Annotated in this window: 56 protein-coding genes and 4 pseudogenes; 36 read left to right on the top strand and 24 right to left on the bottom strand. The window is 63.0% G+C overall.

All coding sequences use genetic code 11. The features are described 5' to 3' along the window. Nucleotides 1-207: 207 nt before the first annotated feature. Complete coding sequence (locus J8I87_RS28635) at nucleotides 208-624, bottom strand: SET domain-containing protein (protein ID WP_209935503.1); 417 nt, start codon at nucleotides 622-624, stop codon at nucleotides 208-210. A 280-nt stretch (nucleotides 625-904) separates the two neighbouring features. Between J8I87_RS28635 and J8I87_RS28630 the strand changes: the two genes are divergently transcribed. Then, nucleotides 905-1,165, top strand: coding sequence for an HU family DNA-binding protein (locus tag J8I87_RS28630; RefSeq protein ID WP_209935502.1), 261 nt, complete (start codon nucleotides 905-907; stop codon nucleotides 1,163-1,165). A gap of 676 nt (nucleotides 1,166-1,841) precedes the next feature. On the opposite strand, the gene J8I87_RS28625 is transcribed toward J8I87_RS28630, so the two are convergent. From J8I87_RS28625 to J8I87_RS28605, 5 genes are all read right to left on the bottom strand, one after another. Then, complete coding sequence (locus J8I87_RS28625) at nucleotides 1,842-2,150, bottom strand: hypothetical protein (RefSeq protein ID WP_209935474.1); 309 nt, start codon at nucleotides 2,148-2,150, stop codon at nucleotides 1,842-1,844. Nucleotides 2,151-2,740: 590 nt separating this feature from the next. Continuing rightward, nucleotides 2,741-3,304 carry an Hsp20/alpha crystallin family protein gene (locus tag J8I87_RS28620; RefSeq protein ID WP_209935473.1) on the bottom strand — a complete coding sequence of 188 codons (564 nt, stop codon included), beginning with the start codon at nucleotides 3,302-3,304 and terminating at the stop codon, nucleotides 2,741-2,743. Between the two features lie 57 nt (nucleotides 3,305-3,361). Further along, on the bottom strand, nucleotides 3,362-3,583 hold the full coding sequence (locus J8I87_RS28615) for a DUF6566 family protein (RefSeq protein ID WP_209935472.1): 222 nt from the start codon (nucleotides 3,581-3,583) through the stop codon (nucleotides 3,362-3,364). Between the two features lie 136 nt (nucleotides 3,584-3,719). Then, nucleotides 3,720-4,127, bottom strand: coding sequence for an Hsp20/alpha crystallin family protein (locus tag J8I87_RS28610; protein WP_209935471.1), 408 nt, complete (start codon nucleotides 4,125-4,127; stop codon nucleotides 3,720-3,722). A 17-nt stretch (nucleotides 4,128-4,144) separates the two neighbouring features. Further along, nucleotides 4,145-4,585, bottom strand: a complete 441-nt coding sequence (locus tag J8I87_RS28605) for an Hsp20/alpha crystallin family protein (RefSeq protein ID WP_209935470.1) — start codon at nucleotides 4,583-4,585, stop codon at nucleotides 4,145-4,147. Nucleotides 4,586-4,819: 234 nt separating this feature from the next. Here J8I87_RS28605 and J8I87_RS28600 point away from each other — a divergent pair. The 3 genes and pseudogenes from J8I87_RS28600 (at nucleotide 4,820) to J8I87_RS28590 (ending at nucleotide 6,001) form a co-directional block, all read left to right on the top strand. Further along, a pseudogene (locus J8I87_RS28600) lies at nucleotides 4,820-5,202 on the top strand (hypothetical protein). 239 nt (nucleotides 5,203-5,441) lie between these two features. Beyond that, nucleotides 5,442-5,600: a hypothetical protein gene (locus tag J8I87_RS28595; RefSeq protein ID WP_209935469.1), complete on the top strand. Its 159-nt coding sequence runs from the start codon at nucleotides 5,442-5,444 to the stop codon at nucleotides 5,598-5,600. Next, the gene (locus J8I87_RS28590; RefSeq protein WP_209935468.1) at nucleotides 5,597-6,001 is read left to right on the top strand and encodes a hypothetical protein; all 405 of its coding nucleotides are present in this window, start codon (nucleotides 5,597-5,599) and stop codon (nucleotides 5,999-6,001) included. Before J8I87_RS28595 ends, J8I87_RS28590 begins: the two co-directional genes overlap by 4 nt. Before the next feature lie 377 nt (nucleotides 6,002-6,378). On the opposite strand, the gene J8I87_RS28585 is transcribed toward J8I87_RS28590, so the two are convergent. Further along, nucleotides 6,379-6,618, bottom strand: a complete 240-nt coding sequence (locus J8I87_RS28585) for a hypothetical protein (RefSeq protein WP_209935467.1) — start codon at nucleotides 6,616-6,618, stop codon at nucleotides 6,379-6,381. Between the two features lie 584 nt (nucleotides 6,619-7,202). On the opposite strand from J8I87_RS28585, the gene J8I87_RS28580 reads away from it, so the two are divergent. The 10 genes and pseudogenes from J8I87_RS28580 (at nucleotide 7,203) to J8I87_RS28535 (ending at nucleotide 17,923) form a co-directional block, all read left to right on the top strand. After that, entirely contained in the window at nucleotides 7,203-7,493 is a 291-nt protein-coding gene (locus tag J8I87_RS28580) for a hypothetical protein (protein WP_209935466.1), read from the top strand. 45 nt (nucleotides 7,494-7,538) lie between these two features. After that, entirely contained in the window at nucleotides 7,539-8,078 is a 540-nt protein-coding gene (locus tag J8I87_RS28575; protein ID WP_209935465.1) for a hypothetical protein, read from the top strand. A 245-nt stretch (nucleotides 8,079-8,323) separates the two neighbouring features. Beyond that, nucleotides 8,324-9,481: an RNA polymerase subunit sigma-28 gene (locus tag J8I87_RS28570; RefSeq protein ID WP_209935464.1), complete on the top strand. Its 1,158-nt coding sequence runs from the start codon at nucleotides 8,324-8,326 to the stop codon at nucleotides 9,479-9,481. Between the two features lie 17 nt (nucleotides 9,482-9,498). Next, nucleotides 9,499-9,800 (top strand): annotated as a pseudogene (locus J8I87_RS28565) (co-chaperone GroES). A gap of 48 nt (nucleotides 9,801-9,848) precedes the next feature. Then, nucleotides 9,849-11,474 carry a chaperonin GroEL gene (groL, locus tag J8I87_RS28560; RefSeq protein ID WP_209935463.1) on the top strand — a complete coding sequence of 542 codons (1,626 nt, stop codon included), beginning with the start codon at nucleotides 9,849-9,851 and terminating at the stop codon, nucleotides 11,472-11,474. Nucleotides 11,475-11,544: 70 nt separating this feature from the next. After that, nucleotides 11,545-13,485: a molecular chaperone DnaK gene (gene dnaK / locus J8I87_RS28555; RefSeq protein WP_209935461.1), complete on the top strand. Its 1,941-nt coding sequence runs from the start codon at nucleotides 11,545-11,547 to the stop codon at nucleotides 13,483-13,485. Between the two features lie 165 nt (nucleotides 13,486-13,650). Further along, nucleotides 13,651-13,932 (top strand): hypothetical protein, encoded by a 282-nt coding sequence (locus J8I87_RS28550; protein ID WP_245254222.1) that lies wholly within the window; start codon nucleotides 13,651-13,653, stop codon nucleotides 13,930-13,932. A 433-nt stretch (nucleotides 13,933-14,365) separates the two neighbouring features. Continuing rightward, on the top strand, nucleotides 14,366-15,760 hold the full coding sequence (locus tag J8I87_RS28545; protein WP_209935460.1) for a spinster family MFS transporter: 1,395 nt from the start codon (nucleotides 14,366-14,368) through the stop codon (nucleotides 15,758-15,760). Between the two features lie 88 nt (nucleotides 15,761-15,848). Then, nucleotides 15,849-16,991, top strand: a complete 1,143-nt coding sequence (locus J8I87_RS28540) for a porin (RefSeq protein WP_209935459.1) — start codon at nucleotides 15,849-15,851, stop codon at nucleotides 16,989-16,991. Nucleotides 16,992-17,173: 182 nt separating this feature from the next. After that, the gene (locus J8I87_RS28535) at nucleotides 17,174-17,923 is read left to right on the top strand and encodes a GntR family transcriptional regulator (RefSeq protein ID WP_209935458.1); all 750 of its coding nucleotides are present in this window, start codon (nucleotides 17,174-17,176) and stop codon (nucleotides 17,921-17,923) included. Between the two features lie 110 nt (nucleotides 17,924-18,033). On the opposite strand, the gene J8I87_RS28530 is transcribed toward J8I87_RS28535, so the two are convergent. From J8I87_RS28530 to J8I87_RS28500, 7 genes are read right to left on the bottom strand one after another with little or no spacing between them, the layout of a single operon-like run. Beyond that, the gene (locus J8I87_RS28530) at nucleotides 18,034-19,368 is read right to left on the bottom strand and encodes a 3-hydroxyacyl-CoA dehydrogenase (protein ID WP_209935457.1); all 1,335 of its coding nucleotides are present in this window, start codon (nucleotides 19,366-19,368) and stop codon (nucleotides 18,034-18,036) included. Nucleotides 19,369-19,381: 13 nt separating this feature from the next. Then, nucleotides 19,382-20,185 (bottom strand): crotonase/enoyl-CoA hydratase family protein, encoded by an 804-nt coding sequence (locus J8I87_RS28525; protein ID WP_209935455.1) that lies wholly within the window; start codon nucleotides 20,183-20,185, stop codon nucleotides 19,382-19,384. Between the two features lie 20 nt (nucleotides 20,186-20,205). Continuing rightward, nucleotides 20,206-21,219, bottom strand: coding sequence for a PDR/VanB family oxidoreductase (locus tag J8I87_RS28520; RefSeq protein WP_245254221.1), 1,014 nt, complete (start codon nucleotides 21,217-21,219; stop codon nucleotides 20,206-20,208). 6 nt (nucleotides 21,220-21,225) lie between these two features. Further along, a complete protein-coding gene (locus J8I87_RS28515) occupies nucleotides 21,226-22,464 on the bottom strand; it encodes a Rieske 2Fe-2S domain-containing protein (RefSeq protein WP_209935454.1) in 1,239 nt (412 codons plus the stop codon). 2 nt (nucleotides 22,465-22,466) lie between these two features. Next, a complete protein-coding gene (locus J8I87_RS28510) occupies nucleotides 22,467-23,471 on the bottom strand; it encodes an amidohydrolase family protein (protein WP_209935453.1) in 1,005 nt (334 codons plus the stop codon). A 55-nt stretch (nucleotides 23,472-23,526) separates the two neighbouring features. After that, the gene (locus J8I87_RS28505; RefSeq protein ID WP_209935452.1) at nucleotides 23,527-23,904 is read right to left on the bottom strand and encodes a RidA family protein; all 378 of its coding nucleotides are present in this window, start codon (nucleotides 23,902-23,904) and stop codon (nucleotides 23,527-23,529) included. A 39-nt stretch (nucleotides 23,905-23,943) separates the two neighbouring features. Further along, nucleotides 23,944-24,684: a GntR family transcriptional regulator gene (locus J8I87_RS28500; protein WP_209935451.1), complete on the bottom strand. Its 741-nt coding sequence runs from the start codon at nucleotides 24,682-24,684 to the stop codon at nucleotides 23,944-23,946. Nucleotides 24,685-24,993: 309 nt separating this feature from the next. On the opposite strand from J8I87_RS28500, the gene J8I87_RS28495 reads away from it, so the two are divergent. From J8I87_RS28495 to J8I87_RS28440, 12 genes are all read left to right on the top strand, one after another. Continuing rightward, a complete protein-coding gene (locus J8I87_RS28495) occupies nucleotides 24,994-27,141 on the top strand; it encodes an acetate--CoA ligase family protein (protein WP_209935449.1) in 2,148 nt (715 codons plus the stop codon). A 19-nt stretch (nucleotides 27,142-27,160) separates the two neighbouring features. After that, on the top strand, nucleotides 27,161-28,342 hold the full coding sequence (locus tag J8I87_RS28490) for an acyl-CoA dehydrogenase family protein (RefSeq protein ID WP_209935448.1): 1,182 nt from the start codon (nucleotides 27,161-27,163) through the stop codon (nucleotides 28,340-28,342). A gap of 18 nt (nucleotides 28,343-28,360) precedes the next feature. Then, a complete protein-coding gene (locus J8I87_RS28485; RefSeq protein WP_209935447.1) occupies nucleotides 28,361-29,506 on the top strand; it encodes an acyl-CoA dehydrogenase family protein in 1,146 nt (381 codons plus the stop codon). After that, complete coding sequence (locus J8I87_RS28480; protein ID WP_209935446.1) at nucleotides 29,503-30,666, top strand: thiolase domain-containing protein; 1,164 nt, start codon at nucleotides 29,503-29,505, stop codon at nucleotides 30,664-30,666. Before J8I87_RS28485 ends, J8I87_RS28480 begins: the two co-directional genes overlap by 4 nt. A gap of 2 nt (nucleotides 30,667-30,668) precedes the next feature. Then, entirely contained in the window at nucleotides 30,669-31,118 is a 450-nt protein-coding gene (locus J8I87_RS28475; protein ID WP_245254220.1) for a Zn-ribbon domain-containing OB-fold protein, read from the top strand. 10 nt (nucleotides 31,119-31,128) lie between these two features. After that, entirely contained in the window at nucleotides 31,129-32,358 is a 1,230-nt protein-coding gene (locus tag J8I87_RS28470; RefSeq protein WP_209935445.1) for a CaiB/BaiF CoA transferase family protein, read from the top strand. 46 nt (nucleotides 32,359-32,404) lie between these two features. Further along, nucleotides 32,405-33,403, top strand: a complete 999-nt coding sequence (locus tag J8I87_RS28465; RefSeq protein WP_209935443.1) for a protocatechuate 3,4-dioxygenase — start codon at nucleotides 32,405-32,407, stop codon at nucleotides 33,401-33,403. A 31-nt stretch (nucleotides 33,404-33,434) separates the two neighbouring features. Further along, complete coding sequence (locus tag J8I87_RS28460; protein WP_209935442.1) at nucleotides 33,435-34,088, top strand: RraA family protein; 654 nt, start codon at nucleotides 33,435-33,437, stop codon at nucleotides 34,086-34,088. A gap of 33 nt (nucleotides 34,089-34,121) precedes the next feature. Continuing rightward, complete coding sequence (locus tag J8I87_RS28455) at nucleotides 34,122-34,790, top strand: RraA family protein (RefSeq protein ID WP_209935441.1); 669 nt, start codon at nucleotides 34,122-34,124, stop codon at nucleotides 34,788-34,790. Then, entirely contained in the window at nucleotides 34,787-35,449 is a 663-nt protein-coding gene (locus J8I87_RS28450; protein WP_209935440.1) for a 4-carboxy-4-hydroxy-2-oxoadipate aldolase/oxaloacetate decarboxylase, read from the top strand. Before J8I87_RS28455 ends, J8I87_RS28450 begins: the two co-directional genes overlap by 4 nt. A 7-nt stretch (nucleotides 35,450-35,456) precedes the next feature. Further along, nucleotides 35,457-36,242, top strand: coding sequence for an enoyl-CoA hydratase/isomerase family protein (locus tag J8I87_RS28445; RefSeq protein WP_209935439.1), 786 nt, complete (start codon nucleotides 35,457-35,459; stop codon nucleotides 36,240-36,242). An 80-nt stretch (nucleotides 36,243-36,322) separates the two neighbouring features. Then, nucleotides 36,323-36,742, top strand: coding sequence for a PaaI family thioesterase (locus tag J8I87_RS28440; RefSeq protein WP_209935437.1), 420 nt, complete (start codon nucleotides 36,323-36,325; stop codon nucleotides 36,740-36,742). 458 nt (nucleotides 36,743-37,200) lie between these two features. On the opposite strand, the gene J8I87_RS28435 is transcribed toward J8I87_RS28440, so the two are convergent. Continuing rightward, entirely contained in the window at nucleotides 37,201-38,022 is an 822-nt protein-coding gene (locus J8I87_RS28435) for a DNA-binding transcriptional regulator (protein ID WP_209935436.1), read from the bottom strand. Nucleotides 38,023-38,162: 140 nt separating this feature from the next. Between J8I87_RS28435 and J8I87_RS28430 the strand changes: the two genes are divergently transcribed. The 8 genes from J8I87_RS28430 (at nucleotide 38,163) to J8I87_RS45760 (ending at nucleotide 47,496) form a co-directional block, all read left to right on the top strand. Further along, nucleotides 38,163-40,028, top strand: coding sequence for a bifunctional 3-(3-hydroxy-phenyl)propionate/3-hydroxycinnamic acid hydroxylase (locus J8I87_RS28430; protein ID WP_209935435.1), 1,866 nt, complete (start codon nucleotides 38,163-38,165; stop codon nucleotides 40,026-40,028). Between the two features lies 1 nt (nucleotide 40,029). Next, complete coding sequence (locus J8I87_RS28425) at nucleotides 40,030-40,995, top strand: 3-carboxyethylcatechol 2,3-dioxygenase (protein WP_209935434.1); 966 nt, start codon at nucleotides 40,030-40,032, stop codon at nucleotides 40,993-40,995. Nucleotides 40,996-41,010: 15 nt separating this feature from the next. Then, nucleotides 41,011-41,799 carry a 2-keto-4-pentenoate hydratase gene (mhpD, locus tag J8I87_RS28420; RefSeq protein ID WP_209935433.1) on the top strand — a complete coding sequence of 263 codons (789 nt, stop codon included), beginning with the start codon at nucleotides 41,011-41,013 and terminating at the stop codon, nucleotides 41,797-41,799. A gap of 22 nt (nucleotides 41,800-41,821) precedes the next feature. Then, nucleotides 41,822-42,796, top strand: a complete 975-nt coding sequence (locus J8I87_RS28415) for an acetaldehyde dehydrogenase (acetylating) (protein ID WP_209935432.1) — start codon at nucleotides 41,822-41,824, stop codon at nucleotides 42,794-42,796. 22 nt (nucleotides 42,797-42,818) lie between these two features. After that, complete coding sequence (gene dmpG, locus J8I87_RS28410) at nucleotides 42,819-43,853, top strand: 4-hydroxy-2-oxovalerate aldolase (RefSeq protein WP_209935498.1); 1,035 nt, start codon at nucleotides 42,819-42,821, stop codon at nucleotides 43,851-43,853. A 68-nt stretch (nucleotides 43,854-43,921) separates the two neighbouring features. After that, nucleotides 43,922-45,190 (top strand): 3-(3-hydroxy-phenyl)propionate transporter MhpT, encoded by a 1,269-nt coding sequence (mhpT, locus tag J8I87_RS28405; protein ID WP_209935431.1) that lies wholly within the window; start codon nucleotides 43,922-43,924, stop codon nucleotides 45,188-45,190. A 1-nt stretch (nucleotide 45,191) separates the two neighbouring features. Continuing rightward, entirely contained in the window at nucleotides 45,192-46,058 is an 867-nt protein-coding gene (locus J8I87_RS28400) for an alpha/beta fold hydrolase (protein ID WP_209935429.1), read from the top strand. A 952-nt stretch (nucleotides 46,059-47,010) separates the two neighbouring features. After that, nucleotides 47,011-47,496, top strand: a complete 486-nt coding sequence (locus tag J8I87_RS45760; RefSeq protein ID WP_209935428.1) for an H-NS family nucleoid-associated regulatory protein — start codon at nucleotides 47,011-47,013, stop codon at nucleotides 47,494-47,496. 1,347 nt (nucleotides 47,497-48,843) lie between these two features. Here J8I87_RS45760 and J8I87_RS28390 read toward each other — a convergent pair. From J8I87_RS28390 to J8I87_RS28360, 7 genes and pseudogenes are all read right to left on the bottom strand, one after another. After that, nucleotides 48,844-49,338, bottom strand: a complete 495-nt coding sequence (locus J8I87_RS28390) for a hypothetical protein (RefSeq protein WP_209935427.1) — start codon at nucleotides 49,336-49,338, stop codon at nucleotides 48,844-48,846. Between the two features lie 163 nt (nucleotides 49,339-49,501). Beyond that, nucleotides 49,502-49,687: pseudogene (locus tag J8I87_RS28385) on the bottom strand (DNA ligase); the annotation flags it as partial. 12 nt (nucleotides 49,688-49,699) lie between these two features. Beyond that, nucleotides 49,700-49,915, bottom strand: a complete 216-nt coding sequence (locus J8I87_RS28380) for a hypothetical protein (protein WP_209935426.1) — start codon at nucleotides 49,913-49,915, stop codon at nucleotides 49,700-49,702. A gap of 87 nt (nucleotides 49,916-50,002) precedes the next feature. Continuing rightward, complete coding sequence (locus J8I87_RS28375; RefSeq protein ID WP_209935425.1) at nucleotides 50,003-50,182, bottom strand: hypothetical protein; 180 nt, start codon at nucleotides 50,180-50,182, stop codon at nucleotides 50,003-50,005. A gap of 1,704 nt (nucleotides 50,183-51,886) precedes the next feature. Then, the gene (locus J8I87_RS28370; protein WP_209935424.1) at nucleotides 51,887-52,171 is read right to left on the bottom strand and encodes a hypothetical protein; all 285 of its coding nucleotides are present in this window, start codon (nucleotides 52,169-52,171) and stop codon (nucleotides 51,887-51,889) included. A 570-nt stretch (nucleotides 52,172-52,741) separates the two neighbouring features. Next, on the bottom strand, nucleotides 52,742-53,059 hold the full coding sequence (locus J8I87_RS28365) for a CcdB family protein (RefSeq protein ID WP_209935423.1): 318 nt from the start codon (nucleotides 53,057-53,059) through the stop codon (nucleotides 52,742-52,744). Continuing rightward, nucleotides 53,059-53,301, bottom strand: coding sequence for a type II toxin-antitoxin system CcdA family antitoxin (locus tag J8I87_RS28360; RefSeq protein ID WP_209935421.1), 243 nt, complete (start codon nucleotides 53,299-53,301; stop codon nucleotides 53,059-53,061). The genes J8I87_RS28365 and J8I87_RS28360 overlap by 1 nt, the downstream gene beginning before the upstream one ends. 283 nt (nucleotides 53,302-53,584) lie before the next feature. Here J8I87_RS28360 and J8I87_RS28355 point away from each other — a divergent pair, with 283 nt between their 5' ends. Further along, on the top strand, nucleotides 53,585-53,839 hold the full coding sequence (locus tag J8I87_RS28355) for a type II toxin-antitoxin system Phd/YefM family antitoxin (RefSeq protein WP_209935420.1): 255 nt from the start codon (nucleotides 53,585-53,587) through the stop codon (nucleotides 53,837-53,839). Continuing rightward, entirely contained in the window at nucleotides 53,827-54,249 is a 423-nt protein-coding gene (locus J8I87_RS28350) for a type II toxin-antitoxin system VapC family toxin (RefSeq protein WP_313066425.1), read from the top strand. Before J8I87_RS28355 ends, J8I87_RS28350 begins: the two co-directional genes overlap by 13 nt. 142 nt (nucleotides 54,250-54,391) lie before the next feature. Here J8I87_RS28350 and J8I87_RS28345 read toward each other — a convergent pair. Then, nucleotides 54,392-55,590, bottom strand: a pseudogene (locus J8I87_RS28345) (hypothetical protein). Between the two features lie 242 nt (nucleotides 55,591-55,832). Then, the coding region (locus tag J8I87_RS28340; protein ID WP_209935509.1) for a hypothetical protein at nucleotides 55,833-56,111 on the bottom strand (279 nt) is incomplete at its 5' end.

The raw sequence follows: 56,111 nt of genomic DNA, 5'->3' as shown, positions 1-56,111 counted from the left end.
CGAGGGGCTGCTGCCACTGCATGGAACTGTTGAAGTGCTCAATTTCTGCTAGCAGCATTCACATCTGATCTTGATGCCCGCGGAGTTCGGGCTGCAGGCCCATGTCAACGCGATCCTGGCCGATATCGGGCGCACGTACGTGCCAACATTCCGCTGCGACCGGTTTGCGACGGCAACTGCGATCGCATTCATGGCGCGCGAGGCAGCTCAGGAAAGGATTGCCTCCGGCGAGTCAAGGCCGTGCCGATCGACCTCGTCGGTGATCTCGCCATCAATGACAAGGCCGTAGTCGATAAACAACTCCTCGCCGGCATTGATCGCAGTGTGCGCATGAATGAACACGCGATCGCCGACCTCGATGGCCTCGCAGTTGGGATCGCACGCGTGATTCAGAAACCGCGCGCTGTTGCCGCCGCGACTGCCGTCAATGACCCGTCCGTCCGAGAGGCCGAAAACAAACGTGTGCCCGGCATCCGATCGCTGACGCGCGGCCGCACGCCGCCAACTGGTGACTTCTCCCTTGTACTCAATGAGGCGCTCGCCTGCCTCGACAGGCTGGAAGGCAAACAGCCCCGTGCCGTGCACGGGCGAACGTCGCGCCGAGATGCGTCGCGTTCGGGGCATGGTGTCGTTTCCTTTGGTAGGCGCCCGGAATAGATGGTACCGGTGCAGCCGAATCATAGAGGGGCACCGGCCATGTTGGTCAAGGTAATGCGCAACTAACTGTCAGACGCACGTCGAGCACGAACCGGCTCCGCCAGAACCCCGGCTAGCAGAGCAGGGTGTCGCTCGAGCCCGACGAATCGCTCCTGCCCGGAGCCGAAGTCGCTCCATCTGCGCTAAGGTGTGTGCTCCGGCCCGTTTCACGACCCTCTCTGAAGGGAAATGATATGAACAGGAGCTTATCGACGCAGTCGCTGCCAGTACGGGTGAAAGCAAGGCCAGCACAGGCGAAGCCCTCGACGCGATTCTTGAGGCGGTCACGTCCGCCGTCACGCGTGGCGAGACCGTGCAGCTGATCGGCTTCGGATCGTTTTCGACGGGTGCACGTGCCCAACGCAGTGGCCGTAACCCGTCGACGGGTGAGACCATCACCATCCCGGCCGCGAAAACCGTCAGGTTCACCGCTGGCAAGGGGTTCAAGGACGCCGTCAACGCTGCCTGAACCATTGCTCATGCGCGCGGCAGGCAGTGTCGGAACCGGACGAGGCATACGTGACTTCCGGAGCCAGTCACTGGACCGAAGCTGCCAGTTGCGTTCGCAATTCACGAATCACTGGCGCTACGTCAGACGGCATGAACCTTGTCTCGATGAAATCTGGCCCGGGCCTCGCGGTGAGGCGCCCGAAGCCTACGCGTGATAACTCCGCCGGCTTAATGTTGCCTTCGATAGAGGTGACCTTGCCCCTGTTTCACCAATTCCATAACCGAGGGATTTAGGCGGCCGCGCCCGACCAAGAGAAGAAGTGCGATTTTTGGAAGCATTGATGTTCAAACATTATCAATGCAAATCCGGCGACCGCACTCGCCAGCGCGGAATTGTGGACATACCTTCCCATCCCTCTGTCAGTGATGGCGACAGCGATCTATGTGACACAAAATGAGGTAGCAGGTGAACGGACCGCGAGGCGGGATTGCCGCGGAGCCAGCCGGTGTCGAATTTCATGATCTGATCCCGCGTTGGATCGCCGCCGGATGACAGGAGCGGCCGCAACTTTGACAATCCTCGCAGATTCGCGGCGTGCCTTCGTTCTGCTCGTTTCCAATTTGCCGCCCCGGGTTGAGGACGGCTTTGTTGTGCGACGCAGCTTTGTGGGCGTGAGTTCGCGGTCCATCCGTGATCACACCGTGGGCACCTCGCCGGCGTGCCGGGAACTTTCGCTCTCCATCGGTTTCTGCGACAGAGTCGACAGGACGAAATCGATATACGCGTGCGCCCGGCTTTCCGCATACCGGAATGCCGCGTGCCTGGAAAGAAACTCGAACTGCTCGGGAAAGCTCACGATTTCCCGATCCGGATTTTCCTCGGAGGAGACCGTCCACGACACACGATGGCGCCGGCCTACGCCACCGAGCGCGTGCGATCTGGCTGGCGTGACGTGCACGCCAATTTTATAGCCGCGATACGGCGAAAAGGATTGACAGGACATCGCTCCCTCCACACCAACAGAGCCGCGCGCGTGCCGCGCGTGACGATTAACATGCATTGGCTGTTGCCAGACCGAAGGCGCTATCATCCCGGCCGTTGTGCTGATTCGAGGGTTGTTTTCAGCCAGTCGATTCCGCGGCTCGCGTGTTCGGGGCGTGACTCGCTTTCGTGCGGTTCGGCACCGCATGCCGGTGCAGGCTGCCCACCTGGACCCTGCACCGACCAGACTTCGGCGGGCGACCCGTAGGCCGTGTTCTGGCGCAGCCAACTGCCGCAGACGCCACAGCGGTACCGGACATACCGTCGTATTGGCTCACGGGGCGTGCCGAAAACGCCGGTGCCTTCCCTCCGGAGATTCTCATGCGGGGGAGAGCCGGAAGGCTGGCCAGCCAGCTCCCTGCAGGCATTGCACGGTTTCATGTTTCCCTCCATCAAGCGATGATCACCGGGTTCCGGTCTGACCTTGTCAATGCGAAACAGCATTTCGGGCTTCCTCCCGAAATCCGAAATCGTGTGTGTATAAGCACATAAGCATGATGTTTCTGCCACCGTCCGTTTTGCTGCGCCTCCGCAAATTGACCGGCTGGTTCCCTATTTGATCTCGATCTTTCGCGCGGTGGACTTTGACGCGCCGGTCTTGGGCAGCCGTAGCGTCAGGATGCCCTTATCGAACTTCGCGTCCACCTTGTCGGCATCGATGTCTTCAGGCAGCGGAATGGTTCGCAGGAATGCACCGTAGGCCCGCTCCAGCCGGTAACATCCCTTTTCCTCGCTGCGCATATCCTGTTTCTTTTCGCCGCGCAATACGAGCGTGCCGTTCTCGATCGTCGTATGGAGGTCTTCGCGCTCCACGCCCGGAAGCTCGGCAGTCACCCGCAGCGCATCACCATCGTCGACCACGTCAATATGCGGCTGGAAACGCACCGGCGTGAAGTCGCCGAACCACCGGTCGAGCGCGCCAAAGCCCGCGTACGGATCGTGGAAAAACTCGTGCATCATCCGCCACGGGTCGGCTGAGAACTGCCACGGCACATCGGGAAAGTCCGATCGCGATGCCACAGCCGAGGGCTTTTTACCCTGTTCGTTTGCGCCCGCCTTCTCACCTGCCTTGCGCAGGAATCTGAACGGGTTCCACTTTTGCAGATCGGTTTGCATGGTGTACTCCTTTTCAGCGCCAACGTGTTTGTACCGCTCGTAACCGTTACCCGGCCGTCAGTTAGTGAGCGCCCGAACGCCCACGGACGGGCCGGGCACGCCGCGTTTGACGAGCCGCGTCGCGTATTCGAGCCCGTCCCGCTGCGCTCCAGCGGCGCTGGCCCATCGCCCGGCAAAGCGGGGCAGATGCCAGTCGGCCAGTACGTCCCCGTAGCGCTCGATGCGCACGATCGCGATCCAGGCCTCGGGCGCGAACATGCGGTTTTCGATATCGCGCACGAATTCGCGCGTATACGGACGACGTGTCCTTTCCCCGTTCCTTCCTGTATCGCGTCGGGCATCGCAGCCTCCTGCACCGAATCGTGGTGGCAGTGCAGGCGCTGCCACCACGCTGGCATTTGCCGGGTGCCCGTTTTCAGCCGGTTTTTACTTCAATGCGCCGCGGGCGCGCCTCCTCGCGCCGCGGAATCGTCAGCTTCAGCACACCGTCCTGCAGGCTCGCCTCGATCTTTCCCGTGTCGAAATCGGGCGACAGCACGAATGTACGGGCGAAATGCGGTTCACGGACCTCGGCGTGGTGCAGCCGCAGGTTGGCCGGTGTGGGCACGACGGCCTCGGCGTCGATCGTAAGATTGCTGTCATGGACACGCACGTCCAGCTTGTCTTTCGTCACCCCGGGCAGATCGGCCCAGAGTGTAACGCCCTGACTGTCTTCACAGATATCGACGGCGGGTGTGATCGTCGTCCCGCGTGCAGACTGCCCGGCCTGGTCGCGGGAAACGTCAGACGGGGCGCTTCGGGTGAGTTCGGTCGTGTCGCTCATGATTGCCTCCGGGCCGGTTACTGGATCGTGATGGCGCGCGGCTTCGATGACTCGCGCTTGCCGACGGTGATCGACAGGCAGCCATTCTCGTAGCGCGCCTGAACCTTGTCGGGGTCCGCCGTCTGCGGCAGTTCGATGACGCGCCGGAAGGTGCCGGTGAAGCGCTCCTGTGCATACGTGCGCATTTCGTCGGTCAGCTCCGGCTGCGTCGGTTTGCGCTCGCCGCTGATTGTCAGCAGTCCCTTGTCGATCGACACGTCGAGCCCGCTGGCCTCGACGCCCGGCGCGAATGCGACGATCTCGATTGAATCGTCGGTCGCGCCGATGTTGATCGCCGGGAACGTGCCGAAGCGGCTCGCGCGGATGCTTGACGGGAAGGTATTGAACAGGCTCGCCATCTGCCGCTGCAGGCGGTCGAACTCGCCAAAGAGGTCGGTTCCAGAATAGAGATCGCTCATGATGATGTTCTCCTCAAACGACGCATTGAGGCGAACGGGCCTACGCGCTCCAGTTCGCCCGCCAGCGTCTGGCAAACAAATCGAAACACGCAGCGCGCGGTCCCGCGGGAACCGTGCATCTGCCTGAGCGATACCCAAGATAGTCACTCTGTCCGATTTTTCAAGGCTTGAATCTTGAAAAAACCGGCCAGTTCCTATCATCGCGGCAACATGAACTTCCCGGTGGAGGACGACATAGTATTTGATACGGACTGGCTGGCCCTGGGCGCACATCGCGTGTGGCTGCGCTCGACGAAGGGGTTTCCGACGCAGGCGATGCGCGAGGCGGTCGAGGTCATACGGATCGCGATCGACAACAACATGAGCGCACGTGCGAGGCTAGTCGAGGTGGTCTGCCGTCAGGAAAAGACTCGACCTCACGGTCGGCACCACGGTCGCCAAGGACAAGATTTGCGCGCCGCAACTGGAGGTATTTATTGCGGGCGTGCTCGGTCTGCTGCCAGACCCAGATGCGCCTGATCGTGACAGTGGTGGAGCACTCCGAGGTGGACCCGCATTTCGGCGTGTATGAGCGCATGCTCGCCGAAAAACTGGGTGCGGCGCCGCCTCTGCAGTAGTGCGGGCGAAATCGTGGCGGGCCGCGGGCTGCGCCGTGCGCGGGACCGGACTCGTCCGACCCAGGAGCGACAGGCCCTTGAAAGTATGATCGGTTGTACTAAGGTATATCCAGCTCAGGCAGCGTGCGCGGTGCGGTATCCGTCGCATGCTGCGTGTTTCGATTTGTTTGCCCGCAGCACGGCAAGCGGACTGGAGCGCGCAAGCCGTTCTCTTCCTTGCTGCGTCGAGGGAAAAGACGATGAGCAACCGTCAATTGCGTTCGAACCTGTCAACCCTCTTCGAGCGCTTCCATCGCACGACAACCCTGGTTGCCGACACTGGCTGGCCCGCCAATGGGGCGCGCCTGGCACAAGCTGTCGGAAAGAGCGACCGACGTCTGGTCGACGGTCCGACGTGAAGCGGCGCACATACGTCGACATTGACCCGGTTATTGAGCAAGCCGGTATGTTGCGACGCAGCGGAACTGTGGCGGCGCGCCGCGCAGGACAGCGCATCGTGCAGGTAGTCGCGATTCGCGTAAGGACCCGACGGGCCGGCGAGGTTATGGCGACGTCGGGTCCCAAGGTGGCAGTGAGGCAGGCCGTGGGAAAGATCAGGACCGAAGAGCGTGATGGTTACACGATCCGTTTGCAGGCAGTGGTCATGCGCCGCAGACGGCATAAGGCTCTCGTCGAGTCGATGATGGAGAAGGAGCGGCAGCTAGAACGGCACATCGCGCAACTTCGTCACAAGGACACCTGGCGTCGCAAGGAGCGGCGCACAGCGTTTACGTCAGCTCAGAACCGCGCTGACGGATGAGACTGACGCTGCGCCGACCGACTTCACGAGCTCGTGCTTCCGTCGCTGGCGGCGCTGAAGCGGTTCGCCCAGCGTGAGCTTGCGTATCGGCAGCAGAACTATGTGATGACGGTTCGGGGCAGGCAGGCTGTGTCCCGAACGCGCGCTATCGCGAAATGCTGCATCGTTCTTGTGGCGCTACGTTGCAAGGCGCGCAGAAGCTGGTGGTCTGCGCATGGGCCAGGTCGTGATTTGTTGCAGATACTTGGATGGCGCCCGGGCGCCTCGATGCCGGCGCGAACGTCTCGGGAAATGACACCAGACGGGCCATACGATCAGGTGATCCGCGCTCCACCGGGCCCAGTGCACGCGAACCGCCCTCCCGGTCGAAAAGGTCGTCAACCATCCGCCGTCCGGCACTTGTAACCGGCCATCATGGCACAGGCTTTTCTGGAAAAAGGACGGCCTTCTGTATTGCCGAACCGGAGCGGCGGGAATAGTTCAACCCGTGAGCCCGCCTGAAGAATCTTGACGATTGCGATATAGCCCTCGCGGTCGGCAAGGCCGCTCTCCGTGCGCCAGTCGGTCTGAACGCGGACGTCGATGATGAACCCGTGATAGAGGAACCTGCCGCTCATCGGACACTCCTTCTGGCTTCGCTTGCCGGCACTCAGGACCCCGACTTGGCCCGTCGACCCGTGCAACCCGGGCGGATCATAAGACCTTGAATTTTTCGCTGAGTTTAGCTAAGTTATTTTCAGCTCAGGCAGTGTGCCCGCTATCAGGTCGGTCGCACGCTGCGTGTTTCGATTTGTTTGCTCGCAGCATGGCAGGCGAACTGGAGCGCGCAAGCCCGTTCTCTTCCTTGCTGCGTTGAAGGAGAAGACGATGAGCGACCTTCATTCACGCCCGACTTCATCCAGTCTGTTCGGGCGTTTCCTCCGCAAGACCAGCGTCCTTCCCGGCGTCTTCCGGCCGCTCGCGCAGCACGCCCGTCGCATGCTTTCCGGGCATATCCGGGCTGTGCGGCCGACGATTGGCCGGATGGCTTCGCGCATGCGCATGCGTAGGCGATAGCGGAACGGCGATCCCTGCGTTTTACGTTTCATGCAGGCGCAACGCCAGGAAACCGGCGACCGTCCATGGGCGTTCGCAACCGCTTTCGTGGGCGTCGCGCGGCCCTGGCGATTCGGGAATTCCGGTACGACGTCATGGTGAAACGATGAAGACAGTAAGAACCGAAGCGCGCAACGGATATGAGATCCGCCTCAGGACGATCCGCATCCATGGACACAGAGCTGCGTGTACCGGGGCATCCTGGGCCGGCGGCTATGTTGCTTTCGTGCAGATCGTCCGGGAGGGCGAGGTCATCGCGAACTGGCATCAGCCCCGTGTCTGCCGGCTCCGGACGAGCCGTGAGAAGGCTGAAGCAGAAGCACTGCAATACGCAGTCAGGCTCGTCGATCGCCGTCCGTTTGATGGACCGCCACCGGATATCCCGGAGGCGGCCTGATCCGGCCTGGCCTGCGCGGGCAGCGGTACTTTTGAGGAGATGACGATGGAACTTCACATGCATACGCACCATTTCGCGCGCCGCATGCCTGACTGGCGCGCAGCGGTCGTGGGCGGCTGCGTGGCGGGCGCGGTATTCCTGATGATCGAACTCTTCGCGGCGGCGGTCGCAGGACAAAGCCTGTGGGCACCGCTGCGGATGATTGCAGCGATCGTGATGGGGCACGGCGCACTCGCCCAACCGGCTACCTTCGCGCCGGGCGTCATGCTGGTGGCGCTGGTGACGCACTTTGTGCTGTCGATTCTCTTCTCCGTCATCCTGGCGGTGATCATGGCGCCATTCAGTCTGGATTCCAGTGTCCAGATGGCATCGCTGGCGGGTGCCGTTTTTGGCGTGCTCCTGTACGTGATCAATTACTACGGCATGACGCAGTTGTTCCCATCGTTCGCCGACGCCCGAAGCTGGGTGAGCCTGTTCATTCACATCCTGTTCGGGCTGGTGGCAGCGCAAACGTATGTGAGTCTGGAAAGAAGGGAATCGGACAAGGGAATCGGACACCGGTGGAACGACGGCGGGCACGGTTGATGGTTGACCGCATGCATAAGCCGGTCGTTTCATGGCATCGCGAATGGCAATGTCTGATCCGGGCCGTGTATGTGACGTTAAGTAGGATCACTAATAAAACGCGGTGGGGCATGAACGACCGGGCAAAGACATGCCGGGTTGCACGAAAGGACCCGGCTCGCTGCCGATAGCGGATGCTGCGGCACCCCGGGCTCAATGGATTCATCACCGCCATCGGAGTGCACGTGACATGAGGCAGGTATGACATGAAAACGGCAATCAGTTACCGCAACGTTCCGAAGCTTTCCCGTCCCGGGATGGAAGAACTGCTCGGAAGGCTCGCTGAACGGCGCCTTCAGCCGCACCTGTCGCACTTTCCGGCTGAGCTGGTCCGTCTGCACGCGACGCTGGAGAGAAGCCGGCATCGCAGCCTGCATGGCAACCGTTACCGGGTCGGGCTCCAGCTGGCGCTGCCGGGTGCCACGCTGGCGTGCGGGGATGAGTCGTCCGGACTGGAACAGGCTATCGATCACGCCCTCATGGAGCTGGCGCGGCAGGTCGAACGGCACATCGCGCATCTGCGTAACACGGACGCCTGGCGTCGCAAGGAACGGCGCACCGGGCTGCGACAGCTCAAGACCACGCTGACGGAGCAGGGCGACGCGGGGATGGCGTCCTTCGGCGAACTCGTTCGCCCCCTGCTCCCGTCACTGCAGCGCTTTGTGCAGCGTGAACTTTCGCACCTGCAGGCCCGCGGCGACCTTGCCCCAGGTGACCCGTCGGTCGACGAGATCGTGGACGAAACGCTGGCCCGAGCATGCGAGCAGATGGTGACACGTACCCACCGGCTTGAACCGCTGCAGTGGCTTTACCAGATCGCGTTGTCACTGCTGGCCGAAGAAGTGGACCGTCGCCAGAGCGAGGAAGGCCGCTGCATCTCGCTGGAGGGCAGGTTGCCCGTCCATCTGTGCGAACGGCAGGACGACGACGGGGAGAGCCGGCTCGAATACTGGCAGCCCGACGAAGTGCTGCGCGTCGAGGACGTCATGCCGGCAACGGACGGTACGCCCGAGGAGGTGGTGAGCGAGAGAGAGGTGCGCGAGCTGCTGGCGACGCTGCTGACGGAACTGCCGGCGCCCTGGCGGGAGGCCGTTGTGCTTTGCCGTCTCGAAGGACTGGAAGCAGGCGCCGCTGCGCAGGTACTGGGCGTGACGCAAGAGGAACTCCAGCAGCGGCTCGCGCATGCCGACGCCTTCCTGCGGGCCAGACTTGGCGACCTGCGGCTGACCCCGTCGACATCGGACGGACCCGCCAGTTACATCGAGCCGGGCGTGCTGCCACAAGCGTCACGATTTTCCGATGAATTTGACGAGGCGACACTGCGGCGGCCCGCGGCAGAACACCCGAACCCTGAACCATCGTAATCAGAGGGAGCAGGACTGTGGAACTTACACCCTTGCATGACCGGGTCGTGGTCAGTCGCCTGGAACTGGAGCGCAGGACGGCGGCTGGCATTGTCATTCCGGATACAGCAGGCGGAAAGCCGGACCAGGGAGAAGTGATCGCCATTGGCTCCGGCAGACGGCTCGAGCACGGCCAGCGTTGCGCGCCCGATGTGAAGATCGGCGACTGCGTGCTGTTCGTTAAATATGCCGGCACGACTGCCAAGGTTGAAGGGAGGAACTGCTGGTGATGCGCGAGAACGACCTGCTGGGCGTGATCACGTCCGGACGTGCGAAGTAGGTGAGCCAGCACTATCCCCTCGTCGGATTTGCCAGGAGGTACACGAAAATGTCCGCCAAAGATGTCAGGTTTCACGAACTCGCCCGCCAGCATATCCTCTCGGGCGTCAATATTCTGGCCGATGCGGTGAAGGTCACGCTCGGCCCCAGGGGGCGAAATGTCGTCCTTGAGCGATCGTACGGTGCACCGACGGTCACCAAGGACGGTGTGTCGGTCGCGAAGGAAATCGAGTTGCGCGACAAGTTCGAGAACATGGGGGCGCAGATGCTCAGGCAGGTTGCCTCCAAAACCTCGGATGTTGCCGGCGACGGGACGACCACCGCCACCGTACTCGCCCAGGCCATCGTACGGGAAGGCATGAAGTATGTCGCATCCGGCCTGAACCCGATGGACCTCAAGCGGGGCATCGACCAGTCTACTGCGGCGATCGTCGAGCAGCTCAGGAAGGTTTCCCGTGCGATCACGACAAGCCGCGAGATCACCCAGGTCGGCACCATCTCGGCCAATGGTGACGAGGAAATCGGCAGGCTCATCGCGCAGGCGATGCAAAAGGTCGGCAAGGACGGCGCGGTCACGCTCGAAGAGGGCAAGTCATTGCAAAGCGAACTTGAGGTGGTCGAGGGCATGCAGTTCGACCGCGGGTGGCTGTCGTCCTACTTCATCACCGATCCCGAGAAACAGTCGGCTGTGCTTGAGGAACCGTACATCCTCGTGCACGACAAAAAGATCTCCTCGATCCGGGATCTGCTGCCCGTGCTTGAGGCCGTGGCCCAGGCGGGCAAGCCGTTGCTCGTCATCGCCGAGGACGTCGAGGGCGAAGCGCTGACCACGCTCGTGGTGAATTCTCTGCGCGGCATCCTGAAAACGGTTGCCGTGAAGGCACCAGGCTTCGGTGACCGGCGCAAGGCGATGCTGGAGGACATCGCGATGCTGACCGGCGGGCTGGTCATCTCGGAGGAAACCGGCGGCAAGCTCGAGAATGTCAAGCTCGAGGACCTCGGGCGGGCAAAACGCGTGGAGATCGAAAAAGAGGCGACCACGATCATCGACGGCGCCGGGGACCGCAAGACGATTGACGGACGCGTCCAGGCGATCCGCCGTCAGATCGAAGAGGCGACGAGCGACTATGACAGGGAGAAGCTGCAGGAACGCATCGCGAAACTGTCCGGTGGTGTCGCGGTCATCAAGGTGGGGGCTGCCACCGAAGTCGAGATGAAGGAGCGCAAGGCACGGGTCGAGGATGCGCTACATGCGACACGCGCAGCCGTTGAGGAAGGCATCGTGCCGGGCGGCGGCGTCGCGCTGCTGCGGGCACGAGCCAGCGTCGGGGATGTGCGGGGCGCCAATCTGGACCAGGACGCCGGCATCCGGATCGTCTTGCGGGCCCTCGAAGAGCCCCTGCGGCAGATCGCCGCGAACGCGGGGGAAGAGCCCTCGGCCGTGGTCAACAGGGTCCTGGAGCAGACGGGCAACTTCGGCTGGAACGCGGCTTCGGACACCTATGGCGATCTGATGGAGATGGGGGTGGTCGACCCGACCAAGGTCGTGCGCACCGCGCTGCAGAACGCCGCCTCGGTAGCCGGACTGATCCTCACCACCGACGCCGTGGTCGCCGAGCTGCCAAAGGACGAGACGAAAGCGCCCGTATCGCCACCGCCTGCGATGGACTATTGAATCAGGGCTCGCAGGTGCGTCGGGATGAGCAGGACGCAGGGTGAAATACTTGAGCATGGGGACGGACATCATGAGCAAGATCATCGGCATCGATCTCGGTACCACGAATTCCTGTGTGGCGCTGATGGAAGGCACGCAGGTCAAGGTCATCGAAAACTCGGAAGGCGCCCGTACAACGCCCTCGGTTGTCGCGTATCTTGACGACAATGAAATACTGGTCGGCGCGCCCGCGAAGCGTCAGTCAGTCACCAACCCGAAGAACACGCTGTTTGCCGTCAAGCGCCTGATCGGCCGCCGCTTCGAAGAAAAGGAAGTGCAGAAGGACATCGGCCTGATGCCGTACAACATCGTCAAGCATGATAACGGCGACGCCTGGGTCGAAGCGCACGGGCAAAAGCTCGCGCCGTCGCAGGTGTCTGCGGAAGTGCTGCGCAAGATGAAGAAGACGGCGGAAGACTACCTCGGCGAGCCCGTCACGGAAGCCGTGATCACGGTGCCGGCGTACTTCAACGACAGCCAGCGCCAGGCGACGAAGGACGCGGGCCGCATCGCCGGTCTGGAAGTCAAACGGATCATCAACGAACCGACGGCGGCAGCGCTCGCGTTCGGTCTGGACAAGGCCGAAAAGGGCGACCGCAAGATTGCCGTTTTCGACCTGGGCGGTGGCACGTTCGACATTTCCCTGATCGAAATCGCCGACGTCCATGGCGACAGGCAGTTCGAGGTGCTGTCGACGAACGGCGATACGTTCCTCGGCGGTGAAGACTTCGACCAGCGCATCATCGACTACCTCGTCGGCGAGTTCAGGAAGGAACAGGGCATCGACCTGTCGAAGGACGTGCTCGCGCTGCAGCGCCTGAAGGAAGCGGCCGAGAAGGCGAAGATCGAACTGTCGTCGGGTCAGCAGACCGAGATCAACCTGCCGTACATCACGGCGGACGCATCGGGTCCGAAACATTTGAGCGTGAAGCTGACGCGCGCGAAACTCGAATCGCTCGTGGAAGACCTGATAGAGCGGACGATGGAGCCATGCCGCATCGCACTGAAGGATGCGGGCCTGACCGCGGACAGGATCGATGACGTGATTCTGGTGGGTGGCATGACGCGCATGCCGAAGGTGCAGCAGACGGTCAGGGCGCTTTTCGGGCGCGAGCCGCGCAAGGACGTCAATCCCGATGAAGCGGTGGCCGTCGGCGCGGCGATCCAGGCGGCGGTACTCTCGGGCGACCGCAAGGATGTGCTGCTGCTCGATGTGACGCCGCTCTCGCTGGGCATCGAGACGCTCGGCGGCGTGATGACGAAGATGATCGAAAAGAACACGACGATTCCGACAAGGTTCTCGGAAGTCTTCTCGACCGCCGACGACAACCAGCCGGCCGTCACCGTCAAGGTCTTTCAGGGCGAGCGCGAGATGGCCAGCGGCAACAAGCTGCTCGGCGAGTTCAGGCTGGAAGGGATTGCGCCTGCACCACGTGGCGTGCCGCAGATCGACGTGACATTTGATATCGATGCGAATGGCATCCTGCATGTGTCGGCCAGGGACAAGGCGACGGGCAAGGAAAACCGCATCACGATCAAGGCGAATTCCGGTCTGTCCGAAGCGGAAATCGAAAAGATGGTGCGCGACGCGCAGGCGCACGCGGCGGAGGACCACCGGGTGCGCGAGCTGGCCGAGGCGCGCAATCAGGGCGATGCCCTCATTCACAGCACGCGCAAGGCACTGGACGGATACGGCGAAAAGCTCGCCGCCGACGACAAGGCGAAGATCGAAGCTGCGATCAGGGACCTGGAAGTCGCCCTGAAGGGCTCAGACCGGGACGCGATCGACGCCCGAACGAGCGCGCTGGCGGCAGCCTCACAGCGGCTCGGTGAAAAGGTATACGCGGACGTGCAGGCGCAAGCAGGCCGCGCAGGCGGCCCGACCCCAGCGCAGGAGGAGCCTGGTAGGGATGCAGGCCAAGACGACGATGTGATCGATGCCGAGTTCAGGGAAGTGAACACGAAACGGTGAGCAGTTGAGCCGAACTGCAGCGCTGACGCGGTCGCCGCTTGTGGCAGAAGCAGCCGCGCTGCGCCGATTCACTGACGTTGGTGCGTCCTGGTTTCATGTTGTCGCCGGCAAGCGCGCCTCGCGGCCGTATTCGGGGCGCGGTATTTGAGCATAAGAGGTGTCGTCATGAAAAAACACTTAGCGGTACTCATGACGGTGGCATTGATCGCGAGTTCCTGCCCGGAGGGCATCAAGTCAGCCAGTCCGCCGCTGCGGACTTTGCCCCTGCAGGGCGACATCTGGCTTGCGGGGACGCTCCAGCGTGGTAGCCGGCCGTATGCGCCGGACGACCATACGGCGAGCCGGCTGGATCGTCCGTCGACCTCGCCCTGCAATGACAAGGTGGTGACTGATATCCTGCTTGGCGAAGGTGGTTCGCCGGCCCCACGCTGCTGCTGCCGTACCTGAACCAGCGGGTCGCGGTCAGGGGGCGCGTTATCTGCCCCGCATCGGGCATCCAGTTTTCGCCGCAGCCCGATGTCGTGTTTCCGGTCTGGTAGTGCTTGTGATGGTTGGACTGTTTGCGGCGCCTCGAATGCAATCCTCGAACTGCTCTGACACGCGCGGCGTTGCGTTCGAGCGATGGCACGACCTCGCCCGAGGTCATTGAATGGCTGGCCAATACGCGGCCGGCCTAGACACTTTCGGCACGCGCCGCTGCCGAATCCGGCCCTTTTGGCAGACCAATTCGCCTAGTGAAAACGCTGATGTCTTTGCCGGCGATTATTTCTTGCCTGCTCAAAAATTATGCTGGAGAATCTTTAAAAAATTCCACGACGCCATTCGTGGCATACAAACAGAGCAAGATCCGCTAGTCGGGCTCAACCCGGAGACACCATACATGAAGCAAGTGACAGCCCAGGACGTGGGAGCGAGGTCTGAAGCCGGCTGGTATCGCAGCTGGTTCCTGCTGCTTCTCGTCCTGATTTATGCATCGAGTTTTATCGACCGAATCATTATCGCGGTCGTCGGGCAGGCGATGAAGGTGGAGATGAACCTGAGCGATCTTCAACTCGGCCTGCTGAACGGGCTGGCATTCTCGATCTTCTATTCCCTGCTCGGGCTCCCCATCGCGCGCATCGCCGAGCGCTTCAATCGCGTCGTGCTGATCGCGCTGTCGATCGGCGCCTGGTCGGTGATGACGACGCTGTGCGGCACGGCTGGCGCGTACTGGCAATTGCTGATTTACCGGCTTGGCGTCGGCATCGGCGAGGCGGGCAGCACGCCCACCGCGCATTCGCTGATCTCCGACCAGTTCGGCCCGCGCCGCCGCGCGAGCGCGCTGTCGATCTACGCGCTCGGCCCGCCGCTCGGCGTGCTGGCCGGCGCGCTCGGCGGCGGCTGGATGGTGCAGCACATCGGCTGGCGTCCCGTGTTTTATGTCGTCGGCCTGCCGGGGCTCATGTTCGGCCTGCTCGCCTGGGTCACGCTGCGCGAGCCGCGTCGCGGCGGGGCCGAAGAGGGCGGCGCGCAACTGGCGGCGAGCGTCCCGCCGCTGCGCGAAGTGCTCGCGGTCCTTTTCAAAAGCCGCGCGTTCTTGCAGATGCTGCTCGGCACCGTGATCGGCGCGTTCGCGCAGTACGGTATCAACCTGTTCATCCCGGTTTATCTGACGCGCGTCTACGGGCTCAGCTATGCGCAGGCTGGCCTGATCTTCGGTCTCGTGATCGGCGTGGGCGGCATCCTCGGCAACACGCTCGGCGGCGTGCTCGCCGACTGGGCGGGCGCGAAGAACCGCCGCTGGTACGCATGGGTACCAGCGCTCGGCACGGCGATCGGTTTCCCGCTCATCGCGACCGCCTTCACGCTGGGGCAATGGCCCATTGCCGTGTCGCTGATCTTCATCGCCACGGTGATGCTGAGCATGTGGAACGGTCCGACCTTCGCTGTCGTGCACAGCATCGTCGAGCCGCGCATGCGCGCCACCGCATCGGCGTGCGTGTTCCTTCTCATGAATCTGGTCGGCCAGGGACTCGGCCCGGCAACCGTCGGCCTGCTGAGCGACCGTTTCGCCGCGCGTCTCTTCGCGCAGGGGCAGTTTGGGCAGGTCTGCGCAGCGGGCGGGGCACATGGCGCGCACGGTCCGGCCGCGCCGCTTCACGGGCCGTTCGCGGCGGCTTGTCATGACGCCTCGGCCTACGGCATCCGCTACGCGATGCTCGCCGTGAGCGTGGTCCTCGTGTGGTCGTCCGTGCACTACTTCCTCGCCTCGCGTCACCTCTCGCGCAGCAAGTAGTTCGAATCCAGCAGCAGCCGATGGAAAAAATGCGGGCCGCGTCGTCCGCAGGGGCGGCGTCGTCCGCAAAAAACATGGAGATCATCAAGTGAAGAAGAAGTTAGCAGTGGGCGCGTTCGCAGCCGCATTGGCGGGCTCGGCGCAGGCGCAAAGCAGTGTGACCTTGTATGGGATCATCGACGATGGCATCACCTATGTGAGCAACGCGGGTGGCCATGCGCTCTGGAAGCTCGATGACGGCATCAACCAGGCGTCGCGCTGGGGCCTGCACGGCACCGAGGATCTCGGCGGCGGCCTGAAAGCGATCTTCACGCTGGAGAACGGTTTTTCGCTGAACACGGGCACGGCGAGCCACGGCGGCGCGCTGTTCGGGCGCCGCGCCTACGTGGGTCTCGCCAGCGACACGTTCGGCACCTTGCTCGCCGGTTACGACTACGACTTCATCTACGACTACGTCTCCTACTACACGAACGTCGCGCAGTTCGCGCCTTCGTACGCGTTTCACGGTGCATACGACATCGACCGTCTCGCGGGCGAACCCGTCAGCAACATGGTGCGCTACGAAACGCCAAACTGGCATGGCCTCGGCGCGGGCGTGATGTACGGCTTCACCAATATCGCGGGCTCTTTTGCGGGCACGCCGACGGGCAACCCGCGCGTGCTCAGCGCGGGCATCAAATACAGCCCGACGGGCTCGTTCAATGCGCCGTATTCGCTGGCGGCCACCTTCACGAAGACGGATGGCGGCAACGCGGCGCGCGGCGTGGGGACGATGGCGCAGGTCGCGCTCAATGCGAAGTCGATCTACACGGTCGCGCTCGGCGGCATGGTGAAAGTGACGGACGCGTGGTCGTTCAACGGCGTGTACACCTACACGAATGCTTCGCAAAGCCCACGGGGCGTCGTCACGGTCGGCGCGTACGAGGTGGGCACGAGCTACAGGTTCTCGCCGTTTCTGACGGTTGGCGGCGGCTTTACGTATGTGGATCAGCACAAGCTCGGCAAGTACGACCTCTACACGGCAGGAGTCGACTATCGGCTGTCGAAGCGCACCGACGTGTACCTGTTCGGCGTCTGGCAGCACGCGTTCGCGGGCCAGAAGTTCGCCGACAACTTCCTCGTCTCGACGCCGTACTCGGTGCCGGGTGCGGGCGGCTCGCTGTTCGGCAACCTTGCCTCGACCACGTCCAACCAGGTGGCCGCGCAGATCGGCATCCGCCACATTTTCTGATTCGCGAGTCACCGCGTCACGCGCCGGCGCCCGGGGACGCCGGCGCGTTTCTATTTCTGTTTCCTATCGGGGAAAGACACAGTTGGGCTTTTGGTATACCTGCACGGTATGATATGGATTTAAAGGACCGTCGCGGGCCTTTCTGCCGACGCGGCCTTCCGGAAACCACTGTCTGTCAATCAATGAGCCAGCCTCCCAAACAGAGCCGTTCGGTCGAAATCAAGGCGCTTCTCGAATCGGAAATCGAGCGAGGCGACCTTATCCCAGGCGCAGCGCTCGACGAGCGCGCACTCGCCGCGCGCTTCAATGTATCCCGCACGCCGATTCGCGAGGCGCTGCAGCAGCTCGCCGCGCAGCAGTACGTGCAGATCGTGCCCCGGCAGGGCGTGTTCGTGACCAAGATGACGGTCCCGCAGCTGCGCGACATGCTCGAACTGCTGCACGAACTCGAAGCCGTCTCGGCGCGGCTCGCCGCGCGGCGCATGAGCGACGAGCAACGCGCCGAACTGCAGCGCGCGATCGACGATGGCGTCGAAGCGCTGAACCAGAGCGACGCCCGCCGCTTCGCGCGCAGCAACGCGGAGTTCCACGAGGTGATCTGCGAGGCTTGCCATAACGACTATCTGGCCGAGCAGATCCGCTCGATCCGCCGCCTGATCTCGCGTTACCGCCCCAAGCTGTTTCTTGCGCCCAGCCGGCGCGAGAAGGTGATCGCCGATCACAAGCGGCTTGCGCAGGCGTTGCTGTCGGGCGACGAGGCGACGGCCGAAGAAGTCATGAAGCAGCATTCGCCGGGCGGCGGCGACGCGGGCTTTTCTGAATTCCTCGCGACCTTGCCGGCCGAGTTCTTCAACGATGCGCCGGTGGGATTGCCGCGCGAAGCGGCTGCGTCAGGCGCGGGCGCGCAGGATGACGCGCACGGCGACGATTGAGTTTGCGATGAGGCTGCGCGCGCATGAGGGGCGCGCGTGATGCAGGCGGGAGCGGGGTGCGCGGCCCCTGCCTCCTGCCGTGCGTGCAATGCGCGCACGGCGGGAAGCGATCAGAGATCGGCGAAGCGGCCGTTCGTAGCCGCGAGCTGTTCGAGCAGCGGGGCTGGCTTCCACCAGTAGCCGTAGTCGTCATAGAGCCGCTTGACGTCGCGATAGACGTTCGCGAGGCCGATCTGATCCGCGTAGTACATCGGGCCGCCGCGATGCGCGGGGAAGCCGTAGCCCGTCACATAGACCACATCGATGTCGCTCGCGCGCAAGGCCACGCCCTGTTCCAGCAGCTTCGCGCCTTCGTTGATCATGCCGTACACGCAGCGCTTGACGATCTCCTCGGGCGAAATGCGCCGCCGCGCAATGCCAAGTCGCGCCGATTCCTCGACGATGAAGCGCTCAAGTTCGGCATCGCGCAGCGGCTCGCGGCTGCCCGGCTCGTAGCGATACCAGCCCTTGCCGCTCTTCTGGCCGAGACGCCCCAGCTCTACCAGCTTCATGATCAGGTCGTTCCAGCGGCGGTCCGTGGGTCGCGTCGCCATCTGTGCCTTACGTGTCTGATAGCCGACGTCGTTGCCCGCCATGTCGTGCACGGCGAAGATGCCCATCGCGTAGCCGAAGTCCTTGAGCGCTGCGTCCACCTCGTGCGGCAGCGCGCCGTCCTCGACGAGAAAGTGCGCCTCGCGGTTGTAGTTGCGAAAGAGCGCATTGCCGATGAAGCCGGGATAGATGCGCGCCAGCACCGACACCTTGCCCATCCGGCGCCCGAGATCCATCAGCGTGGCGATGACGTCGTCGGCGGTCTGCGCCGCGCGCACCACTTCGAGCAGGCGCATCACGTGTGCGGGGCTGAAGAAGTGCGCGCCGACCACATCAGCGGGGCGCTGCGTGACGGCGGCGATTGCGTCGATGTCGAGGCCCGAGGTGTTGGTGGCTAGCACGGCGCCCGGTTTCGCGTGCGCGTCGAGTTCGCGGAAGATGCGCTGCTTGAGTTCGAGATCTTCGAACACGGCTTCGATCACGATATCGGCGTGTCTGACGTCGGCAATCGCGAGCGAGCCCGCGATGCGCGCGAGGCGCTCGTCGCGCACGGCGGCATCGAGCTTGCCGCGCTTCACGCTGCTTTCATAGTTGTCGCGGATGCGGGCGAGGCCGCGCGTAAGACCTTCGTCGCTCGCATCGATCAGCGTGACGGGGATGCCCGCGGCGGCGAGCGCCATCGCGATGCCGCCGCCCATCGTGCCCGCGCCGATGACGGCTGCGTGCGCGATATGGCGCGGCATGGCGTTGCCAACGGGAATCTGCGCGGCGGCTTGCTCGGCGGCCTTCACGTGCGCGAGCGCCGCTTCACGCGCGGCGGCTTCATGCTGATTCAGTTCGTTTGCTGCGTTCATGTTCTGTTGCCCCTCATGCTGTGGTCTTGTGCAAATCGGGCCGCTCGAGCGGCTTCGCCTTGCCGTCGACGAATTCCTGCAAGCGCTTCGCCGTCTCCGCCGAGCGCGCCATGTTCGAGCTCATGTATTCGAGGAAGAGTCCGTCCTCGTGCGACAGATCGTTCACGCGCGGCAGCAGGTTTGTGATGCGCCAGTTGGTGTCGGGCGCGTTCTGCGCGATCTTCGCGGCAAGCTCCTTCGCTTTGGAGAGCGCTCTGCCAGCAGGCGTCAGATACGTGATGACGTGCTCGCGCAAGCCTTCTTCGGCGGAAAGCAGGCGGCCTGTGAGCATCAGGTCCGCCATGAGGCTATAGCCGATTACGCGCTGGATGCGCACCGTGCCGCCGCCACCCACGAAGATGCCGCGCTGACCCTCGGGCAGACCGAAGAACGTCGTGTCGTCGCCCACGCGCACGTGCGCGGCCGTGGCCAGTTCGAGGCCGCCGCCAACGACTGCGCCGTGCAACGCGGCGACGAACGGAATCGGCCCGCGCGCGATGATATCGAACACTTCGTGCCACGAATGGCGGCGGCGCTTGCGCGGCGGCGCGCTCTGACCGGTGGCGCGCGCGAGCGCCTCGCGCAGGTCGAGGCCCGCGCTGAAGTTGCCGCCGTGCCCGAACAGCACGCCGACGTCGGCCTCTTCGCCGGCGCGCTGGACGGCTTCGCGCAGTTGCGCGATCACGTCTTCGTTGATGGCGTTGCGCTTGTCAGGGCGGTTCAGGCCGATCAGCGCGACCGGGCCATCGAGTTCGTATGTAACCAGGGTTTCGCTCATTCTGAATTCCGTTGAGGGTGTTAGAGGTCGAGCACGAGGCGGCCGCTCGTGCAGCGCGAGACGCAGACCTGCATGACTTTGCCGCTCGCCTTGTCGGCGTCGGACAGATACGAATCGCGGTGCTCGATGTCGCCGCTGCATACGCGTGTCGAGCACAGGCCGCAGTAGCCGGCGCGGCAGTCGTACATGACATCGGCGCCGTTTTCGATGAGGGTGTCGAGCAGCGACCTGTCGGCGGGCACGGTGAGCCGCTGGCCCGACGAGCGCAATTCGACTTCGAAGGCGGTGTCGCCTTCCTGCGGCGCAGCTTCGCTGAACAGCTCGTAGTGGAGATCGCATTCGTGCCAGCCGCGCTTGCGTGCAGCGGCGAGCACCGCGTCGATCATGCCCGCCGGGCCGCACACATAGATCGGCTGGTTCAGTTGTGCGCCTTCCAGCAGGGCATCGACCGATAGACGCGTGGCGGGATCGTCGTCGGCGTGCAGCACGAGCCGTTTGCCCGCGAGCGCGCGCAGTTCGTCGACGAACGGCAGCGCGTCGCGCGTGCGTCCGCTGAAATGCAGTTCGTACTCGCGATGCTGCGCGGCGAGCGCCGTCGCCATCGAGACGATCGGCGTGATGCCGATGCCGCCCGCGATCAGCAGCACGCGCGGCGGCGCGGCGAGCGGGAAGTGATTGACGGGCGTGCGCACGTTGAGCATCGCGCCCACTTCGAGCGCGTGCATGTGGCGCGAGCCGCCGCGTCCTTCGTCTTCGCGCCGCACGGCGAGCCGGTACGCGCGCACGCCGTCGCGCGGATCGGCGCTCACGTCCAGGTGGATCAGCGAGTACGAACGCCACTGCGGCGCGCCACCCGTCGCCGACGACGGGATTTCCACCTGCAGGTGCGCGCCCGGCTCGAAGCCTGGCAGCAGCGCGCCGTCCGCGGCCTCCAGCGTGAACGTCTTGATTTGCGAAGTCGGCGCGTCGATCGCGGCGATGCGCAGCGTGAGCAGCGAAGGGGCAAGCAACGAAGGGGCAAGCATCGAAGTCATTTCCGGTTACTCGGTTTCGGTCAGCGCGCGCCAGTTCGCACCCTGCGGCAGCACGCCGCCGATCGAGATTGCGCGCGAATAGTCGAGTTCAGGGTTGTCGGCGAGCGTCGGCGTCTTGCCGGCCATGAACTCGCGCGCCGACTTGAGCAGCAGCGCGCGCACGCGCAGCACGGCGCCGTCGGCGGAACAGAGCTGCTCCGTCGTGCGGTCGGCAATCGGCCCTTGGCCGAGGAACATCGCGAAGTCTTCGGTGCCGAGGTGCTGGTGGAAGCCTGTCGCGTGACCGCGCTTCATCAGGTCGCGGTTCTGGCCGAAGCCGTTCTCGCGCGTGCCGGGTGGCAGCGGCGGAAAATTCCACACGTCGGGCGTCGCCGACATCACCGTCATGCCAAGCTTGCGCGACGGGTTGAAATGCACGAACCACGCGCGATGCGTGACGTCGTCGACGGGTGTCGAGAAGAACACCGTGCTCGGGCCGTTCGCATCCGGCGCGCAGATGATGCCGTACCACGGCATCACGAAGTTGTTCACGCGTGCATAGATCTTGTCGCCGGGCAGGTCGCGCAGCGCGGCATAGCGATAGCCATACGGCCTGTCTTCGAACTCGAGACGCGGCGCGAGCGCCTTCGTCATGTGCATGCGCTCGTTGCCGCCGCCCGCCGTGATCTGCGTAGTCGATTCGTGCAGCACGCCCACGTGCGACGAATCCATCGACGCCTCCACGCCCTGCACCCAGTTGGTCGGCACTTCGACGCTTGTGACCGAGCGCTGGTCGTCGGGCAGGTTCGTGAACGGCAAGTCGGGGAAGCGCGGCGGCGCGTCACCCTTGCCGAGCCATACCCAGACGATGCCGCCGCGTTCCTCGACGCCATACTCGCTCGTCTTCACGCGCTTGCAGAACTGCGCCTGGTCGCCTACCTGGTTCGGCGCCTCGACGACCTTACCTTCGGCATCCACCTTCCAGCCGTGGAAGATGCAGCGCAGGCCATTGTGCTCGTTGCGCGCCATCATCATTGAGGTCTTGCGATGCGGGCAACGCTCGTCGATCAGTCCGGCGCGGCCGTCCGTCGTGCGAAACGCCACGTAGTTCGAGCCGAACAGGCGCACGAACACGGGTGCGCCATCGGCTTCGAGCTTAGCCGACGGCACGGCGGGAATCCAGTAATGCTGGCGGATCATCTCGCCCATCGGCGCGCCGTTTTCGACGCGCGTGAGCAGTTCGTTTTCTTCGACCGTCATGGCCATGCTCAGGCCTCCTGGTAATGGCGGAATGCGCGTGGATAGACGCGCGCGCAGTTGCACTCGAACACGTTCCTGCGCTGCTCGTCGGTGAGCCACTCGATGCTGTCGATCACCGGCTTCATGTCGTCGTAGTCGCGCCCCGAGATCGGATCGCGCGCGCTGCCCGTGCCCGGCTTTTCGGTGCCGAACAGCACGTTGTCGGTGCCCGCGACCTTGAGCAGCAGTTCGATCGATTCCTTCGAGTAGTTGCAGGTATCGAAGTAGAGCTTGCGCAACTGTTCGTCGAAGCTCTGCGGATGGTTGCGGCGCACCGCCCACGAGCGGAAGCGCCCCATCTGGTACGGAATCGCGCCCCCGCCATGACCGACGACGATCTTCAGGTTTGGATACTTCTGAAATACGTCCGATTCGAGCAGCGAAATGACGGCGATGTTTTCCTCGTTGATGAACTTCAGCGTGTACGACTCGCGCGGGCTGCAACTGCCCGCCGAGTGAATCAGCGCGGGGACGTCGAGCGCGGTCATCGCGTCATAGAGCGGATACCAGAACGGATCGCCGAGCCCCGGCGGCGTCGGGCCTTCGGATTCCGTAGGGTCCGGATTCAGCAGGCAGCCGACGAAGCCCAGTTCGTTCACGCAGCGCTTCAGTTCTGCCACGGCGCGCACGGCCGGCGATTCGTTCATGAACTGCGGCAGGCCCGCAACGCCGCGAAAGCGGTCCGGGAACATCTCGACGAAGCGCGCGACCAGGTCATTGCAGTGGCGCGACCAGAGCTCGGTGACGCGTGCTGGCTTGACCGAATGCATCTGCAAATACGGGCGCGGCGAGATGAACTGCACATCGGTGCCGACGGCGTCCATGCCGCGCACGAGTTCTTCGGCCACCTTGCGTACCGAGGCGTCCGGCACCTTGGGGTTCGTCGACGGATTGGCGCGTCCGCCGATCAGCTCCGCCATATAGCGGAAGCTCTCGGGCGGCATGACGACGTGGGCGTGGGAATCGATGATCACGTTGGGACCTTTTTCAATGAAGGAATGCGTTGCGTTGAAGGAATGAGCCGAGCGTTCAGGACGTCACGGCGAGGGTTTCGAGTTGCAGCGCCATGCCGTGCTGCAGGTCGTGCACGACGATGTGGCGCGCGGGCCGCTGCGCCGGGTCGGGCCAGAGCGCGAGCCAGTGCTCGTTGATGTGCTCGCGCACCGCGTCGTCTTTCACGTAGACCGTGAGCTTCACTACGTCCGCGAGCGTCGCGCCGCCCGCATCGAGAAAGCGCCTGAGGTTGTCGAACGCGAGCCGCGCCTGACCGGCCGGATCAGGGGCAAGCTGGCCCGTCAAGGGGTCCTTGCCGGCGATCGCCGACGAGCACAGCACGTTGGCCACGCGCGCGCCGACGGGAATGGGGGCGTTGTGCGTGAGACCGGGAACGTCAATGGAGCGGGGCATGTTTCCTCCATAAGGGCGGGTTGCGGACAGCGCGGATGCTCAGTCCGCGCCGAAATCGAAAAAGTGGCGCGGCACCGCCGCGAGGAATTCGGAGAAGCCGGTCGTGCCGGCGGGCACATGGCGCCGCATCGCGTCGGCGGCTTTCGCTTCGTCGCCGGACTGGATCGCGCGGGCGATCTCGAAGTGCTCCTGCAGCGAACGGCTGATCTGGCTGCGGTTGCGCAGGTCGGCCACGCGATAGCGCGCGGACTGGCGGCGCGCCGCGCGGATCTGCTCGGCAAGGCACTCGTTGCGGCTGCCTTCGTAGATCGTGTCGTGGAACACCACGTTGGCGCGCGCGTACTCGCTCGTATCGCCTTCGACCGCGGCCTGCTGGCAGGCCATCAGCGCGCGGTCGAGCGCTTCGCGCAGCGTGTCGCTGGCGCGCCGCGCGCAGAAGCGCGCGCACAGCGCTTCCAGTTCGCCGATGTACTCGAGCATCGAGCGGACCTTGGCAATCGACAGCCGCGCCACCGTCATGCCCTGGCGCGGCGAGATCACGATCAGATCGCGTGCGGCGAGGTGTTGAAGCGCCTCTCGCACCGGCGTGCGCGACACGTTGAAGCGCGCCGCGAGTGCGCGCTCGTCGATCGGCACGCCCGGCGCGAGCTCGCCCGTCTCGATTTCGGCCTGGAGCGCCGCGCGAATGTCGTTCGCGAGACTGGGCCGCATGCGCGGCGCGGCTGCGGGCTGGCCGGACGCTGCGCTTTCACGCTCGACGGACACGTCTACAGATTTCATGGCGGCGACGAAGGGTGTTTAGACGGCTTGAAATATACCAATGTGGCTTTGTGGTATTCAACATGGTATTTGCCTTATGCCTGTGTGCTCCTGGCGTGATGCGGACTCGCGAATCTGAGAAGTCTTTCGAAATCAATCAGATAACTGGCGCGCGAAGGCGTGTTCACGCGTGACTAGGGGAAAACGCCAGGCTAATAAAAGTGTCTCTGGTGTATTGAGATGGTGCTTCTGGTATGCCAGAATGATTCACATCCGACCCGATCCCGGTCGTGAAGTCCGGGCTCTCAATCAAGAAAGAGGCATGACCTGATGAGTAAGTCACTCCCCGATGCGGCTGGCGTATTGCCCGTCGAACGCGTGCTCAAGCCGCGTTCGATTGCGATCGTCGGCGCTTCCGCCGACCCCCGCGCGTTCGGCAATTTCGTGCTGCAAAACCTGGAGCGCTTCGGCTATGCGGGCGAGATCCATCTCGTGTCACGCAGCAGCCGGGAAATCAACGGTCGCCCGTGCGTGGAAAGCGTCGATGCGCTGCCCGAAGGCGTCGATCTCGCGGTACTCGCGATTCCCGAAGCGGGCGTACTCGACGCCGTGCGCACGCTGGGCGCGCGGCGCACCGGCGCGGCGGTGATCTTCGCGTCGGGCTATGCGGAAGCGGGCGAGGCGGGCCGCGCGAAGCAGCAAGTGCTGACGGAAGCCGCGAACACCTCGGGCATGGCGCTCATCGGCCCGAACTGCATGGGATTCACGAACTTCGAGGCCGGCGTGCCCGTCACCTTCGAGGCGCTCGCGCCGTATCCGTGCGCGGGACGCAAGGGCGTCGGCGTGGTCGCGCAAAGCGGCGCGATGGCCGCGAATCTGCGCGACGCTTTCATGGGCCGCGGACAGCCAATCACGTCCGCCGTTTCGACCGGCAACGAAGCCGTCCTCGGCATCGAGGACTATCTGGCGTGGTTCATCGCCGACCCGCAGACGAGCGCAATCGCCGTCTACGCCGAACAGGTGCGCCGTCCCCAGACTTTCCTTGCGCTGGCGCGCGAAGCCCGCGCGGCCGGCAAGCCGATCGTGATGCTGATGCCGGGCAAGAGTGCGCGGGCTCGCGAAGCGGCGCAGTCGCATACGGGCGCGCTGGCGGGCGACCACGCGACCGCGAGCGTGCTGCTCGCACGCGAAGGCGTGGTAGTGGTCGACTCGCTCGACGAGCTGTTCGACACCACGACGATCCTCGCGCGCTTCCCGGTGCCGCCCGCAGCGGGCACGGCGGTGATGACGGCATCGGGCGCGGTGAAGAACATTACGCTCGACTTCGCCGACGACATCGGCCTGAACCTGCCGCCGCTGACGGCGCCGACGCTCCAGAAGCTGACCGGCCTGCTGCCCGACTTCGCGGTCGCCGACAATCCGCTCGACTACACGACGATCGGCGTGCGCAATCCGGGCCTGATCGGCGAGCTGATCGACACCGTGCTTGCGGACCCGAACATCGGCAGTCTCGTGCTCTCGATCATGGGCGGCCCGCCGATCGCGCAGCGCGACAAGGCCGACCATCTCGTGCCTGCGCTCGCCCGCGCGACCAAACCTGCCGTGCTCGCGGTGATGGGCGACGACAACCCGCTCGAACCATTCTTCGTCGAAGCGATTGCCGCGAGCGGTGTGCCGTTCTTCCGCTCACCGGATCGCGCGCTGCGTGCCTGTGCGCGTGTTGCCGCCTATGGTGAATCGTTGCAGCGCGCCGCGCGTGCATCGACCGTGCAGCCAGAGGCGATTGCATTGCCCAGCCCGGTTCCGGCCAATGGCATCTTCGCCGAGTATCAGGGCAAGCAGTGGCTCGCCGCGGCGGGCCTGCCGGTCCCGCCGGGGCGTCTTGCCAGAACGCTCGACGAAGCGCTCAGGATCGCTGATGAAATCGGCTACCCGATCGTGCTCAAGGCGCAGGCGAGCGAGTTGCCGCACAAGAGCGACGTGGGCGGCGTGGTGGTCGGACTCGCAGACGCGAACGCGCTGCGTAACGGATGGGCCACGCTGCATGCGAACGTGGTGCTGCATCGCCCAGAGCTGCAGCTCGACGGCACGCTCGTGGAGGCGATGGGACCGCGCGGCCTCGAACTCGTGGTCGGCGCGAAGCGCGACGCGGAGTGGGGCCCTGTGGTACTGGTCGGTCTCGGCGGCATCTGGATCGAGGCGCTGAAGGATGTGCGACTGATTCCCGCCGACATGGCCGAAGCTGACATCGTGACCGAGCTGCGCCGTCTGAAGGCTGCGGCGCTGCTCGACGGCGTGCGCGGCGCGGCGGGCGTCGACGTGGCCGCTATCGCGAAGGCCGTCGCAGCGATCGGCGCGCAAATGCGCGCGAATCCGCAGATCACCGAAATCGACGTGAACCCGCTCGTGGCCTACCCCGATCGCGTGCTCGCGCTCGATGCACTCGTCGTGTGCGGCGCACGCGATGGCGCCCACTGATAACAGGGATAAGAAATCAATGAGACTGGAATTCTCCGCAGAAGACGAGGCGTTTCGCGCCGAGGTGCGCCAGTTCGTCAAGCAGAACCTGTCACCGAAACTCAAGCGCAAAGCCGAACTCGGCCTGCGACTCGAACGGGCCGACTATGTCGAGTGGTACACGCGGCTCTACGAGCGCGGCTGGATCACGCCGTCCTGGCCGAAAGAGGCGGGCGGCCCGGGCTGGACGCCGCTGCAGCGCTACATCTTCGATGAAGAAACGCTGGTCGGTGGCGCGCCGCGCATCATCGCGAGCGGCATCAACATGCTCGGTCCCGTGCTCCACGCGTTCGGCACGCCCGAACAGAAGGAGCGCTACCTGCCCGCGATCCGTCGCAGCGAAACCTGGTGGGCACAGGGCTTCTCGGAGCCAGGCGCGGGTTCGGACCTCGCCAGCGTGCGGACCACCGCCGTTCGCGACGGCGACCATTTCGTCGTGAACGGTCACAAGGTGTGGACGTCATACGCGCACTGGTGCGAGATGATGTTCGCGCTCGTGCGCACCGATCCGAACGCGAAGCCGCAGGAAAGCATCTCGTTCCTGCTCATCGACATGAAGTCGCCGGGCGTCGAGCTGCGTCCGATCCGCATGCTCGAAGGCGGCACCGATCTCAACGAGGTCTATCTCGACAACGTGCGCGTGCCTGTCGAGAACCTCGTCGGCGAAATGAACAAGGGCTGGTCGTACGGCAAGTATCTGCTCGGCCACGAGCGCACCGGCATTGCTGGAATCGGCTCGTGCAAGCAGCAGCTTGCGCGCGTCAAGGCGCTCGGCAAGCAGCAGGGACTTACGGGCGATCCACTTTTCGAAGCGCGCGTGAGTCGCTTCGACGTCGAGCTGATGGCGCTCGAATTCACCGGCTTGCGCATGCTGAGCGCGAACCAGCAGAGCCGCGTGCCCGCCGTCGAGGCTTCGATGCTGAAGGTGCGCGGCACGGAACTGCGTCAGGCGATCTACGCACTGCTCGCGGAAGTCGCCGGCCCAGACGGCATTCCTTTCGACGAAGCCGCGCTGCTCGACCAGGCGGGCCACGAACCGCCGAGCCCCGAGGAGCTTGTCGCCGTCGCGGCCAATTACTTCGACGCACGCAAGCTGTCGATCTACGGCGGCACCAACGAAGTGCAACGCAACCTGATCAGCCGCGCGTTCTTCAACGCGTGAAGCGGGGACACGACAAACATGGACTTTTCTCTCACTGAAGATCACGTCGCGCTGCAGGACGCGGTGCGCCGCTTCTGCGACGGCGAATATCCCGCGCATCAGCGCGGCAATGCGGAAGACGCCGCGCTCGCCGCGCGCCGCCGCCAGGGGCTCGCCCAGCTCGGCGTGACGGGCCTCGCTATTGATCCCGAGCAGGGCGGCAGCGGTTACGGCGCGGTCGAGACGATGCTCGTCGCGCAACAACTGGGCCGCGCGCTCGGCGGCGCGGGATGGCTTGCGAGTGGCCTGCCGGCGGCCGCGTTGATCGGCGCCGCGGGCAGTGCGCAACAGCAGGCGCAATGGCTCGAAGCGGCCGCAGCGGGCGAGAAGGTGCTCGCGTTCGCCGTCGGTGAAGCCAATGCACGCTATGACATCACGCGACTGGCGGTGCTCGCGAAAGAAACGGGCGACGGCTGGCGCATCGACGGCACCAAGACGCTCGTGTTCGATGGCGCAATTGCGGATGCGTTCGTAGTCGCGGCGCGCACGTCGGGCGAGCGCGGCGACGCGCATGGCCTGTCGCTCTTCGTCGTCGATGCGAAAGCGCAAGGCATCGCGTTGCGAAGCTTCGCGACGATCGACGCGCGTGAAGCCGCGCACGTGACCTTTAGCAATGTAGCCGTGAGCAAGGCGGATCTGATCGGGGAAGCGGGCGCGGCGCACGCGCTCATCGAAGCGGCGCTCGACCGAGCGAACGCCGCGTTGTGCGCGGAATCGGTCGGCGCGCTGGAGGCGCTGCTCGAACTGACAGCCGAGCATCTGAAGACACGCACACAATTCGGCGCGCCGCTCGCGAAGTTTCAGGCGTTGCAGCACCGCGTCGCCGACATGCTGATCGCGCTCGAACAGGGCAGGTCGATGGCGTGCGCAGCGGCAATGGCGGTCGACGAAAACGACGCGGCGCGCCGCAGCCGCTTCGTTTCGGCCGCGAAGGCCTTGATCGGCGATGCGTGCAAGAGTGCTGGGGAATGGGCCATTCAACTGCACGGGGCGATGGGCATGACGGAAGAATGTCGCGCGGGCCATTACGCCAAGCGCATGTTCGCGATCAACATAACGTATGGAGACGCGAACTGGCATCTTAACCGCTTCACAGCGCAGCGTCTCGCGCGGGAGGTCGCATGAGCCTGAACGGACAAGCGTACATCGTCGGCGCCTACGAGCATCCGACGCGCAAGGCGGACGACCTGTCCGTGGCGCGCCTGCACGCCGATGTGGCAAAGGGCGCGCTCGAAGACGCGGGCCTCACGAAGGACGACATCGACGGTTATTTCTGCGCCGGCGATGCACCCGGTCTCGGCAACACGACGATTGCCGAATATCTCGGCCTGAAGCTGCGCCATGTCGATTCGACCGAGTGCGGCGGATCGGCGCCGATCCTTCACGTCGCGCACGCGGCCGAGGCGATCGCGGCGGGCCGCTGCAACGTCGCATTGATTACACTGGCGGGCCGTCCACGCGCCGCGGGCGCTGCGCTCGCGCTGAAGGCGCCCGATCCCGACGCGCCCGACGTGCAGTTCGAACTGCCATTCGGTCCGTCGACGCTGAACCTGTACGGCATGGTCGCGAAACGGCATATGCACGAATACGGCACGACGAGCGAACAGCTCGCGTGGATCAAGGTCGCGGCTTCGCATCACGCGCAGCACAATCCGAACGCGATGCTGCGCAACGTCGTGACCGTCGAGGACGTGGTGAATTCGCCGATGGTCGCCGATCCGCTGCATCGTCTCGATTGCTGCGTGATGAGCGACGGCGGCGGCGCGCTGATCGTCGCGCGTCCGGAGATTGCGAAGGCGCTCAGGCGGCCGCTCGTCAAGGTGCGCGGCAGCGGCGAAGCGCCGAAGCACGCTGCTGGCGGCAAGATCGATCTGACGTGGTCCGCGGCAAAGTGGTCGGGCGCGGCGGCGTTCGCCGAGGCAGGAGTCACGTCCGCCGATATCAAGTACGCGTCGCTCTATGACAGCTTCACGATCACCGTGCTGATGCAGTTGGAGGATCTCGGTTTCTGCAAAAAGGGCGAGGGTGGGCGCTTCGTGCAGGACGGCGGCCTGATTTCGGGCGTCGGCAAGCTGCCTTTCAACACCGACGGCGGCGGATTGTGCAACAACCATCCCGCCAATCGCGGCGGCGTGACGAAAGTCATCGAAGCCGTGCGCCAGTTGCGCGGCGAAGCGCATCCCGCCGTGCAGGTGCCGAACTGCGACCTTGCGCTTGCGAACGGCATCGGCGGCGCGCTGGCGTCGCGTCATACGGCCGCAACGCTCATTTTGGAACGGGTATGACGATGAGTACGACTAATCAGAAACCATCGATGGACAAGGCCGCAGACAAGGTCGCAAGCAAGCCCGCCGGTCCGCGCCGCATTCCCGCGCCGCGTGCGCTGCCCGAAGCACTGCCGTTCTGGGCAGCGGCAAACGAAGGGCGTCTGCTCGTGAAGCGCTGCGCGGACTGCGGCGAGACGCACTATTACCCTCGCGACATCTGCCCGCACTGCCTGAGCGCGAATACCGCATGGATCGAATCGGCGGGCAAGGGTGAAATTTACTCGTACAGCACAATGGGCAAGGACGACGCGCGTTACACGCTCGCCTACGTGACGCTCGACGAAGGCGTGACGATGCTGACCAATCTCGTCGATTGCGATCCGTCGATGCTTGCGATCGGCCATCGCGTGCAGGTCGTGTTCAAGCCGAGCGACGGCGGCTATCCCGTTCCCATGTTCACTCCGGCCTGAGGACGCGCTCATGAACGACGCATTCAGCGATACCCAAACCGCCGCCGCCGCGCGCAAAGGCGCACTGTCGCGCTTCACGATCATCGACGCTTCGCGCGTGCGCGCCGGTCCAACCGCAATGCGCCTTTTCGCCGACATGGGCGCGCGCGTGATCAAGCTTGAGATTCCGTCCGGCGCGCCAGGCGGCGACGACATGATCGGCGGGCGCGACCACAATCGCGCCGATTATGAAAACCTGCATCGCAACAAGGAAAGCCTCACGCTGAACATGAAGGACCCGGCGGGCCGCGAGATTCTGTTCGACCTGGTCCGGCGCGCCGACGTGTTCATCGAGAACTTCCGGCCCGATGTGAAGGACCGTCTCGGCATCAGTCCCGATGCGCTGCGCGAGATCAATCCGCGTCTCGTCTACGCGAGCATCTCGGGCTTCGGGCAGGACGGCCCCTATGCGAAGTGGCCCGGCTTCGACTCGATCGCGCAAGGCATGGGCGGCCTCATGAGCGTGACGGGCAAGCCGGGCGAAGGCCCGATGCGCGTCGGCATTCCGATCGCGGACCTGTGCGCGGGGCACTTCTGCGCAATGGCGATCCTGACGGCGCTGCTCGAACGCGAAGCATCGGGCGAAGGACAGTGGGTGCAGACGTCGCTGCTCGAAGCGCAGATCGCGATGCTCGACTTTCAGGCCGCGCAATGGCTGGTGGACAGGAAGGTGCCGCAGCAGGTCGGCAACGAGCATCCGCTGACAGTGCCGACGGGCGTATTCGCAACCCGCGACGGCTATCTCAACCTCGCTGCCATCGGCCAGACGATGTGGACGCGCCTGTGCGAGGCGCTCGGTCTCGACCATCTTGCTCGCGCGCCGGGTTTCGATTCCGATCCCGCCCGCGTGGAGAACCGCGACGCGGTGAATCGCGCGGTCGGCGAAGTCTTCAAGACCCGCACGACGCAGGAATGGACAGCCGTCCTGCTCAAGGCGGGCGTGCCTTGCGGACCGATCCACCGCATCGATGAAGTGTTCGACGACCCGCAGGTCAAGCATCTCGGCATGGCCTGGCCCGTCGACTTGCCGGAACGCGGACAGGTTGCGTTCGTCGGTCAGCCGTTCCGGTTGTCGCGCTATCCGCGCGAGGCATCGCCACGACTTGCGCCTGAGCAGGGCGAGCACACGCAGGCCATTCTGCGTGAGCTGGGCTACGCGGATGAACAGATCGAACAATGGCGCGCGGCGTTCGTCGTCTGAACGTGACGCAAGAGAACGCTCAAAACACTCAACGAAAGGAGGCCAAATGGCACGCCTCGTAGCCGCATTCGGCTCGTCGCACAGCATCATGCTGGTGTCGCAACGCGAAGACTGGCAGCACGGTTTCCGTGCGGTGGACCCGAAGAACCCACATTACTTCGACAAGGCGGGCAATCATGTCACGTACGGCGATCTGCTGGAACGCGCGCCCGCCGACGCCGAAGCGATGGTCACGCCCGAGCGCATGGGCGAGCGCTTCGATCAGGCCGAGACGGCAATGGACGAACTGCGCGAGCGCATTCGAGCCGCAAAGCTCGACGTGCTGATCGTCGTCGGCGACGATCAGACCGAGTTGTTCCGCACGACGAATAATCCGGCCTTCGCGATCTATTACGGCGAGACGATCCGCAACGCAAAGCGCGAGACGAGCCCGAACGATAGCTGGTACGCGCGCGCCCGCACGATGCGCCAGGAGCCCGATGCTGACGTGAACTATCCCGTCAGGTCGACGATGGCGCGCTGGATGATCCGCGAACTCTGCGAGCGCGACTTCGATATCGCGGCAATGGATGGCCTGGAACGCGGACAGTATGAAGGCCATGCATTCTCGTTCATTCATCGGCGCTATCTGCAAGGGCTCGATTTGCCCGTCATCCCCGTAATCGTGAATACGTTCGACCCACCTAATCAACCCACGCCGCGCCGTTGTATCCAGCTTGGGGCCGCGTTGCGCGAGCTGATCGACGCGTACCCCGAAGACCTGCGCGTGGGCGTGCTTGCATCAGGCGGGCTCTCGCACTTCGTCGTGGACGAGGAACTCGACAGCGGCATCATCGATGCAATCCGCCGCAAGGACAGCACATGGCTCGCCGCGCTCGATCCGAAGCAGTTGCAGGCGGGCAGCTCGGAAATCCGCAACTGGATCATTGCGGTGGAAGCGGTGAAGTCCCTCGATCTCGAATGGGTCTCTTATACGCCGGGCTACCGCAGCCCCGCGCTGACGGGCACGGGTCTCTGCTTCGCCGCGTGGCGCACGCTGGCCTGATCCTGCATTGACATCTACGGAAGAAAACAACATGGCTGACCAAAACGTACAGCGCCTTCGCAGGCTCGATTGCTGCGCCGTCTCGGACGCGCTCGACAAACTGAAACTGACGGGCGTCGTGAGCGGACTGCCGCAACGCTCGGGCACGGGCCGCGTCGCGGGCCGCGCGATCACCGTCAAGCTCGGCACGGGCGAAGCGCCGCCCGGACCGCCCGTGCATCTCGGCTGCACCGCGATCGAACAGGCCGATGGCGACAACGTGATCGTCGTCGAGCAGCGCAGCGGTGTGGAAGCCGGTTGCTGGGGCGGCCTGCTCTCGCTTGCCGCGAAAGTGCGCGAAGTCGCGGGCGTGGTGGCCGATGGTCCCGTGCGCGATATCGACGAAGCGATCGGCTATGAACTGCCCGTATTCAGCCGCGCGACGACTGCACGCACGGCGCGCGGGCGCGTCGTCGAGCAGGGCACCAACGTAGCGGTGCAGATCGGCGACGTGAAGGTGGAAGCGGGCGACTACGTCGTGGCCGACAACAGTGCCGTGATCTTCGTTCGCGCCAGCGACATCGAACGCGTGCTCGAAGCCGCCGAGACGATCGTCGCCAGGGAAGCCGCGATGGCAAAGGCCATTCTTTCGGGCACGCCTGTCGGCAAGGTGATGGGTGGCAATTACGAACACATGCTCACCTGAACGCATTCTCAATCCACGGATACAACTGACACCATGACGACGAACGACAAGCGCAACGTCGAGCGCGCCAGCAAGCTCGACACGGCCACGCTCTCCGATGCACTCGACAAGCTTGGCATCAACGGCCAGTGCTACAAAATCAAGGCGCGCAGCACCGACTTCCGGCTCGCGGGCCGCGCCTGGACGCTCAAATACGGTCCGGCTGCGAATCCGCCCGGCACGGTGGGCGACTATATCGACGACGTGCCGCCCGGCGCCGTCGTCGTGCTTGACAACGGCGGGCGCGAGGACGCGACCGTCTGGGGCGACATCCTGACCGAGATCGCGCATCGACGCGGCCTTGCCGGCACGGTGATCAACGGGATCTGCCGCGATGTGTCGATGTGCCTGAAGCTCGGCTATCCCGTCTTCAGCCGCGATCACTGGATGCGCACCGGCAAGGACCGCGTGCAGGTCGAAGCGACCAACATTCCCGTCAACATCGGCGACGCGCGCGTGCAGCCCGGCGACATCCTGCGCGGCGACGCGGACGGCGTGGTCGTGATTCCGCGGGATTACGAAGACGCCGTGCTCGACGCAGCGCAAGCCATTCACCGCGCGGAAGAAGCAATACGCGCAGCTTGCCGCGACGGCTCGCGACTGGATGAGGCGCGCAAACAGTTCAAGTACCACCAGTTGCAGACGCGGGAGAAACAGGCATGAAAGAACACGATTCGAAGACGACGATCCGCACCAAGATAGAACGCGTCGAGGCAAGACTGGTCGAGAGGGCGCGCGAGCTGGCCGCGGCGACGCTGCACGAAGCGGGCGGCAAGATCGGCGCGCTGCCTGCGGCGATCAAGCCGGTCGCGCCGGACTTCAGGATCTGCGGCACGGCGCTGACCGTGCACTCGCCTGGCGGCGACAACCTCTGGCTGCATCGCGCGCTCGATCTCGCACAGCCTGGCGACGTGCTGGTGGTCTACACGAGCGGCGTCTACGAACACGGGTACTGGGGCGAAGTCATGACGACGGCCGCGAAGGTGCGCGGGCTCGCGGGCCTTGTGATCGACGGCTTTGTGCGCGATGCGGATTTGCTCGAAGCGATCGGCTTCCCGGTGTTCTCGCGCGGGCTCTCGATTCGCGGCACGGGCAAGGATTACGGCGCAATCGGCTGGATCAACGAGCCGGTGATGATCGGCAACGTGACGGTGCATGCCGGCGATCTGGTCGTCGGCGACCGTGATGGCGTCGTCGTCGTTCCGCGCGCGCGTGCGGCTGACGTCATCGATAAGGCAGCGATGCGCGAGGCCGACGAAGCGGCGATCTGCAAGCGCATCGAGGCTGGCGAGACCACAATGCAGATCTATCACTTCCGCTGAGCCGACGATGACTGCGAAATCCGACCAATCCTTTCGTTCGCCTGGACTCGCGCCTGAACTTCTTGTCGCCGGTCCGATCGCGACGATCACGCTGCACCGTCCTGAGATGGCGAACCGGCTCGAACCCGAAGACCTCGCTACGTTGCGCGGCTTCATTCGTGATGTGAATGCGCAGCGCGATGTGCTCGTGTTGCGGCTATGCGCCGAAGGTCCGCAGTTCTGCGCGGGCTTCAACATCGGCAGACTCGCGGACGGCAATGCGGGGGCAAGCTTCGAAGCGCTCGCGAACGAACTGGAGCAAGCGCGTCCGGTGACGATCGCCGCGATCAACGGCGGCGTGTACGGCGGCGCGACCGATCTCGCGCTTGCGTGTGATTTTCGCATCGGCGTCGAAACGAGTCAGATGTTCGTGCCTGCCGCCCGTCTTGGGCTGCTGTTCTATCGCGGCGGCTTGCAGCGCTATGTTTCCCGGCTCGGATTGAACATGGCGAAAAAACTGCTGCTCACGGCCGCGACGCTCGATGCCGCGCAGATGCAGGCATGCGGCTTTCTCGATACCGTCGTTGCGCCCGACGCGTTGCGCGACGAAGTGGAGCGGCTGAGCGGCGAGCTGGCCTGCATGGCGCCGCTTGCGCTTCTCGGCATGAAGAAGCATCTGAACCGGATTGCGCACGGGACTTTCGACGAAGACGAGTTCGCGCGCGACGTAGCACAGGCGGACGCCTCGCACGATCTGCGCGAAGCCGTGCTCGCCAGGAAAGAAAACCGCAAACCGGTATTTCGAGGCGAATAGGCGCATAGGCGGACAAGCAGGTTGAGATACAACGGTCGTGCCGGCTTCGTCGCGACCTTTACAAGCAGATCCGGAGACTCATGAAAATCGACGATGACGCGATCCGCTCGCGACTTTACGGCACCAACTCAGGAGCGCCGCCGATTACGACGACGCTGGGCGGTGAATATGTGTCGCTGGAAGATAGCGCGCTTGAAATCGCTTACGTTGGCGCGCCGGCGTTTCTGAACCCGGCGGGACATGTGCAGGGCGGCATGCTGGCCGCGATGCTCGACGACGTCACGGCTACGCTCGTCACCTCGACGCTGGCGAATGGCGAGCACTGCGCCACGCTCAGCCTGAACACCACGTTCCTTCGGCCCGCAAAGGCAGGCCGGCTGCTTGGGCGCGCGGAACTGGTGCGCCGCGGGCGCGGCGTGTGCAACGTCAATGGCGAACTGTGGCAAACCGACAAGCTCGTGGCGACGGCCTCGGCGGTCTGCATGATCGTCGCCCGGTGACGACTCGTTCATCGCTTTCATCGATGGAGGTAGCATTGGATCGCGCAAATCAGATACGGCAAGTCGCGGCGAACGCGGCCAATGCCGAGGATGCGGATATCTGGCGATGGTTTGCTGAGCTGGTGCAGGAACGTCGAATTCGTTGGTGCTTTGCTGACGGTAGCTGGCTAGTGAGCGTTGACCATCGTCATGTTGCTACAGACGGCAACTTTGATCACGCAATTCGATCTGCCAAAGAGCGTGTAGCTCGCAACCTGGACACAGGAAAGGGATGCGCCGGCCTTCTACCGCGAAGAGCCTGAACTCGTCTACCGCCAGCGTGTTGGCGAACAGTCTTTGAGGCGCTGATAATCATATAGTCGTATATGGCTTCCGCCTATGAGCAAGATCGGTGGAGCGCAAAATGTCGGCGGCTGCGCATCTGACGGCGATGTGAGGTCGTGTAGGGGGCTTCGTGGTCACGAAGACGAAGCGTCCCCGGACCTGGCTTTTGACTCGATGGCATCGAGTGCCTCCGCCATTTCCTCTGCTGCCTTCTGCAACTCGGGCACATAACGCCGCGTCGCATCCGCGAGGCTCACCGCGCGCGACAGAAAAACGACATTCAGGCTCGCCAGCACTCGCTCGTGCGAGACGATCGCCACTGCGACTGCGCCGATCTTCGCTTGCGCGGCCCAATCTCCCTGATTCGAACCGAAGCCATCGTCGCGCACGCGTTTGACCAGACGCCGCACGAGTGCATCGTTGCTCGCGAGCGCCTGCTGTTCCTCGCCGCCCGCGCCCGAACGTAGCAATTCGAGGATGTCCTCGCGTTCTTCGTCGGGGCACATCGCGAAGTACGCGCGTCCCGCCGCCGTCAGCAGAATCGGCAGACGGCGTCCCACCATCGCGCGGTGAAACGACAACTGACTGAAGCGATGCGTGGTCTCGCGGATGATCATCGCGTCGCCATCGGGCGTCGTGAGGTCCGATGGCCAAGCGACGCGTTGCAGCAGTTGACCCATGATCGGCGGCGCGACAGTTGCGATTCGTTCAGTATCCGTAAAACCTTCGCTCAACGTACGCACGGCGAGCGTCAGCCGGAAGCTATCGTCGGAATTGCTTCGACGCACGAAGCCTTCTTCCATCAACGTCTCCAGCAAACGTCGCACCGTCGTGCGATGCAGGCCCGTGATATCCGCGATCTGCTGGCTCGTCGCGCGGCCGTTTTCCATCGCGTTCAGCGCCTTCAGAACCTGCAGGCCGCGCGCCAATCCTCGTACGTTCGTGTACGTCGTCACGTCGAAAATCTCGTTTTAATTCAACTAAGTGCATTCTATGCACATTTTCGAGATTTTGTTGAGTGCGTGTCGGGCGGCCCATAGACTGCCATCAAAAGCTGAACGGACAACGCGGCCCAGATGCCGACACAGGAGACAGCATGAGTCCCGCCTTCGACACGGCGGCCGGTAACGGCCGCGCTCATCTCAACACGGATACCGACACGATTTGCGCCGATGTCGCGATCATTGGCGCTGGTCCCGTCGGCCTGATGATCGGCAACATTCTCGGCTTGCAGGGCGTGCGTGTCGTGATCGTCGAAAAGCTCGACCAGATCATCGATTATCCGCGCGCAATCGGCCTCGACGACGAAGCGCTGCGCGTGTTCCAGTCGGTCGGTCTCGTCGACGAGTTGCTGCCGCATACGACGCCGAATCACTGGATGCGCTTCACGCTGAAGGGCAAATGCTTCGCGTCGATCGAGCCGCGCACCGACGAATTCGGCTGGCCGCGCCGCAATGCGTTCATTCAGCCGCTCGCGGATCAGATCCTGTACGGCGGACTCAAGCGCTTCGATCATGTGCAAGCGCTGCTGGGCCATACGGTCGCGAGCTTCACTCAAGACAGCGAAGGCGTGACGATCGAAGTTGCCGATTCGACAGACAACAAAAAGACAATCCGTGCGGCCTGGATAGTCGGCGCGGACGGCGGCAACAGCTTCGTGCGCCGCACGCTCGACGTGCCGTTCGAAGGTCGCACGAAGCCGAATCAATGGATCGTGATCGACGTGCGCAATGACCCGATCGGCTCGCCGCACATCTACCTCCATTGCGACGCGAAGCGGCCTTATGTGTCGGCGGCGTTGCCGCATGGCATCCGTCGTTTCGAGTTCATGGTGATGCCGGGTGAAACGGAAGAAGAACTGTCGAAGCCCGAGAACATGGCGGCGCTGATGCGCAACGTCGTCGCCGAGCCGGACAAGGTCGATTACATTCGAAAGCGCGTGTACACGCACAACGCGCGTCTGGCGAGCACGTTCCGCATGAACCGTGTTTTGCTGGCAGGCGACGCTGCACACATCATGCCCGTGTGGCAAGGGCAGGGCTACAACAGCGGCATCCGCGATGCGAGCAATCTCGGCTGGAAGCTCGCGATGGTCGTTAAAGGTCAGGCCCGGGATGCGCTTCTCGATACGTACACGATGGAGCGCCGCGCACATGCGCGCTCGATGATCCATCTGTCCGAAGTGGCGGGCGATATCTTCGCGCCGACGAGCCGCTTCGGCATGAAAGTGCGCGACACGTTCGTGCGCACGTTCAACGTGCTGCCTTCCGTGAAGCGCTATTTCGTCGAGATGCGTTTCAAGCCGATGCCGCGCTATGAAGAAGGCGTCGTGTTGTCGGATGGGCGCGAACGTCGCGATGGTTTTCTCGCACGCGCGCTCGCAAAAGCAGGGCATTCTGCGCCTGGCCGTCTGCTAGGGTTGATGAGCGAAAAGCGCGAGTCGATCATCGGACGCGTCGTGCATGGCCGCGATCCATCCGCCGCGACGCCTGTTGGCCGCATGTTCATCCAGCCGCTCGTGCGTCTGGAAGACGGCAACATCGTTCGTTTCGACGATGCGATCGGTAATCGCTTTGCAATCGTCGGCTGGGGCGCTGACCCGACATTTGGACTTACGCCCGAAGCGCGCCATATCTGGACCACGCTCGGCGGCTGCTTCGTGATTGCAAAGCCCGATCCGCAACTGAAGTTTCGTGACGATGTGCCCGAAGGCGTGAACGCAGTCGGCGATATCGATGGACGCCTGAAGGACTGGTTTGCGCGTCTGCCGGAATCCGTCGTGCTGCTGCGGCCCGATCGTTTCGTCGCGGGGATGTGCTCGCCGCAGCGTGTTTCGGAACATGTGGTTCGGCTGGCCGGCAAGCTCTCGTTGGCGGGGATCGCTGCGAAGCGCGAAAGCGATGCTCGTGCGATTGCCGAAGACGCGCTGCCATCGCGCGAATCCGTCGTAGCGGGAGCGTGACATGTCGAAGATTCAACTCGAATGCATGTCGCACACGCCGCTGCACGGCTACTTCGATCCCACGCCGGCTGTCGTTGAAGAAGTGGAGCGCGTGCAGCGCGCGGCACGCGAACGGGTCGCAGCGTTCGATCCCGAACTCGTGATCGTGTTCGCGCCGGACCACTACAACGGCTTTTTCTACGACGTGATGCCGCAGTTCTGCATCGGCGTGAACGCGACGGCAATCGGCGATTTCAACAGCGCTGCGGGTGAGTTGCCCGTTGCGCAGAACGTGGCGCTTGCACTCGCCAACGCCGCGCTGCGAAGTGATATCGACGTCGCCGTGTCGTACCGGATGCAGGTCGATCACGGCTGCGCGCAGGCACTCGATATGTTGACGGGCGGCATCAACCGTTATCCCGTCGTGCCTGTTTTCATCAACTCGGTCGCGCCGCCGATGGCTTCGTGCCGCCGTGCGCGTCTCTTCGGCGATGCGCTTGGCCGCTTCGTCGCGCAGATGGATAAACGCGTGCTGCTGATCGGCTCGGGCGGCATTTCGCATGAGCCGCCTGTACCGGAAATCGAAGGTGCGGACGCTGTCGTCGCAGAGCGCTTGATCGCGGGGCGCAATCCGTCGCCGGAATCGCGCGAGGCGCGGCAGGCTCGCACGGTCGCTGCCGCCAAGGCCTTTGCTGCGGGCGATAGCCATCTGCATCCGCTCAATTCCGCGTGGGACCGCGCGTTTCTCGATCTGCTGGAAAGCGGCGACGTGAGCGCCGCGGACGGCCTCACCAACGATGCGATCACACGCGAAGGCGGCAAGTCCGCGCATGAGATCCGCACGTGGGTCGCCGCCTTCGGCGCGCTCGCGGCATGCGGGCCGTACGACGCATCGATCGATTACTACCGCGCGATTCCCGAGTGGATCGCGGGCTTCGGCGCGATGCACGCGCGCGCGCTCGAACGTCAACACGTGGCCATTGCGTAAAGAGGAATTCAGGATATGTCGAACCAGCAAACCATTCAGTCGATTGCCACGCGTCTGCGCGCAGCGGAAGCATCTCGCCAGCCGGTCGCGCCCGTACGCACCGAAATCGAAGCCGACGATGCAGCGCTCGCCTACGGAATTCAACAAGCCAACGTCGATCTGCGACGTAAGCAAGGAGAACGCATCGTCGGCAGAAAGATCGGGCTGACGTCGCTTGCCGTGCAAAAGCAGCTCGGCGTCGATCAGCCGGATTTCGGCACGCTGTTCGCGTCGATGGCCTACGGCGACAACCAGCCGATGCCGCTCTCGACGCTGATTCAGCCGAAAGTCGAAGCCGAAATCGCGCTCGTGCTCGAACGCGACCTGACGGCTGAGAAGCACACATTCGCGGACCTGATCGGCGCGACGGCCTATGCGCTCGCCGCAATCGAAGTGGTCGACAGCCGCGTGCAGAACTGGGACATCCGCTTCGTGGATACCGTCGCGGACAACGCATCGAGCGCGCTCTTCGTGCTCGGCAGCCGGCCTGTGCTGTTGCGCGACGTCGATCTGACGGCATGCGCGATGACCTTGTCGCAAGAAAACGAAGTGCTCTCGCGCGGCAACGGCTCGGCGTGCCTGGGCAATCCGCTCAATGCGGCCGCTTGGCTCGCAGACCGCATGGTGCAGCTCGGCACGCCGCTGCGCGCTGGCGACGTCGTGCTCACGGGCGCGCTCGGTTCGATGGTTGTGGTCAAAGCGCCCGGCACGTACACGGTACAGATCGAGGGACTCGGCAGTGTGCGCGCCGCGTTCAGCGCCTGATTCATCTATTACGGAGACACAGATGGCAATCGACAACTCATCGAGCCAAACAACAACGCCCAAACGCAAAGCCGCGATCATCGGCTCGGGCAACATCGGCACGGATCTGATGATCAAGATCATGCGCCACAGCCAACACCTGGAAATGGCTGCGATGGTCGGCATCGACCCCGCATCCGATGGCCTCGCGCGCGCCGCGCGGCTTGGCGTCGCGACCACGCATGAAGGCGTCGAAGGTTTGACGCGCCTGCCTGTATTCGACGAGATCGACTTCGTGTTCGACGCGACATCGGCGGGCGCGCATGTGAAGAATGATGTGTTCCTGCGCAAGCTGAAGCCCGGGATCCGCATGATCGATCTGACGCCCGCTGCGATCGGCCCGTATTGCGTGCCTGTCGTCAATCTCGATGCTTATCTGGATGCGCCGAACGTCAACATGGTCACGTGCGGCGGCCAGGCGACGATCCCGATGGTCGCCGCTGTGTCGGGCGTCGCAAAAGTGCATTACGCGGAGATCGTCGCGTCGATCAGCAGCAAGTCGGCGGGTCCGGGCACGCGCGCGAATATCGACGAGTTCACCGAGACCACATCGAAGGCGATCGAGGCCGTAGGCGGCGCGGCGAAAGGCAAGGCGATCATCGTGCTGAACCCCGCCGAGCCGCCGCTGATGATGCGCGACACCGTCTACGTGCTGTCGGAAGCGGCAGACCGCGCGCAGATCGAAGCATCCGTCGAACGGATGGCGGCTGACGTGAACGCGTATGTGCCCGGCTATCGCCTCAAGCAGAAAGTGCAGTTCGACGACATTCCCGCCGATGCGCCGCTCAACGTTCCTGGTCTTGGCCGTTTCAGCGGTCTGAAGACGTCGATCTTCATCGAAGTGGAAGGTGCCGCGCATTACCTCCCCGCCTATGCGGGCAATCTCGACATTATGACTTCCGCCGCGCTCGCGACGGCCGAGCGCATGGCCGCGACGCTCGCGAATGCAGAGGCGTAAGGAGTTAATGGACATGACCGACATGAGCAAGAAACTCTACATCTCCGACGTGACGCTGCGCGACGGCATGCATGCGATCCGTCATCAGTATTCGATCGAGGACGTGCAGGCGATCGCGCGCGCGCTCGACCACGCGAAGGTGGACAGCATCGAGGTTGCGCATGGCGACGGCCTGCAGGGATCGAGCTTCAACTACGGCTTTGGCGCGCACAGCGATCTCGAATGGATCGAGGCCGTCGCCGACGTCGTGAAGCATGCGCAGATCGCGACGCTGCTGCTGCCGGGCATCGGCACGATCCACGACCTGAAGGCAGCGTATCAAGCGGGCGCGCGCGTCGTGCGCATCGCCACGCACTGCACGGAAGCCGACATCTCGAAGCAGCACGTCGAATACGCGCGCGCGCTCGGCATGGACACGGTCGGCTTCCTGATGATGAGCCACATGACGACGCCGGAGAACCTCGCCATCGAAGCGAAGAAGATGGAGAGCTACGGCGCGAACTGCGTGTACGTGGTCGACTCGGGCGGCGCGCTGAACATGAGCGACGTGCGCGACCGTTTCCGCGCGATCAAGGCCGTGCTGAACCCGCAGACGCAAACGGGCATGCACGCGCATCACAACCTGAGCCTCGGCGTCGCGAATTCGATCGCCGCTGTGGAAGAAGGCTGCGACCGCATCGATGCGAGCCTTGCGGGCATGGGCGCAGGCGCGGGCAACGCGCCGCTCGAAGTGTTCATCGCGGCGGCCGAGCGTCTCGGCTGGAATCACGGCACCGATCTCTACACGCTGATGGACGCCGCCGATGACATCGTGCGTCCCTTGCAGGACCGCCCGGTGCGCGTGGATCGCGAAACGCTCGCGCTCGGCTATGCGGGCGTCTACTCGAGCTTCCTGCGCCACTCGGAGATCGCCGCGAAAAAGTATGGCCTGAAGGCCGTCGACATTCTCGTTGAACTGGGCAAGCGCCGCATGGTCGGCGGCCAGGAAGACATGATCGTCGATGTTGCGCTCGATCTGAAGAAGCGCGAACTCGAAGCCCAGCAAGCTCAACGGTAAAGACGGTTTTATACGAAGCAAAGCGAAGCGCCACCAAGAGCGCCGCTCGACTCATCCTGGAGACAACTATGAAAGCGTCAACGAATTCGCCTACACGTTCCAGCGGTGCGCTTACGATCGGCCTGTGCCTCGTGGTCGCGCTGCTGGAAGGGCTCGATCTGCAATCGACGGGCATCGCCGCGCCGCGCATGGCGCGCGAATTTCATCTTGTCGTCGCGCAGCTTGGTTGGGCGTTCAGCATCGGCGCGCTCGGCCTGCTGCCGGGCGCGGCCATCGGCGGAAGGCTCGCGGACCGCATCGGACGCAAGCGCGTACTGATGCTGTCGGTCGCGCTGTTCGGCGTGTTTTCGATTGCGACGACGCAGGTTTGGGACCTCAACAGCCTGCTTGCCGCTCGCTTTCTGACGGGTCTGGGGCTCGGCGCTGCGATGCCGAACCTGATCGCGCTGTGCGCCGAAGCCGCGCATCCCGATCATCGCAGCACGGCCGTCGGCGCGATGTACTGCGGGATGCCGTTTGGCGCGGCGCTGGCGGCCGTGATCGGCATCGTCAGTCCCGGCGATGATGGCTGGCGGCATATTTTCTATGTCGGCGGTGTCGGGCCGTTGCTGACCTTGCCGCTGCTCGTGCTCTTCATGAAGGAATCGACGCACTTCATCGCGATGGGCCAGCGTGCGCATGGCGAGATATCGGCGAGCGTCACACAGGCGCTGTGGAAAGAGGGCCGCGGAAGCACGACGCTCGCACTGTGGTTCAGCTATCTCGGCACGCTGATCGTGCTGTACTTCCTGATCAACTGGCTGCCGTCGATGGTGATTTCGCGTGGTCTTACGCGAGTGCAGTCGGGCGTCGTGCAGATGATGTTCAACATCGGCGGCGGTATCGGCGCAATCGTGATCGCGTCGCTGATGGACCGGATCGGCAAGAAGCCGACCGTAACGGGCATGTACGTCGGGATCGTGGCTGCGCTCGCGGCGCTGGCGGGCGCGACGGGCAGCGTGTCGATGGCATGCGGCGGTTTGCTCGCGGGGCTCTTCCTCGTCGGCGGACAGTCGGTGCTGTATGCGCTCGCCGGCAGCGCGTATCCGACGCAGGTGCGCGGCACGGGTGTGGGCGCGGCGGTCGCGGTCGGCAGAGTGGGCTCGATCGTCGGTCCGCTGATCGCGGGGCAACTGTTCGCCATCGGGCAAGGCCCGTCGATGCTCGTCACCGCGAGCATTCCGTTGATCGCGATTGCAGCGATCGGCGCGCTCGTGGTGGTCGCCAAGTTTCCGCGCGAGACGCTCGTTGCGTCTGGCGCTGTGAGTACCGAATCAATCCGAATCGAAGGAACCTGAAATGACTACGACGCAAGCACAAAGCGAAGCCACGACCAGCAAGTTCGTGAGCGTGATGGAAGGCGATACCGAACTGCGCCTGCACTACAACGACGCGGGCGAGGGCAACGAAGTGGTCGTGATGCTGCACGGCTCGGGACCGGGCGCGAGCGGCTGGGCGAATTTCAACCGCAACGTCGATGCGTTCGTCGAAGCGGGTTATCGCGTGATCCTGCTCGACTGCCCGGGTTGGGGCAAGAGCGATTCGATCGTCTGCACGGGCTCGCGCTCGGACCTCAATGCGCGCGTGCTGAAGGCCGTACTCGATACGCTTCAGGTGAAGCGCGTGCATATCGTCGGCAACTCGATGGGCGGGCATACCGCAGTGGCGTTTGCGCTGTCGTACCCGGAGCGTGCCGGCAAGCTCGTGCTGATGGGTGGTGGCACGGGCGGCCCGAGCCAGTTCGTGCCTATGCCGACGGAAGGCATCAAGCTGCTGCAAGGGTTGTATCGCGAGCCGACGCTTGAGAATCTCAAGAAGATGCTGAGCGTCTTCGTGTACGACCCAAGCACGATGACAGAAGAACTGATGCAGGCGCGTCTATCGAACATGCTCGCGCGGCGCGATCACCTCGAAAACTTCGTGAAGAGCCTCGCGGCGAACCCGAAGCAGTTCCCCGACTACGGACATCGTCTGAATGAGATCAAGACGCCCGCGCTCGTGATCTGGGGCCGCGACGACCGCTTCGTGCCGATGGATGTCGGCCTGCGTCTGGTGTGGGGTATGCCCGATGCCGATCTGCATATGTTTGGCCGCTGCGGACACTGGGCGCAGTGGGAGCATGCCGACAAGTTCAACCGGATGGTGCTCGAGTTTCTCGGGAAGTGAGTGCTTCGCCTGGCGCATCGGCCTCCGGCCAACCGTCTGGCCTATGCGTGGCAATCGTCATAATCCGGTGCTAATCCAGAAGCGTTAAGATCTTGCGCCTGATCTCATCGTCCATTTGCCGACTCCAAAAGTCGCACGAAAGTGCCCCCGGTGCTTCACGCCGCGGGTATCTGGCAAGGTTATCTCCGCGCGCCTGTCGCCCGGTCGTGGGGCGATGCGAACCTCTGCGTCCTGACCGCCAACCGATACCTCCGCATGTTTGATATCGGCGTCCTCCTCGGAGCCCAAATTGACGCGTTAGTTAGTGCAGTAACGGGACGTACGCGGGTAGGTTGTCTGCGCATCTAGCGACCTGCCTGCGAAGCGCCTTGAACCGCTCCGGAGGGCCGTGTCGGTGTATCGACTCGATTGCCCGGATCTACGCCTGCATGGTAGCCAATACCGCCGCCGTAGTGAAATACGCGGCGATGAACGCGATGCCGTATTTCTCGCGCGCACATCTAAGATGGACGGCAAAGCCTGCGGCCATCAGGCTATCGACAAGCCAGTACCAGTTATCGGCCTTATGCGAAGCTTTCCATAAGGCGGACCAGCGGACTTACCGAGGGGCGCAGGGGAGGGGGCTGCAATGAATCAGGTAAATTTACTTGACGTAGAAACCGCTGGCGGGCAACGGATAGGTTTGCCCGGGGTGCCGCTCGAGCGGGCGCTTGCTACTCTGTTTATGCAGCAAGCAGTGCATTCTATGACGCCTCACGATTGACGTGTCAAGAATATGCCTTAAAACACGCACTCAAATGATTTTTCCGCAACACCATCTGGTTCGGTGTATTCCCGAAGCGGGTAGGCATCTGCAAATTTCCGTACTCCCAGATCGGCGAAAGGTGAGGATTTCCAGGAGTCGGGCTGGTCGCACGCACCAGCTAGAGAGGGCGACAGGCGACACTAGCATTTGCTTAATGCTGTGTGGCATACGAAGTTCCTGGTCGATGACAGCGCCGCGCAGCCGGCTCCTGCCGCTCAAAAATCGGCAAAACCAGGCAACTATGTGCGGGGCCCCCAGGCGCCGAAATATCGCGATCCCAGGAGTGGTGCGACGTGGAGTGGCCGCGGTCCGGCGCCGGCATGGCTGGCTGGTGCCAAAGATCGTGCGAAGTTCCTGATTGCAAGCGTCGAGGAGGGCCTTCCGGCCGCGAAATCAGCTCCGGCCACGAAGGCAGCGGTGAAGAACGCCGCGACCAGAAAGGTTGCAGGAAAAAAGGTCGCCGCAAAGAAAGACAAGGCAGTGACGAGAGCTGCGCTGGCGAAGAAGGGTGTAGCCAGAAAGACCCTGGTGAAGAAACCCGTGACGAAGAAGGCGCTTGCGAAAAAGGCACCGCAAAGTCCGGAAGCGGTTGCACCGACCAGCGATATGGCTTCGACACCGGTTTCGGCCTGAGTTCGGCAGCCACTTGTTGTAGGAGAGTAGGAGTTCGGTATGAGCACGATCTCTCCGTCCTGCTCAACATTCGTGTGTCTCCAGCGAGGTCCGTCACGTGGTAGCGAATTTGTCGACGTCTGGCAGACACGCGCGGGGTATTCGAAGGTCCGCGTCTGCGGCCGCGACCACGTGACCTACCACGTGAGCTTACTGAAGAGTGTGGCCGGTAATGATTTTTGGGATCCGCGCCGCTCTCCCGGGCTCAACGGTTATTGGAGACGACACGGCACGTCCGTCAACGTATCCAGAGATCCACTGCCATACTTCGAAGCCCCAGTAAGGGCAGGTCTCAAGCGGTTTGCCGAGACGTCCAGCGACGAAGCCATTTTGCCACGGTGTGCTGATCATCAATCGTCCTTGATTAAAAGTTCGGGGCATTATTGCAGCGATCGTTTTCTCGTATTGTGCGTTGCACCGCGAAGATACCTATTTCAATTTCGACGCGCTTCATTGCTTTGCGTCTTAGACGTGTTCACCGCATCATCAGCCGTGATCGGTTCTGCGCGTTGTCAATTCCGACCATCTCGGCCACCAGACCCGCCAGCGACGCAATGGATCGAAGATCGTCAGCGTTCTTTTTCAGCAGGACTTCGTCGCACCCGACGTCGTACACGAGCATCCTCGGAAGATACAGCGACGGCGTATCAGCGCGTGCGCAGAGAGACGCGGCGGCAAAACAGCAGCGTGCAAATGACTTCATTTTCCTTCACAGCTCCGTTGCATGCCGCAACCGTGAGGCGGGACTGGCTCCACGGGCACAATCGTCTCCCTGCGAGCTGACTGCAGTCGCATGGAGCAGAAACGCGTGTGTCAGGGCGGACAGAATTTTGCCGACGTCAGGCACGTACTTCGCACCGGGCACGCCTTGGGGCTCAGAAAAGGGAGGGCTGTTCGGCGGCAGCGGCGTCGAGCCGGCCTGCGCTTTCCTGAGCCGTATTTCGGGCAGGGCGTGATGCACGACATACGGTGCTGCCGGAGAGCAGGAACGGCTCATCCTCAACGGGACGGCACAGCACTTCCCGACTGAAGACGACGTCAGGCGAGAAGCGAACGAACGGTGATGGAGCGTCCGGAGGCATGAGGTCGCGGTACGGTGTCCTGGTAATCTGCCGACAAGGCTTCGGCCTTTCCAACGATTGTACCAGGCATCGGCGGAAGTGCTCCCGTTTTCAGATCAGATCAGATTAGATCGCCTCGCAGATCTTTTGGCAGCGGCTTTCGAGACCGCGCTCAAGCATCGGCAGAATGACACGCCAGGTGCCAGTCCCGGTCACCTTTCACCACACCCAGAGCATCTGTTCACTTTCAGCCCGAGATTGGAGGGCTTGTTTTCAGCCGTGCGGCTTTTTTTATTCCTTCCATAAACTGGACGGTCTCATAGACTCGCACGAGTTTTTCGAAACCGTGGACGATATCGGCTTCCATCGCGAGAAGGCCTTTTTCGCCGTGAAAGTTGGATCTGAAGGCTTGATTGAACCGGGTGCCCAGGTAGGAACTGACTTCCTCAATTTTCTCGGGGCTCCCCGAGTCCGTGAACAGAACCGACCTGGGCGAACCAGCGTCATAGAAAAGGTTATGCCGCCACTTGGGCACGAAGTTCGCGGGCCGCTCGTCGGTAATCCACATGGAACCGATAATCCTGATCTTCCCCTTCATGCCCTTGGGTGTTATGAAGGTCCACACCTTGCGCGGCAGCCGCCCCTGAAGTTCAGTCAGCTTGTCGGTATCGGCCCCAAGTGTGCCTATACGCCCTTCGTTTACATCCGATACGAAGTCTCTCCAGTAGTAGAAGATGTCCAAATTTGCTCCGTTCTCAAATTGGCAATATCGAGTCAAATGCCGTGACGGCCATCTGGGCGAAGCTCGGCGACAGAACGCGATAACTCACAGCCTGGACGCGGACACGCTACAGCTCGCTACCAGCAGCCATGACACGGCCGACGGTCTCTACGGGCGCCTTTGTCTACGACAAGCGATCGGGGTCGATGGCAGGCTCGACAGTCACCTCGCGCGCCAGCTTGTCGTGACGCAGCGCGAGAAATTTTGCTTCCCGTAGTTCGCCGCGGGGCGTCCATTCGCGCAATGATACCTCGACGACGATCTCGGGCCTGAGCCACAGGTATTCGCGATTGCGCTCCGGCTTTGGCGTGTTACGGAATGGTCAGATATCGTGCGGCGTGGCGTGCGCGAGGAATGCCGCACCGGTTGCTGAAATATCGCGGCAGGAGGGAGTCAACGCCAGAACTCCCGCGCGCGATGCCACCGACGACGAACTCCTGCTGCCGGTGACATTTGAGGCCGCTTGCAGTGCATGCAGCACGAGACGATTGTCTGCTGCCTGCTGGACAGCGCGGCGAATAAACGGATCAGTGTCCATGACGCACCTCGATGAGCTACGCCCTTAACCTGGCATCGAAAGTGCACAGTCCCGCGATCCCTTGTCACTGGGCAAGGATCTGACGTTTCACGCAGCTGAGACCTGCAGCGGCATTCCTGGCGCCTTGAGTGCTGCCGCGACTGTGTCGATCTTCGTCGTGTGGTGCGGGTCGACAATCCGATCGACGTCCTGCGGTCGGGTGTTGAGTCGTCGCGCCAGCTCAGACGGCGTCACCTCTTGCGCGATCATCTCGTTGAGCAGCCGCACCTTTGCCGACGCCCTGACGGGGTAGGGCGATCAGTCGTTCTCCTTCCGGGGGTGATCAAGGTACGCGAGAATTCCTATCATAAGCCCCCTGGAAGGACTCCCCCTTTTGCTGGCGAATTCGATTACTGGCGTCATGTTGCGCGGCACCGGTCGCTCGACGGTGCTCGATGTGTCGCACGCCTTTTCCGAGGACGCGTGGATGCAGGAGTGGACACAATCGCTGACGGGCTCGAACGTTTGTATGGGGACATACCGGCTGCGCAGCGCGTACGCACCGGTGCGCGATCGCATCCTCCGTAATCGTCGACGACAAGACGCGCCCCACGTTCGGCCCCTTCATGATGGAATTCGCGTCCCTTGTTGGCACCTCAAATGGAATATCTCGCCTGGAGCGACTGACAGCGGATTGCGGACGGCACACCGCAACTTCCACTGGATGATGGTTGATCTAGCGCAAAGTCGGTGCGACCGGACACCACGGGTATGACACCGCTTATGGAGATAGCATCAACGCATCGTTAAACGGAACACAATGCTTGACCAGATCACCTGTAAAGGGGTGAAGCAGTTGTGTGCTGAAAATCAATCACTCTCGGGAGGAATCCGAAATGTCTGCCACCTCCGTTCTAATCAGCATGGCCCCGATGTGGGTAATCTTGCTTATCGCATCCTGCTCAGCCGCGTACCTGGTCTTTTGGCGCAAGGTCATCAAATAAGTGCCCGCGGATTTCGGTGCACGACCTCCGCGGGTACCTGCCGCACGCGTCGACCCGGAATCCCCTAACCTGCCTGCTCGGGCGCACCAGGAAGGTCATTCAGGCCTTTCGTGACTGCCGCGATACGTTCCTGGCAGATCCCGCGATCTTTCGACGCCTTGCTCGACCAGAGGCAGCAACTCTTCAAACGCCGTCTCATCCATCTTCACGATCTTCTCGTTCACCTCGCGCAGGCGTGCATAGTCGAGACCGCGCCAAAGCGGGAGTTCTATGCAGCGATATGGTGAGTGCAATCGTTGCCTGCGAGCGTCGGATACCATTGCTCGAAGCATGATCGCAACTGCTTCGCGCTGATGTCGACCGGCATGTGGAAGGAGCGTGGATTAGCGGGCCGACTGCGGCTAAGAAACGTCGTAACGGGGAGGGGAGATCACCCCCAGGGCGTGCGAGCAACCAGACACGATGGCGCGAGGGGAAGAGGAGCGCCGATGACAGAAAACACTCGTGTCCGATGCGAAGCGCTTTTGCATAAATGACGTTTGACGCGGCTTGGTCGCCCGGAGGCGCGGTGGCAGGCATTGTTAGCCGGGGTTGCAACGGACTGCGGGGCGATGACAGGTCGGGAGGAGCTCTCGCTGTGCTCACTGTTCTGGCGACCTGCCAGGCATTTCTAACAAAACAAAACCAGAATCCGAGATCAGTTATAGCCGTCAACCAAAGTAGGACAACCAATGTCAGCCCATACGGTCGGCGATATTGATGCCGCGATCGCGCACCTCGAAAGCGTCCTGTGCGCTGAGGGTGCAAGCTCGCTATTCTCAAGAACGTACTGGCGCGAGCGAGTAGTTCAGGCGTCCGCGACGTTCGGACTTGCGCCGAGTCAGCAACAGCGCCTGGACCGACTGCTGGAGCGCATTGATGCGTCGTGAGAGCTTGCCCGCGACCGTTCGGGGGCAACGAAACGACAGCAAAGGCAAACGGGTTTTGATTAGCGCAGGACCGGGTTCGCGACAGTTGCCGCGGTGCGTACGGCGAGGATGCGCCGGATGGTGGCCAGGGATTGCTCAGCCACAGGACTGGGACTCTGCCTGCGTGGCAAATGGAACCCGGGAGCTTTCACGCCAATCTGTCTGCAGACTGAGGAAAGGTAGGGCTTGCCGGATCCCGGGCATCGTTCGACGGCAGCAGCAAGCGCCGCGTCACCGACATGCCCACGTAGCCATTCGAGCGTTTGCCGGTCCTTCTCGTTATAAACCCTGACAAGATGCTCCATCGCTCCTCCCGACAGCTGTATATAAACACAGTACTGTTAATTTATACACATATCCTTGGTCGGTTGCAAGTGCCGCTGATTTCCCGCGACAAATGGGCTGCAGTCGGCCCCCACAAGGCGCCGTAACGAAAGAACGTTACAAAATGAAATGCGGCGCGCTCCCGAACGCCAACCGGCGGTCGAGCTTCCAGGTTATCCACCACTGACGAGGCTCTGCAGATCGCTGTTTCCCTGAAGATTTCCTCCTATCACATGACACTTTCGTGAAAGTTATGCACAAAAATGGTGGACTAGCCTGTGGACAACTCACACGGGAATTCCGGTAAGGGTTTGATTGCACGCCGATTTGCTGCAATGCGCGATGAAAGGACGGGCGCGCACGCCCGTACATGAGCGATGGTTCGTTTGTATTGTAATTATGGTTCTGTCAATTGCCTCGACAGAACGCCCTGTCTGAATGGCCCCGGCTGGCCGCTTACGCGCTGCAAGCGATAAACGCTATGACGCAATTCACGTTGCAGTATCTGTGAATTCTGACGCGGTGCGACGATGCCAGTATCAGGAAGGTGATTAGTATCCGCCCAGGAGGCGATCAAGCGCCGCAGTGATCTTGTCCTGGTGTTCTCGCAGTGAACCGATTGTGCGACCGAGCTCGCTTAGTGGGACAGACGCGATAAACGCCGGGTGCATCAGGCATTTGATGCCACCGATCTCGAAGGATGGGGTGAAATCCGCCGGGAGTTTCCCGGGAGGGAAAGAGTCAGCCCGAATCAGCGGGACGACAACCCGAAATGCCAGCCCTTCGAGAAAATCGCTCTGCACATCCACAAGGTACGGCGTGTTTGCCTTACTTTTGCCGGGGTTCGCGTAGACTTCAAATCGCGCCATCAAAACATCCGGTATTCAGCGAGTGGAAGGCCATTTTTCTCGACCCATTCATTGGTGTTCTTGATGAACTCGGCGTTCTCCTGCGCCCAGCGACGGCCCTCTTCAGCCTTGATCGCTTCGCGCAAAGCCTGCTCGCAAGCTCGAGAGAAGTTGATGCCCAATTCTTTCGCCCGCTCGTAGATGTCGACAGGCAGCGTGACGTTCGTCGCCTTACGCGGCACGGTCGTAGTCAAATGGGTCATGTGGGTTCTCCATATCGAAAGCGATGCGCATATATGCCCACATTATAATCCACATACGGGCGCATTCCAGCCTAGGCCGCACGCCGCTGGAGCCGCAGACAACGATGTCGCACAGCGACGATCTTCTTGTGAATCAACTACATACATAAAATGTGATTCTGGTCAAATCGCCTACCAATCTATGCTGCTCCGGGTGTGCTCGCGCTGGCACTGGTCGAAGATTTGTCGCAGGCAAAAATACGCAAATTACGTATAATGCGTATTATCTTGACCGGAGTTTCTCATGACGACTGTAACCGCCACCGATCTCGCCCGGCGCACGAATCAGGTGCTCGACGCCTTGGCTCGCGGCGAATCGGTCACGATCACGCGCAATAACACCGTGCTGGGCACGATCAGTCCGCCGGCTCGCGCTGTCACGCTTCGTGAAGCCTTCGAGCGACTCCCGAAGATGTCGCGCGACGCGGCTGAGCGCTACAAGACCGACATCCGCGGCGCCGATTTCGACGACGAGGTGCGTGATCCGTGGCAGCATTAATGGTCGATACATGCGTCTGGATCGATGTCGCGCATGGCGCGATCGACCTGGATTCGATTTACAAGATCGCCGGGGCGGAACTGGTCTACGTCTCCACGATCACGCTCGGTGAATTGGAATTCGGCGCACAGATCCCGAATGACCCGCGCGAGCGGGCCGAACGCACGGCATTGCTTCGCGCGGTTGAACGGATGCCGGCGCTAGAAGTGACGCGCAGTACGGCTCAATCGTTCGGCTTGCTCGCGATCATGATGAAGCACGCCGGTCGCAATCCGCGCCCCCGTTATAACGATCTCTGGATTGCCGCACAGGCGCACGAACATCGTCTGGCGCTGCTCACGAGCAATCCGGACGACTTCCGCGCGCTCGACGCGGTCGAAATCATCGAAGCGCCGAAGAAGGCTCATTGAATCCAGGCGTCGCGCGGTTGGTCCCGTGGACGCCTTTGTTGTATCCAGAGCACGTCTGACGCATCTCGTCCGCACCGCGCACGCCACTGTTTCGCGATACCGCCGCCCTGTTGTTCTTTCAACGGTCGTCGCCTCCGCACTGTCATGATGCCAGTTGCGTCAGTAACACTTTTCCGATGATCGAATTGTCGCCGCGGATGACCTGACGCACGTTGTGCGTTACTTCGGCAAGCGAAACACTGCTGGTTGCGGCTGCCGCGCCAACGAGGGCGTCCCAGGCGTGGAGCACGTCGAGCCCGGAGATCTCTGCCATACCCGACTTCCATCCAGTTCAGTGCCGCCAGGGCGCAGACCATGGCAAAATGCGGCTGCTTATCTGCAAAGTCCCGCGCAGCCCGAGTCAGTGTCCTCGGATCAGTCGGACTCCGCGTTGCAAGAGACAATGCGATATCGAACAGGCCGGCATCTTTTGCGGCGGCAAACCATTTACCTTCCGCGCCTGGTTCGCTTTCGACAAGGTCCGCGAGAATGCGTTCGGGCGGGCGTTCGGGATACTTTCGCGCAATCGCCCGGAACGTGGCCAGATGGGTGCCGAGGCGGTTTGCCACGACCGCATAGCGATGGTAGGCCTCATCATTCATGCCTCAGCTGAGCAGGATGGCCTCACGCGCTTTTGCAATTTCGCCCTCAGGCGCATTCAGTCCCCGCGACGCCTCAGCGAGGCGCAGCGCGTCGCCTGGGCGACCGAGCGATACAAGCGCGTCGACGGCCCAGCGACGGCACCACCAGAAACCCCACGATCACCGTCCACGAGATCGATCACGTCCCGATAGCGGCCTGCGGCATATAGCGCACTCAGACACGGGACAGTGCCAACGAAATAGCCGCGACCATCGGATCCCAGAACGTCGGTCACAATCGGTAGAAGTCGGTCCGCCCATCGGCAAGCAAGTTCAGGTGTCGCGCACAGCGTGCCTCACTGGGTGCCCAGACTTTCGATGTAGGGCATCTGATCTTCCTGTAGCGCCTTGAACAGCCTCTCGAGCCAGCGTTCGCGCACGGGTGGCGGCACGTCTGCCGACGCAATCACCACCACGAGTGCATCAATGGCGCGATTGATTGCGTGCCCAATGCACCAGACGATCCGTCGACATGTTCGAGCGCCGGCGAGACCTTCTCAGGAAGCAGGACTGCGCCTTCTGCGGCGAGCGCCGGATCTCGACGTGCTACGGAGCGGATCTCCGAGACGGCCTCTTTCAGACGCTGGATGGGCAGCGACGATCTCCAGCCGAAACCATTGCGCTTGAAGCGGGGAGCAAATGTCCATTTATAGGCGGCCATACGGATTACGATCAATTTCTCGACAATATTATCTTGAGGCGCAGGCCCTCCTGACCTCGCAAGGCCAGTACTCACAGCGGCGAATCAGTGGTGCCATTGAGGTGCGCCCGTTCTAGCTGTTACGTCCATTTGACGTTCGGTGACGGTGGTCTTGAGCCCGCTTTCCGGCACCGAAAGTCCGGTTCCGGCTAATGGGGTGACCCAAACGACAAGACCCATTAAAGCACGAAACCCGCCGCGGTTCATGACGTTGCCGGGACACAACCACTGCACGGCTGGGAATCCGCTTCGACGATGCGCGGGCATCCGAATGCGTCAATGCATCTGGCTCCGCGCACCAACACCAACACCAACTGCCCCGCCGCGAAATCGATGTCCATAGATGTCGATATGCAGTACGTGTCAAAGCCAGATTCAAATGTCCGCGTGCCGGCCAAGTTCAAATGCCGGTACGGCAGCACCCGGTCATCCGCCCGGATCTCGATCCGGCCGTCCGGATACTCCCAGACCTCGATATACCG

The sequence above is a fragment of the Paraburkholderia sp. LEh10 genome, assembly GCF_017814945.1.
Classification (GTDB): Bacteria; Pseudomonadota; Gammaproteobacteria; order Burkholderiales; family Burkholderiaceae; genus Paraburkholderia.
The sequence above is the reverse complement of the archived record's forward strand: the minus strand, read 5'-3'. Positions and strand labels throughout refer to the sequence as shown.

Coding starts and splice junctions, on each gene's coding strand:
- J8I87_RS28475 (WP_245254220.1), top strand. CDS start 30,669: ATGAGTACGACTAATCAGAAACCATCGATGGACAAGGCCGCAGACAAG.
- J8I87_RS28550 (WP_245254222.1), top strand. CDS start 13,651: ATGAAAAAACACTTAGCGGTACTCATGACGGTGGCATTGATCGCGAGT.
- J8I87_RS28535 (WP_209935458.1), top strand. CDS start 17,174: ATGAGCCAGCCTCCCAAACAGAGCCGTTCGGTCGAAATCAAGGCGCTT.
- dnaK (WP_209935461.1), top strand. CDS start 11,545: ATGAGCAAGATCATCGGCATCGATCTCGGTACCACGAATTCCTGTGTG.
- J8I87_RS28625 (WP_209935474.1), bottom strand. CDS start 2,150: ATGTCCTGTCAATCCTTTTCGCCGTATCGCGGCTATAAAATTGGCGTG.
- groL (WP_209935463.1), top strand. CDS start 9,849: ATGTCCGCCAAAGATGTCAGGTTTCACGAACTCGCCCGCCAGCATATC.
- J8I87_RS28620 (WP_209935473.1), bottom strand. CDS start 3,304: ATGCAAACCGATCTGCAAAAGTGGAACCCGTTCAGATTCCTGCGCAAG.
- J8I87_RS28530 (WP_209935457.1), bottom strand. CDS start 19,368: ATGAACGCAGCAAACGAACTGAATCAGCATGAAGCCGCCGCGCGTGAA.
- J8I87_RS28500 (WP_209935451.1), bottom strand. CDS start 24,684: ATGAAATCTGTAGACGTGTCCGTCGAGCGTGAAAGCGCAGCGTCCGGC.
- J8I87_RS28570 (WP_209935464.1), top strand. CDS start 8,324: ATGAAAACGGCAATCAGTTACCGCAACGTTCCGAAGCTTTCCCGTCCC.
- J8I87_RS28360 (WP_209935421.1), bottom strand. CDS start 53,301: ATGACCCATTTGACTACGACCGTGCCGCGTAAGGCGACGAACGTCACG.
- J8I87_RS28470 (WP_209935445.1), top strand. CDS start 31,129: ATGAACGACGCATTCAGCGATACCCAAACCGCCGCCGCCGCGCGCAAA.
- J8I87_RS28455 (WP_209935441.1), top strand. CDS start 34,122: ATGACGACGAACGACAAGCGCAACGTCGAGCGCGCCAGCAAGCTCGAC.
- J8I87_RS28520 (WP_245254221.1), bottom strand. CDS start 21,219: ATGACTTCGATGCTTGCCCCTTCGTTGCTTGCCCCTTCGCTGCTCACG.
- J8I87_RS28415 (WP_209935432.1), top strand. CDS start 41,822: ATGGCAATCGACAACTCATCGAGCCAAACAACAACGCCCAAACGCAAA.
- J8I87_RS28635 (WP_209935503.1), bottom strand. CDS start 624: ATGCCCCGAACGCGACGCATCTCGGCGCGACGTTCGCCCGTGCACGGC.
- J8I87_RS28495 (WP_209935449.1), top strand. CDS start 24,994: ATGAGTAAGTCACTCCCCGATGCGGCTGGCGTATTGCCCGTCGAACGC.
- mhpD (WP_209935433.1), top strand. CDS start 41,011: ATGTCGAACCAGCAAACCATTCAGTCGATTGCCACGCGTCTGCGCGCA.
- J8I87_RS28370 (WP_209935424.1), bottom strand. CDS start 52,171: ATGGAGCATCTTGTCAGGGTTTATAACGAGAAGGACCGGCAAACGCTC.
- J8I87_RS28430 (WP_209935435.1), top strand. CDS start 38,163: ATGAGTCCCGCCTTCGACACGGCGGCCGGTAACGGCCGCGCTCATCTC.
- J8I87_RS28525 (WP_209935455.1), bottom strand. CDS start 20,185: ATGAGCGAAACCCTGGTTACATACGAACTCGATGGCCCGGTCGCGCTG.
- J8I87_RS28515 (WP_209935454.1), bottom strand. CDS start 22,464: ATGGCCATGACGGTCGAAGAAAACGAACTGCTCACGCGCGTCGAAAAC.
- J8I87_RS28545 (WP_209935460.1), top strand. CDS start 14,366: ATGAAGCAAGTGACAGCCCAGGACGTGGGAGCGAGGTCTGAAGCCGGC.
- J8I87_RS28450 (WP_209935440.1), top strand. CDS start 34,787: ATGAAAGAACACGATTCGAAGACGACGATCCGCACCAAGATAGAACGC.
- J8I87_RS28595 (WP_209935469.1), top strand. CDS start 5,442: ATGAGCAACCGTCAATTGCGTTCGAACCTGTCAACCCTCTTCGAGCGC.
- J8I87_RS28465 (WP_209935443.1), top strand. CDS start 32,405: ATGGCACGCCTCGTAGCCGCATTCGGCTCGTCGCACAGCATCATGCTG.
- J8I87_RS28585 (WP_209935467.1), bottom strand. CDS start 6,618: ATGAGCGGCAGGTTCCTCTATCACGGGTTCATCATCGACGTCCGCGTT.
- J8I87_RS28460 (WP_209935442.1), top strand. CDS start 33,435: ATGGCTGACCAAAACGTACAGCGCCTTCGCAGGCTCGATTGCTGCGCC.
- J8I87_RS28490 (WP_209935448.1), top strand. CDS start 27,161: ATGAGACTGGAATTCTCCGCAGAAGACGAGGCGTTTCGCGCCGAGGTG.
- J8I87_RS28480 (WP_209935446.1), top strand. CDS start 29,503: ATGAGCCTGAACGGACAAGCGTACATCGTCGGCGCCTACGAGCATCCG.
- J8I87_RS28605 (WP_209935470.1), bottom strand. CDS start 4,585: ATGAGCGATCTCTATTCTGGAACCGACCTCTTTGGCGAGTTCGACCGC.
- J8I87_RS28580 (WP_209935466.1), top strand. CDS start 7,203: ATGAAGACAGTAAGAACCGAAGCGCGCAACGGATATGAGATCCGCCTC.
- J8I87_RS28485 (WP_209935447.1), top strand. CDS start 28,361: ATGGACTTTTCTCTCACTGAAGATCACGTCGCGCTGCAGGACGCGGTG.
- J8I87_RS28610 (WP_209935471.1), bottom strand. CDS start 4,127: ATGAGCGACACGACCGAACTCACCCGAAGCGCCCCGTCTGACGTTTCC.
- J8I87_RS28575 (WP_209935465.1), top strand. CDS start 7,539: ATGGAACTTCACATGCATACGCACCATTTCGCGCGCCGCATGCCTGAC.
- J8I87_RS28380 (WP_209935426.1), bottom strand. CDS start 49,915: ATGGACACTGATCCGTTTATTCGCCGCGCTGTCCAGCAGGCAGCAGAC.
- dmpG (WP_209935498.1), top strand. CDS start 42,819: ATGAGCAAGAAACTCTACATCTCCGACGTGACGCTGCGCGACGGCATG.
- J8I87_RS28445 (WP_209935439.1), top strand. CDS start 35,457: ATGACTGCGAAATCCGACCAATCCTTTCGTTCGCCTGGACTCGCGCCT.
- J8I87_RS28505 (WP_209935452.1), bottom strand. CDS start 23,904: ATGCCCCGCTCCATTGACGTTCCCGGTCTCACGCACAACGCCCCCATT.
- J8I87_RS28400 (WP_209935429.1), top strand. CDS start 45,192: ATGACTACGACGCAAGCACAAAGCGAAGCCACGACCAGCAAGTTCGTG.
- J8I87_RS28425 (WP_209935434.1), top strand. CDS start 40,030: ATGTCGAAGATTCAACTCGAATGCATGTCGCACACGCCGCTGCACGGC.
- mhpT (WP_209935431.1), top strand. CDS start 43,922: ATGAAAGCGTCAACGAATTCGCCTACACGTTCCAGCGGTGCGCTTACG.
- J8I87_RS28440 (WP_209935437.1), top strand. CDS start 36,323: ATGAAAATCGACGATGACGCGATCCGCTCGCGACTTTACGGCACCAAC.
- J8I87_RS28355 (WP_209935420.1), top strand. CDS start 53,585: ATGACGACTGTAACCGCCACCGATCTCGCCCGGCGCACGAATCAGGTG.
- J8I87_RS28365 (WP_209935423.1), bottom strand. CDS start 53,059: ATGGCGCGATTTGAAGTCTACGCGAACCCCGGCAAAAGTAAGGCAAAC.